The following is a 57,671-nucleotide window of genomic DNA, read 5'->3' as shown; positions in this document are numbered from 1 at the left end:
CATAGACGTCCCAGAGGAAATCGCGCGGCTTGAAAAGACACTACAAAAGCTGGCTAAGGAACTGGGCGGTCTACGCGGACGCCTGAACAACCCCAAATTCGTGGCCTCCGCCCCTGATGAGGTTGTCGCTGAGGCCAAAGAAAACCTCGCGCTACGTGAAGGCGAGGAAGCGCAGATCAAAGCCGCCATCGCGCGCTTGAAAGAGATTGGGTAATAGTATTGGGCTGCCTGTAGCGGGCAGCCCCTTAACTCTCTTAGCTAACAAAATAACTAAGTTGAAATGTCAGTTGCGCGATACTTTTCTGCACTCGCTACGCTCATGCGAAGGCCCAGAACTATTTTTTCGCCTGCGCGCACAGGGGCAAATGAAAATCTCGACCTTCGGTATCAGCTACATTCCTGCAGAGTGGTTGACATGATTTTTTCGTAATCCGATTGGAAAGAGGCGCTTTGCGGGTTCAATTGGAAAACTTGGGCACTGGCACGTGCAAGCCCCATGCATTCATACTCATCGAACGCATCAAAAAATCTAGCGCGAATTCTATCTTCAGGCCTTGACGGACTATGCGCGTGATATGCCGCAACGACAAGGTCTCTCTCAGCCTGTGTCATGGTTAGGCATGTTGATAAATTGTACTTAGCTTTGGCCCCATCGAAATACGATGACACGTCTACATTCGGGTCCGAAATTCCAATCAGCGATGCGACATGTGCTTCGCGTGCCATGATCCAAAGAAAGTACTTATTAATTGCGTTGGTTGTGCCCTGATCTAAAGATGGATCGATGCCTATCGGGTTGGTGTCCTCCCAAAGGTCAGTCTCTAACGCGGTAAGAGCTGCCCATTCAACCGGACAATTGGCTGCCGCAATATCGGGACGGCTAATTGTTTCCAAGTCCTCTCCGTTCGAAGCAGTACTTGTTAGAATGAATGCCGATAGTAATGCCAAACAAGCGGATGTGTTTTTCATTTTTTAATATCCATGGTTACGACTTACCTATGGTGCTGCGTTCAAATTGAACGCCTTGTCGCATGCGTCAAACTGACGATAATGCGTCCTAGATGCGCCAGTTGTTGCTCTAGCAACTAGTGACGAGATGGGCTCAAAGTGGTCTCACCCCACTGAGCTAACATACGTCCTACGGCACCACCCGCTCAACCGCCCGCATCATGCCCAGCGCTTTGTCATAGACCAGCGTCAGCACACGGCGTCCGCCAGCCTTGGTGGCAGCCTGTGGAACGGCGCGTACTGCGACGGCTGCGCCAGTGCTTGCGAGGAACCCGCGGCGTGATAACTTCATTCGAAACCCTCCTGTTGCGAATGATTCTCACATAATCACGATTGCATTGGATTCAAGGCCGGGCTTATCTAGCCGCCATGACAAAACCCGTGCTTACCCCCCTCGCCCAATCGCTGCCCGCTTCGGTGCCGTTCGTCGGCCCCGAAGCCGCAGAGCGGGCCAGCGGCAAACCCTTCATCGCCCGCCTTGGCGCAAATGAGAACACATTCGGCCCCTCGCCCCGCGCGATTTCCGCCATGCAAGAGGCGGCATCCGAGGTCTGGATGTACGGCGATCCCGAAAGCTTTGAATTGCGCAACGCATTGGCCGCACACCACGGCGTCGCACCAGAAAACATCATGGTCGGCGAAGGGATCGATACGCTCTTGGGCGTACTCGTCCGGCTTTATGTGGGGCAAGGAGACGCTGTAGTGACCTCAGACGGGGCCTACCCAACGTTCAACTACCACGTCGCAGGCTTTGGCGGGGAACTGCACAAGGTGCCCTATGTTGATGACCATGAAGACCCGGCATCCCTGATAGCAAAGGCCCGCGAGGTTAAAGCCAAGCTGATCTACATCGCCAACCCCGACAACCCGATGGGGACTTGGCATGCAGCAGATGTAATCAACCAGATGATTGCCGATATCCCGGATGGGTCGCTATTGGTACTGGACGAGGCCTATATCGAAATGGCCCCCGAAGGGACCGCGCCTGAAATGCAGGTCGACAACCCGAACCTGATCCGCATGCGGACGTTTTCGAAGGCGTATGGGATGGCCGGAGCCCGTGTCGGTTACGCGATTGGCGCGGCTGAGGTGATCGATGCGTTCAACAAAGTCCGCAATCACTTTGGCATGTGCAGAATATCGCAAGCAGGTGCGCTTGCCGCGCTAAAGGACAGCGACTGGCTCGCGCATGTGCAGTCCGAAATCATCACCGCGCGTGAAACCATCAAACAGATCGCCGCTGACAATGGGCTGACGACCATACCTTCAGCCACCAACTTTGTCGCAATTGACTGCGGGCAAGACGGAGCTTTTGCACGGCGTGTTTTGGCAGCGCTGCTCGAAGACGGCATATTCGTACGAATGCCCTTCGTCGCACCCCAAGACCGCTGCATCCGGGTCAGCTGTGGGACGCCTGAGCAAGTGGAGGCGTTTGCTAATGCATTGCCGAGGGCCTTGGCAAAGGCGCCGAGTTAAACGTCTGATCTTTAGAAGCCCTGATTCAGTATCGGATCGGGACACTCGCAAACGAACTAGAGGCTGGTTTAGCTAGAGACGCATCTTAGCTTTGCCCCTGACGCTTGAGTGCCTCTGCGAGCGCCGATCCAAGCGCGCCTGAATTAATATCGCTGGACTTTGGGCCAGCGCTTGATCGGGTGCTGTGGTTTGGCTTGGACTTTGTTGTTTTGCGTGAATGTGATGCAGGTTCAGCACTGTTGTCCTTGCGCATCGTCAGGCCGATGCGTTTGCGTGGGACATCAACTTCGGTCACGCGGACGCGTACGACGTCGCCGGCTTTGACGACTTCATGGGGATCTTTGACAAATTTGTCCGCAAGCTGACTGACGTGCACCAAGCCGTCTTGGTGTACGCCGATGTCAACGAACGCACCAAAGGCTGCGACATTTGTCACGGTCCCTTCAAGTGACATGCCCGGTTTGAGGTCGGTGATGCTGTCGACGCCTTCGGCAAAGGTTGCGGTCTTGAAAGCCGGGCGTGGGTCGCGGCCGGGCTTTTCCAACTCTGCCAAGATATCGCGAACTGTGGGCAGACCGAAATTCTCGCTGACGAACTGCGCTGCGTCTAGTCCCGCCAATGCGGCGCTGTCGCCCATGATTGCCCGCACATCTCGCCCGCAGGCCTGCACGATTTGGCGGGCAACGCCATAAGCCTCGGGGTGAACAGACGACGCATCTAGCGGCTCTGCGCCTTCGGTAATCCGCAAAAAACCTGCGCTTTGCTCAAATGCTTTTGGCCCCAAGCCCGCCACTTTGAGTAGGTCTTTGCGAGAGGAGAAAGCCCCATTCGCGTCACGATGCGCGACGATATTCTGTGCTAAGGCAGGCCCAAGCCCCGCAATATGTGAAAGCAGCGGCGCCGATGCCATGTTCAAATCAACGCCCACGGCGTTTACGGCGTCTTCGACAACTGCCGCCAGCGACTGTGCAAGTTGGCGCTGATCGACGTCATGCTGGTACTGCCCGACGCCAATCGCCTGCGGTTCAATCTTGACGAGTTCGGCCAGCGGGTCCTGTAGCCGCCTTGCGATCGAAACAGCACCCCGGATGGAAACATCAACGTCAGGGAATTCCTGTGATGCAAGTTCGGACGCCGAATAAACTGATGCGCCCGCTTCAGATACGATAACCGGTGTAGGACGAGCGACGCCAGTTGGCAGAGTCTTAAGAACGTCTGCGACCAATTTTTCGGACTCGCGGCTGGCGGTTCCGTTGCCGATAGCGATCAGGGCCACGCCGTGTTTGCGTATCAGATGCAGTAGCGTCTCTTCCGAGCCACGCAAATCTTGGCGCGGCTGAAACGGATAGATGGTCGCAGTGTCCAACAGTTTGCCAGTCTCATCCACGACGGCGATTTTACATCCGGTTCGAATTCCCGGATCGAGGCCAAGCGTCGCGCGCGCACCCGCAGGAGCAGCCAGAAGCAAGTCTTTGAGGTTTCTTGCGAACACCTCAATCGCTGTCGCGTGGGCGCGGCGGCGTAGGTCGGTCAACAGGTCCATGAACATCGAAAGGCTTAGCTTTACCCGCCACGTCCACGCCGCGGCATCTTGCAGCCAGATATCCCCCGGTTCCCGTCCCGGAATGCCGATCTCTGCCGCAATGATCCCGATGACGCGGTCCAGCCCAGTCTCTTCGTCAGGGGCGATATTGATCGCTACGACTTCTTCTTTGGCGGCACGCAAGATAGCCAGCGCACGGTGCGACGGGATTGAAGCCCATTTTTCGGTATGCGCAAAATAATCCGAAAACTTTGCACCGGATTCTTCTTTGCCTTTGTTCACACGCGCCGTTACGACGGCTTCTTCTTGCATGAACTGCCGCAACCGACCCAAGAGCGCAGCATTCTCGCCAAGCTCTTCTCCTAGAATATCGCGTGCGCCGTTCAAGGCATCTTTGGGTGTTGTGACTGCCTCTGACAGATAGCCCTGTGCAAGTTCGACCGGATCAGCAGCACGGTCCGAAATAATAGCTCGCAACAATGGGTCCAAGCCGTTTTCGCGGGCGATCATCGCCTTTGTCCGGCGCTTGGGTTTGTACGGCAGATACAGATCTTCCAACACTGCTTTAGTGTCAGCCTCAGTGATCGATCGAGCAAGCGCGTCCGCCATCTTACCTTGGCTCGTGATTTCCGAAAGAATGCTTGCCCGGCGTTTTTCAAGATCGCGCAGATAACCCAAACGTTCAGCCAGCTTACGTAGCTGAGCATCATCCAAACCACCTGTCACTTCTTTACGGTAGCGGGCAACGAAAGGAACAGTATCACCGCCATCAAGCAACGCGACCGTCGCGACCACCTGTTCAGGACGCGCATCAATATCAATTGCGATGTTACGGGCGATGCGGTCTGCGACGGTGTTCATGGCGGCCTCTCAAATATGTTTAGAGAGCTCTGATAACGATGATCACGCACCTCGCCAAGGTCTAGTCATCAAGAGAATTTGAGGCGTACTGAAACGCGGCTAAGCGCTAGGTGATCAAGAAACCCCATCGAGCAGTCTAGTCACCTTTTTCCTCTTTTCCATACTGGAAGGATAACACTACCGGAAGCAGTGCTAGAAGAATTGCGCGCTCTAATAGAGTTCCATTTACCGGCCATAGATAGACGAACAGCGGTAAATACAAGCAGTTCCCAGCTGCATATTTCTTCCAATTCTGCGTTCGAAAAGCAAACGTTGCGGTAGCTTTCAAGCTACGGATGTCACGATTGAAGCGCGGATGTACTTGCCTCTATACAACTGACCGCTATCTCTGTGACTTGGTATAAGCAACTGACACGATTCATTTCAACAAATTCTATATCACATCCGCCCAAATCGGCAAATGGTCCGACGCGTGGTGTGCAGGTCCTTCTTGCACGACACCCGCGTCGCGCAGTTCTATCTCAGATGACATTGCAATTCGGTCGAGTGTGGCGATGGGTCGTGCTAAGTGTTAGCTGTGGCCGGGGGCGTGGACCTTGCAGTGCTCAGGCCCTTGTGAAGCGCTCACCTTAGCTAGGAATGAATGCGCCCGAAAAGTGCATAATTCCGCAGGAAGTTAGCGCGATCAAAAGTAGCGTTTTCATAGCCTTTGTACGATAGAATGACTTGGGCCAACGCATCATAAGAGTTCGCGCTGCCGACCTCCGCTTGGCGAAAGGCGGGACTTAGCTCTGCCATCTTACGGTAAACCCATCCGGAAGGTGGCGTGCGGTGGTCTAACAAGGCCATTGCCATTCGCGCGCACTTCTGACGGTTCATGTGTCTTCGGATCAACAACACTAGATCCACTCGCTTGATAGATGTATACCGTCTGGCCAACATGATTGCCGTTGACGACGCCCAAAGTTGTGATCGGGTCTAAGGAATTTAGGACACGATAGGCAACCGGTTCACCTATTTGCTAAGTGAAGCAGTCTCGAAATAGGGGGCGAATGGCCAAACCAATGACTGCGTAAAGCTGATAGCTGATAGCTGATAGCTGATAATACAAAGATCAAGGTGCCACAAAAGCGGGGGATAAGGAAAGCCAGCAGAATCCTGCTCCATGGTGCACACTGAACGTTGTGAAGCTTCTCTGGTACCGCGTCCGGCCAAAACGAGCGCGGAGGTCGACCTCTTCAAAAAGCAACGGCGTGTGGTCTTGGATTGAAACTTCCTCAAGCATCTCCAAGTTGCTGAAAGAAGGCTGCAACTTAACCTTTTCAAGCCGATGCAACCAGTAAGAAATCAACCTATAGAAGCTCTAAAGCAGGGTATGAGCTGTTTCTCATTGGGTCCACATAATTCACGAGCGGCCCACCGATCCCCTATTTAATTTCATCGAAGACCAGCAGCACGAAATGAACAGGAGGAGAGGAGCGACAAGCCGCCGTTCCTCCTATGTTTTATTATGCGCTGGAAATCACTTCAGATGCTGCCTCAAGCGCGCCTCGTCCGTGTGGGATGTTGAGTGCTTTCAGCCCCGCCTCGATCGTTCCGAGTGCCCCCATTATCATATGCCCACTGACGTGGCCCATGTGGCCGATCCGGAAATAGGCGTCCTCTGGTTCGCGACCCAACCCGATCCCGAGCGTGAGCCCGCATTTGCTTTCGGTCCATTCACGCAAGTCCTGGCCAACTGACGAACCTATCGCGATAGAGGTTACGGCATGCGACCGATGTTCCGGGTTTGGCACGTTCAATGACATCGGCCCGTCAGAGCCCCAGACATCGATTGCCGCCCAAACAGTCTGTGCCAGCTTTGCGTGACGTGCGAATACAGCGTCGAGCCCTTCGGCTTTGATCAGGTCCAGCGCGGCGCGTAGGCCGTACAGGTGATGCGTTGGCGCGGTTCCTGCGAAATACTGATAGTAGACGGCAGGGTCCACCCGTGGTCGCCAATCCCAGTAGCGGGAGACGCGTGCGGACTGCGCCGCATCAGCTTTGTCGTTGAAGAACACAAAGCTGATCCCTGCTGGTGTCATCAACCCCTTTTGACAAGCGGCGACCATGACGTCGACGCCCCACGCGTCCATCTCAAACCGGTCACAGCCCAAAGAGGCGATACAATCAGCCATCAGAAGCGCAGGGTGCCCAGTCCGGTCTAAGACGCCGCGCAGCCCTGAGATGTCGCTTTTGATACTGGTTGACGTGTCGACATGTACCGCAAGCACCGCTTTGATCTGGTCTTCAGTATCCGCAGACAGCCGTTCTTCGGCCCGCGCCAGATCGATCGGGGACTGTACGCCGCAATCAATGACTTCGACCGTTGCACCAAGACCGGTAGCGATTTCGCCCCAGCCAAGGCCAAACCGACCTGTTGCAAGCACAAGAACCGTATCACCGGGGCCGATGACGTTTGATAGCGCCGCCTCCCATGCCGCGTGGCCGTTGCCGATATAGATCGCGACGTTATGGTCTGTCATCGCCACGGATTTCAGATCAGGGATCAGGCTACGCGTCAGGTCGTGTAATTCGCCTTCGTAGATATTCGGCGAAGCACGATGCATCGCCTGCAGAACCACATCTGGAATGACAGACGGGCCGGGAATCGCCAAATATGGGCGACCATTAGACAAGGACATGGGAATGCTTTCGATAGTGGTTACTAGTGGACAGTACGCCTGAGATATCCAAGGTCAAGCGTAGTGAACTTGCCCCGCCCCCTTGTTAAGATTAGACCGTTGGAAACCTGAACTGAAAGATCCGCGATGCCCGCGCCTATTCCCCCGACAGACAAGAGCAAATCCCAATCAGCGTTTTCGTTGTTTTGGTGGCTATGGAAAGACTACTTGCGTCCGCATAAATTGCTGCTGGTTGTTGCCCTGATCCTGATGGCGATCGAGGGTTCGATGCTCGCGCTTTTGTCGCGGATGGTTCAACCGATGTTCGATGATGTTTTCGCTGCCGGTAACGAAAGCGCGCTGTATTTCGTCGCATTTGGTATTCTTGCGATATTTATCATCCGGGCTATCACGTCGTCGGGGCAGCGCCTGTTGATGACGCTAGTTGTGCAGTTGACCTCTGCCAGCATGCGTAAGCACCTGCTGCGACATATGATGACGCTGGATAGCGGTTTCTACCAAATCCACCCTCCTGGTCAGCTCATTGAACGGGTACAGGGCGATGTTACCTCGATCAATTCGGTCTGGAGCAGCATCATCACCGCTTTGGGCCGCGATCTGATTTCGCTGATTGGCCTGTTTGGCGTCGCGCTATGGATTGACTGGCGCTGGACGTTAATTGCGATCATCGGCATCCCGCTGCTGGTTATGCCTTCCCTTCTCGTGCAGGCTTACATTCGCCGGCGCGCCCGTAATTCGCGTGAGATCGCAGGCCGGGTATCAACCCGCCTAGACGAAGTATTCCACGGCATTAACCCGATTAAACTAAACGCCTTAGAAGACTATCAGGCGAACCGCTATGACAGCCTGATCCAAAAGGGCGTAAAGGCAAATATGCGTACCGCCGCTGGTCAGGCTGCTGTACCTGCCTTGATCGACATCATGACCGGCTTGGGCTTCATGGGCGTCATGCTTTATGGCGGCGCCGAGATTATCTCGGGCGACAAAACCAACGGTGAATTCATGGCCTTCTTTACAGCCATGTCACTGGCCTTTGATCCATTGCGGCGCCTTGGCCAGATGAGCGGCCAGTGGCAGATGGCTGCGGCCAGCGTTGAGCGGCTGCAAGAAGTTCTGAACCTCAAGCCAACGATCCTGTCGCCTTCCGAGCCAAAACAGATCGTCACCGGATCACCAGAGATTGTCTTTGATCAGGTCGAAATGAACTACGGTGAACTGCCTGTCCTACGAGGAACCGGCTTTGTTGCCAAAGCGGGTAAAACCACCGCGTTGGTCGGCGCGTCTGGCGCGGGCAAGAGCACGATTTTCAACGTCTTGACCCGCCTTGTCGAACCATCGTCAGGCAGTGTGACCATCAACGGAACCGAAGCAAAGGATTTTGATCTTACCGATTTGCGTGGCCTATTTTCGGTCGTGAACCAAGATGCCGCGCTATTCGATGAGACGCTCCGCGACAACATCCTGCTTGGGCGTGAAGACGTAAGCGAAGACCATCTGAAATCAGTTCTAGATGCGGCCCATGTCAGTGACTTTCTACCAATGCTGCCTAATGGGCTGGATAGCCCGGCTGGCCCACGCGGTTCAAACCTATCGGGCGGCCAGCGGCAGCGCGTTGCGATTGCCCGCGCCCTTTTGCGTGATACGCCCATCCTACTGCTAGACGAGGCAACCAGCGCGCTGGACACGAAATCTGAAGCCATCGTTCAAGACGCTCTTGAACAGCTCTCGACCGGCCGCACGACCCTCGTAATTGCGCATAGGCTTTCGACGGTGCGCAATGCGGACTCCATTGTGGTCATGGATCAGGGCCGGGTCGTTGACCAAGGCACCCATGACGAACTTCTTGAACGCGGCGGCATCTATGCCGATCTGTACAATCTGCAGTTCTCGCAATCTGAAAGCAGCGACAATGACTGACCGCACTATCCTATCCATCAGCGGCGAAGACCGCGTATCATTCCTGCAAGGGCTGATCACAAATGATGTCGACAAAGCCGCAAACGGCATAATCTACGCGGCCCTTCTGACGCCTCAAGGCAAATACATCGCCGACTTCTTTGTAGTCGGCCAGCCAGACCGGTTGCTAATCGACGTTGCATCATCTCACGCGCCAACGCTCGCACAGCGTCTCATGATGTACCGCCTGCGCGCCGCCGTCGTGATTGAAGAATGCGACTTGATCGTTTCACGCGGTACTGGCCCAGCCCCGGACGGAGCCCTAAACGATCCGCGCCACCCACAAATGGGATGGCGACATTACGGGAACACAGACGTTAGCGACGATACCGACTGGGACGCCTTGCGCGTGGAACACGTGATTCCAGAAACTGGCATCGAATTGACACCTGACACCTATATTCTCGAAGCGCGGTTCGAGGCGCTAAATGGCGTCGATTTCAAGAAAGGCTGCTACGTTGGCCAAGAAATCATCGCGAGAATGAAGCACAAAACAACCCTGCGCAAAGGGCTTGCCAAAGTCACGATCGATGGCACCGCACCAGTCGGAACCCCAATCCAAAACGCTGATGGCAAAGACGCAGGCACGCTATTTACACAAGCAAACGGCGAAGCAATCGCGTTTCTACGATTTGATCGCGCTCAAGGAAATATGACTGCTAACGGCGCTGCCATTCGGCTATAAGTCTCTGCCATAAGGTTAAATTCTTAAGCACAGGAATTATTGCGCGTAAACGCACCAAAACTACGACTAGGGTCAAAAAAGTGGCTACCTTATGAGTGGTATTGGCAACACTGTAGCTCCGATTTACTCGTGAAAGTAGACGCACGCAAAACTCCGCATTATCCGTTAGCGGGTGGATCGAGTGATAAAGATCCCCTCAAATTTATATAAAACCGCTTTAGGAACAGAATAAGTGCCAACATATAGCCCGTCAAAAAACCTCCCAGTTTTAGCTCTCATTTTGACCGCTGCATGTGGCTCCGATTCTGGTGGTCGTTCCAACACTACCGTAGGCGATGTCGCTAACCAATTCGCTTCGCTCGGTAATGAACTAGCAGGTAGCAACTATGTTGAAACTTCGGACATTCCGACAACCGGCGCTGCTAACTATCAAGGCGCGGCACTCTTTACCAACAGCGATGGCGATGATGGTTTAGTTGGCCAAGTAGATATGACTGTCGGCTTTTTAGGGGGCGGACGTGTTGATGGCAGTATCGATGACTTTGTCTACATAAATGACATTGTCGACGCGGCAAATAACAACCCTGACAGCTTGGGACATAACGTAAATGGCGTACTGACTTTCACAAACGGTGAGATTGATCGCACCGCCGCTACAGGCGACGTGCAGCTATGGGCAGATCTATCAGGCGACTTAAACGCGTCGGTTGATATGTTTGGTGCAGGCACGCATGTCGCAGTTGATGCTGTATTTGGCGCGACATTTCTCGAAGGCGGCTTAGAGGGGGAAGTTTTCGGTACGATAACCCCATCCGGAGGAACGCCCGAGGTCATTGGTGGCGTCGTTCTAGCGACTGAACAATAGCGTTTTCGCGATATCAACTGTTCCTAGAATACTCTCATTCCGCAGAAGCAAAGATAGCATTTTGTTAGACTATTGGCTCACAAAGCCAATACACGAAAACAGCTCTAAACATCCACGTGAATCAACGAGTTAGAAAAGCATAAGAGGGTCGCGTATACGCGACCCTTTAACACAAGCTAGGCACTATTTTACGCGCGCTCGACATACTCGAAAATCTCTGTGTTCACGACGATATCTTCATCCTGCCCAACGAACGGCGGGATCATGACGCGTACGCCGTTGTCGAGAGTTGCGGGCTTAAAGCTGTTCGCCGCGGTTTGGCCTTTCACGACTGGCTCGGTCTCCGCGACTTTGCAGACGACCTTCTGCGGGAGCGTCACGTTCAGCGCTTCTTCACCGTAGTATTCGATCTTAACGGTCATGCCGTCTTGGAGGAACGGGCGGCGGTCGCCAAGGATGTCGGCTGGTAGTGCGATCTGATCGTAGGTTTGGCTATCCATGAACGTTAGCATTTCGTCAGCTTCGAACAAGAACTGCTGGTCTTTTTGTTCTAGGGTCACGCGCTCGACCTTATCCGCAGAGCGGAAACGTTCGTTCAGTTTACGACCGTCGCGTAGGTTCTTCAGTTCGACCTGTGCGAACGCACCACCTTTACCAGGCTTAACGTGGTCAATTTTCACAGCGGCCCAAAGACCACCTTCGTGTTCCAGCACGTTGCCGGGACGGATTTCGTTACCGTTGATTTTGGGCATGGGTCACTTCGTTTCGATTTAAAGGAAAAGGTTGATTGATGCTGGTTCAAGCCTATATATCCACAGTGATGAGCTGGCAAGATCATGGAATGCAGCGTTGCGGCGCCATAAGCCATGCATAAATTGCATGGCTGCCATTCCAAAAGAGAACCCCCGAATCGGGTTCAAACATGCATATTGCCCGTCACTCGGGGACTACAAGAGCAAAAAGAAGGAAGCATGATGAGAGATTTCGTCGACGGTACTGCGTTTAACAATGAACAAGGCAACCGTGCTCGTAAGTTATTTGCTGCTGTCGTACTCGCTGCACTTGATGACGCCATCGCTGATGACAAGAAATACGGCAATGGCCCCGAACAAATCGCCCGCTGGGCACGTTCACGCGACGGACGCGAAGTCCTGTCTTGCGCGGGTATCGACCCGAACGAACGTGTTGTAGGCGGCCTGATGGAATTCGTTGGCAAAGGTGTTCGTACATCTGTTGCCCTGTCTCGTGAAGAAAGCGAACGTCGTAACGCGGCCGAACAGGAAGCACGTGCTGCGTAAACATACGCAGAAAAACGTAATAGTTTTATGAAAGCGCGGCCCTTTGGGGCTGCGTTTTTATTTGTGCTTTCGCCTGCCTTTATGGGCACCTATTGTCGCCGCGAAAGCGAGGTGCAATGACCAAAGCGATTATGATCCAAGGGGCTGGCTCCAACGTGGGGAAATCCATGTTGGTTGCTGGAATTGCGCGCGCTTGCCTGAAACGGGGGCTGTCGGTCGCGCCTTTCAAACCACAAAATATGTCGAACAACGCGGCTGTCACCGCTGACGGCGGCGAAATCGGCCGCGCACAGGCCCTACAGGCCCGCGCATGTGGGCTAGAGCCGCTTGCGGACATGAACCCAGTGCTATTGAAGCCAGAGACTGACACGGGCGCGCAGGTCATTGTGCAGGGGCAGCGGTTTGCCACGCTCAAGGCGCGCGACTACGGAAAACAGAAGGCGCAGTTGATGCCTGCAGTCTTAGACAGTTTTCGTAGGATTGGTGCCGGGCGCGATCTAGTCATTATTGAGGGTGCAGGCAGCCCGGCCGAAGTAAACCTGCGTGCGGGTGACATTGCGAATATGGGCTTTGCCGAGGCCGCGAACGTTCCCGTCGTTCTGGTCGGCGATATTGATCGTGGCGGTGTTATTGCGCAACTCGTCGGGACCCACGCTGTCCTTCCTGACGGGGATAACAATCTGATCAAAGGTTTTGCGATCAATAAGTTCCGCGGTGACACCAGCCTGTTCACGGAAGGGCTGGACATCATTGCGCAGCGCACGGGATGGGCCAGCCTTGGTGTCGTTCCTTGGTTTGCGGATGCGTGGCGCCTGCCTGCCGAAGACGTAATGGACATTGCAAGCCGTAAAGGCGGCGAAATCAAAATCGCTGTCCCCCGCCTGAACCGGATTGCGAACTTTGATGACTTGGATCCGCTTTCTGCGACGCCGGGTGTCAGCGTCGAAATTATTAGCGCAGGTCACCCGCTGCCCGGTGATGCTGACCTGATCATCATCCCTGGCTCCAAATCGACGATTGCCGATCTTGCAGACTTTCGTGCCCAAGGATGGGATATCGACCTTGCAGCCCATGTACGTCGCGGAGGTCACGTGCTGGGCATCTGTGGCGGTTACCAGATGCTAGGCCACGAAGTCATTGACGAGGACGGCATCGAAGGCCCACCCTGCCGTGTTAACGGGCTTGGATTGTTAGACGTCAAAACCGTGATGAAGCCGCACAAGCGGCTGGCACGGTCAAACGCAACCTACCTGCCAACTGGCGATGATGTCAGGGGCTATGAAATCCATATTGGTGAAACGACAGGCCCGGATTGCGACCGCGCATGGCTTTCACTAGACGGTCGGGGCGAAGGTGCGGCCACCGCCAACGGACAGATCATGGGTTGCTATTTACACGGGCTATTTGAGGCCGACGCATTCCGCGAGGTGTTCTTATCCCGCCTCGGAAAACCCGTCACAGGACATCAATATGCTGACGGGGTCGACACAACACTAGATGCGCTGGCTGCCCATCTAGAAACACATCTCGATATTGATCAGTTAATCGCGCTGGCAGAGCCGGTTTAGTCGAGGCCCTTGCTTACCATCACGCGGTTAATTTCACGGCGGACCAATTTACGCACGTTTCGTGTGATGCGTTCGCCCAATTCACCACTTAGCTCTTGGTGAACGATTTCAACGACTAGCGCACGTAATGCGTCTTCGTCGATACCAACTGCGGGCGCTTCTTCGTCAGCAGTTTCTTGCTCATCTGCAAGCGCCTCGCGGATGATGGGCGGATAATCCTGCAGATCAGACGAATCGAGGACCCGTGACTGAAAGGCGCTTGCCGCCCAAGCCGTATCATCAAAGCTTTCGCCTTCGTCTGCTTCCCAGTCTTCGGATTGCGATGTTACTGCAGCTTCTAACTCTGCAATTGTCGCCTCAAGCCCAGCGCGGTCAGACCGTTTCGCAGGCTCAAGAACCAAGACCTTGCTTACTTCATCTGAATGACGAAATGCCGGTTCTTCTGTTATTTCTTGCTCTGCGGGCTCGGTGACGGACTGCTCGATATCAACCCGCAATGCCGGTGTTAGGATCAAACGTTCGGGTGCAGGGGCAACCTCTTGGCCTGTTCGTACAGACACAAGGTTACGTACCGATGTCAGCAAAGCGTCGTCAACATTACCTGTTCGTGCAGTGTTGGACATGCTGTTTCCCTCGCTTGCTATCCACCCTCAAAAAGGTAGCTGAAAACGAGGGTATAAACAACAGGTTGCTTATTCTTCGCCGATTGCGCGAAGGACGCGGTCAAGCGAACGCCCCTGCTCTGACAAGAGCGGAGGAGAGTCTTTGACCATGTTGTAATAAGCCGACGGATCATATTGTTGGACCGGCAGTTTCAGGTGCTCAGCAGTCAACAGACCCATCGCAGCCAAAACAGCGTAAGACGCGATGACTTCGTCAGCTTGACCAGAAATCCGGTTCGCTTCGGCGTCTAGCAACTCTTGCTCTGCGTTCAAAACGTCAAGCGTTGTGCGTGAACCCAGTGTTGCCTCTTCGCGGACACCATCGAATGCGACGCGTGCAGCGCTGATCTGGCGATCTGATGCTTGGCGTGCGGCACGAGCAATCTGCAAGGACGCGTATGCGTTACCCACCTGCTGTTCTACAGAAGACATCGTCAGGTGCAGGCCTGCGCGTGACGCATCACGGTTCGCGATCAGCTGGCGCATGACACTCGCGATCTGACCGCCCGCGTAAATTGGGCCACCAACACTGATGCCGATTTGCGCAGCCTCGACAGAATCTTGGTTCGTCGAAACCGAACCGTCCAGCGTGACAGATGGGATAACGGCGGTTTCACCGCGACGGATATTCAGTTCGGCCGCAGCAACGGAGTGCTGAACCTCAAGTACATTGGGGTGGTTACGCACAGCAAAGTCTTTTGCCTCGCCCACGCTTTGTGAAACCGGTGCGGGCGATACAGAAGCAAGCCCTGACGGCCCGCGACCAACTGCTGCCCGGTATTCTTCGATCGACTGAACCAAGCCACCCTGTGCTGCCGCAAGAAGGCTGCGTGCAGAAGCAAGGCGAGCCTCGGCCAAGGCGACGTCCGTACGGGTCACTTCGCCGACTTCAAAACGGTCTTGGGCAGCGCGGAACTCTTGGGTGATTACGCGTACGTTGCTTTCGCGCAGCTGAACGAATTCCTGATTGCGGCGTACATTCATATAAGCCTGAACAGCACGCAGCAGAATGTCTTGCTCAACGCTGCGCAGTGATTGGCGTGTGCTAAGGACAAGTTCTTTTTGCGCGTCGATTGCCAAACGGTTTGAACCACCGTCATACAATGTCAGGCTACCGCTAATCGCGGCCAGCGCAGTGTTGTTTGCTTCTCGTTGAGACGGCGGCAACGCGTTGTTGATCGAGCTTGAAGCCGAAAGCGACCAGTTAATCACTGGCAACGTGGCGGCAACCGCCTGCGCTACGTTTTCATCTGCCGCGCGCAGCAAAGCGCGGTTTTGTTCAAGCAAACCAGAGTTGGTATATGCCGCGGTAAGCGCATCTGATAATGTCTCGGCCTGTGCTGCTGGCCCCGTAATAATCGAGACTACCACCGCGATTGCAGCGAACCCTTTGCGTTTGATCATTTTTATCTCACTCACTTTTTTGGTTTGCACTGCGCTTGTAATATCAACGCATTAGAGTGCGAATTCTGCCGTTTTCTCGAAACCTGCCAAAACCGGCGCACTTGCGTTAAATGCGAACCGCCAGTTAATTAAACCGTCCAACTTGTGACCAATACGTACAACGCCAAGGTTACCCTCAGCAAAGACACATGCAATACGACCGCCTTCGCGCAACTGCGCAAGCAAGGCATCTGGAACGGACTGCACGCCGCCTTCAATCATGATGATATCATAAGGACCCGACTTTTCGGACCCTTCTGCTAAAGGACCAGCCATGACTGCGGCATTATCGACACCCTGCCCCGAAAGAAGCGCCTGTGCTTCTTCTGCGCGTGCCTCGTCATCTTCGACTGCGACAACGAATTCGCAAAGGTTCGCTAAAATCGCAGTAGAGTAACCAAGACCACAACCAATATCCAAAGCAACATGGTTCGGCTGCACATCCAACGCATCAAGCATTTTGCCCAAAGTGCGCGGTTCTAGTAGAACCCGACCACCGCCAACATCAAGGTTTTCACCGATATATGCAGCTTCACGAAGCTGGTCAGGCACGAATTGTTCACGCGGAACAGAAAGCATCGCGTCAATGATTGGGAACTTGGTTACATCAGAAGGGCGCACCTGAGTGTCGACCATCATTGTGCGGCGGGATGCGTAGTCTGTCACGATCTAAACTCTTTCGTTCAGTATGTTTTCTGTTTCATGCCACAGAAGGGCTAGCGCGGCAACGCTGATCTAGTCCCGCATCACCGGCAAAGCAAGCAGCCGAAAGCAAACATGTAGCATGTTCAGCCCCCAACAGGAACAATATGGTTATCCCACGCCAAACGCGCCGTCTTCGAAAGCGCCAATTGACCGTCTGTGATCTGCCCCAATTCGCCGTAACCTGTCGTGATAATAAAACCAGCTTCACGCGCTGCGACCCCGCCCGCGTCTGCGGCGGCTATGCGATAGGTTAGCTCTTTGGTTTCAACATCATAGATCTGCACAACGCCGCCAACGGGTGACGTGGCCGCGACACTATTTCCGTCAGGCGCAAAGGCGATACTCCCAACATAACCACGCATTTCGCGCATTTCAGAAGACCCTGCAGTCAGCAGCTCAATCTGCCCGCCAAGCTGATGAACCCCAGCAAGCACAGCAATTTCTGTGTCCCCCTGCCACTGCATCCCGAATGCAACTAACCCCGAAGCAGCGACATCAAGATGCCTGATCGAGTTCTTATGCAGACTAGGATCAAGCGCGACCGTTTCGATCAACCGCCCATTGGTAACGTAAGACAGGTTCGGTTCCATCGTCGCGATATTCAGCTTGGTTCGGCCGCTGTCAGGATGGGTATCGATACCGCCATTCGCGATCACAATTGTGTCAGTGCCCGGCAGTAGTTTGATATCATGCGGCCCAACCCCGCCGCTCGCGAATTCATCTGCCCGCACGTAGCCCGCAGCCACATCCCAAACACCAACACAGCCCTGCCCGGCCTCATAGTCATTTTCAGTTGTAAACAACCATTGTCCATCAGATGAAAACGCGCCGTGCCCATAGAAATGGCGCCCTTCGGGTGCTGCCATTGTGGCTTTGGGTTTTCCACTCAGGCAATCAATTACAATCGCAAATGTGCCGGGGCGGCGGGCAAAGGCCACTGCCTCTGGCCGGGCTGGGTGTGCTGCTGCAGCATGGCCGCGCGCAGGAAGCGGAATTTGGAACAAGACGTCTTGGGCGGCACCGATCCCGCAAAGCACATAGCTTCCGTCAGGCAGTGCTGCCGCCGATAGGTACTTTGGCGATCCTGCATCCGCCCACGTCGGCGTTGGTACCAATCCGGTCGCAAGCAACCCTGCCAGAAACTGACGCCTGCTGGTCATCTCAATCACCATCCAACGCGTTGAACCCGGCGATGACGCCAAGCTTGGGTCCCAGTTCATCGCGCACCACGGTTCGGATCGCGTTTACGTTTTGCTGCAAGACTTCGACCTCAAATCGCCCCATCGGGTCCGCAACACTCGCGAATACGGGGTCATTCAACCCTTCAACCCGCCGCAAGGCCTGATCAAATGCAGCGGTCATATGGTCTGTTAGTGCCGCATCGCCACTCGATAACCGCAGAGCAAGGTCGCGCAATGCAGTAAGCGACACTTTGACGTGACGGGCCGAACGCCCCGAACGCCAAGCCTCTGCTCGTTGGGGGCGTGGGCGGTCAAAGGTGCCTAACGGTCGCCCCAAACGCGTATCCGCAACAAATTCGAGCCCAGTCGAAACCGCTTTGAACAGTTCCTGCGCCGTCTCTTCTTCGGTGTGATACGTGCCTGCGTCCGATGGATTTAATAGCTGATCTGCATAGCTTTCATGCCATTCAGCACTAATCGCCGCCGTTGTCGTCGCAATATCTGCGGTCACCGTCTGGATCAGCGTACAACGATATGCGTCCGAACCGGCCTGCGTGATCGCATCGTCGTACAACAAGAATTCAAGCGCATAAAATCCACGCGCCGCGATTGAAACATCAGCATAATCGTCCGGGTTCAACGCAATATCATCTTCGGACGCGATCAATGCCGATAGCGTCTTTGGCGTGACCGATCGGCTGTCTGGCCAGAACGCAAGAGCAAACGCCCGGTCATCCCGCTCACTGGGACCGAAACGCATATGGCTCACGCCAAGCCACGCATCGAATGCCTCTCCATAGGCCACCCGCAATGCAGGTGATGTCGCATTGCAGTCATCGCGCGCGACGGTAGCCAAAGCCTGCGATTGTTCAGCCAACAGATCATATCCCGGCAAAACATGGTTATTCACCGCATCTGCGGTCAGTTCTGAAATAGATTGGGCCGCCAAAGGTGCCGCGCCCCAGACCATTGCACAGGCAAGAAATACACGTCTCATAGGCTCTCCAAGAATGTAATTAGATCATCGCGATCTGCTTTGGGCATTTCGACAACTGCATCACGCATAGACTGTGCTTCGCCCCCATGCCAGAGAATTGCCTCAAGCAGGCTTCGCGCCCGGCCGTCGTGCAAGAAATATGTGTGGCCGCTGACTTGCTCTGTCAAACCAACACCCCAAAGCGGCGGGGTTCGCCATTCGGTTCCCGTCGCACGTGCTTCTGGCCGGTGATCAGCCAACCCTTCGCCCATGTCATGCAACAAGAGGTCCGAATAGGGCCAGATCAGTTGAAAGCTTTGTTCGGGTCGGTCTTCTAGCCGATGCGTTACGAAGCTGGGCTGGTGACATGAGATGCAACCGGTTTGATAAAACAGCTCTTTGCCGTGCAGAACCCGCGGGTCATCAACATCCCGGCGGGCAGGCACACCCAAATTGCGACTATAGAAGGTCACAAGATCAAGCCCCTGGTCATCAACTTCGGTCACGCGCGCATCACCGTCACCATGCGGACCAGCCAGGCAGTCGACTTGAGCAACGGTGCATTCCCCTGCCCCATTTGGGAACAAAGGTGATGAGATACCGATGTCACCAGAAAACGCTGCAGCCGACTGGTGGCGCACGGTAGGCGCACCCGCCTTAAGACCAAAGCGGCCAAGCATGGGCAGATCAAATTCAACGGACCAAACAATGTTCGCACGACCAGAAATCCCGTCATCGTCTTCGTCGTCAGGGTCGGTATTAGCCAAAATATCTGGGGCGGGGATCGCCTCTAGCAAACCAAGGCCGATCATTTGGGGTGCGACACGTGGGCTTAACATCGCGTCGGGGTGCAGTGGGCCATAACCGAGGTCAGCCGCGCGATAGGTTGGACGGCGCAGGCTGACGGTTTCTCCACCTGCCAGCGTTACGGTTTCTTCGGCATAGGTCACTTCTAACCGGTATTCCGCCGGATGCCCTTGCACGGCGAAATCCTGTAGCTGCTCACCGTAAGTCGGGTCAGGAAGCGTTGCGATGTAGTCTTCGATGTCTGCGATATTGTCGTCGTATCCACCCGGAATAGAAACACGCAAGAACAATGAAACCGCGCTATCAGATGCATTTTCAGGCGTATGCCCACGGCCGTCCTTTAGGTGGCAGCGCTGACAGGACCGCGCGTTATACAGCGGCCCCAAACCGTCAGAGGCAAGCGTCGATGATGGCGATGACACCCACAATTTGCGAAAGAAACCGTTACCAACCTTAAAAGTCAGTTCATCCTCAAAACTGATATTCGCCGACGACTGCGAAAACGCATCTGCATCAAGGCGCGCGCGGACAGTGGCAGCGCCTGCAGATTTTTCTTCGAACCGGGCGGCGGCGCTGAAATCCGTTGTCGGTTCCGTGACAGCTTGGATTCGGGCAATTTCAGCTTCGGTACGGGGAATGATGTTCAGATGTGGCTCATCCAACACCCCTGAAACGGCCGCAACGGGCGCACAAATCAGCGCGAAGCCAAGATTAATAACAGAACGGCGCACAAGATATCTTTCTAAGCTCGGATATTTCTGATAGTTATAGTCGGAATTCAAAAAGCGCGAGTCACTTTTCATGGCAAAACCGATCCTGAGCTGCGACATGGTGGCACGACCTTTGACCAATGAACCAGCGCGTCAGCCCCAAAGCCCACCAGATATGGCGGCACAATGGCGTGACGTGTTGAACGCACTTCGCGTGATCGCATTGGAATGTCGGGTAGCTGCGCAGATGGACCTGTTCAAAGCCTGCGCCATGTTGTCCACCCAGCCTGAAACCGCGCGCGATGCTCATGCCCGCGCTTTGATCAAATGCTTGCGCCAAGTAACGAGTCGCAAAACCACCTTCTTCCGGCCCGGAACCGAAGAGATTTCATTTGATGAAGCTTGGCTTGTGCAGGCTCTCAGCGCGATTAAGCGCGGCGACGGCGATAGTTTTTCATTCCTCATTCGGTCTCGCGTACCGCGCGAACACCAACGTCATATAGGTTTTCTAATCAAGGGAATTTCCGAGCAATTCTCTCAAGTTTAGAATTATTCTAAAAAGTTCTTGGCATTTACAAAAACTGCTATAAATAAGGCGATAAGCAAGCCAGCTTTTCGCCAGCCAGCATTAATTTTTGTATCGCAGGAAGAACTGACATGACACAGACTGCCATCACTCTTAGCACAGACGCAAAAGCAGCAATCGCAGAAGCACTGAACCAGACAGTCGCCGAAACTGCGGTCACGACGATGCTTGCGCAAAACTTTCACTGGAACGTCACCGGCATGGCATTCGGCCCGCTGCACGACCTTTTCCAGAAAATGTACGAAGACCATTTTGTCGCCCAAGACGACCTAGCAGAGCGCATCAAAGCAATTGACGCGCACGCCGAAGGTACACTTGCTGGCATGATCAAACGGTCCAAAGTTTCCGAATTCGAAGGCAAAGCCACCGACAAGGAAATGATCAAAATGATGCTCGACGCGCAGGAAACGCTGGCTGCTACATTGGCAGGCTGTGGTGAACTGGCTGCATCACACGGCGACACATTGACCGAAGACCTGTGCATCGCACGCGGTCAAACACACGAAAAGTTCGCATGGTTCCTGCGTTCGCACCTCGCTTAAGTTTTTTGTTTAGTTAACGAGTTCAAAAGGCGCTTCGGCGCCTTTTTTCTTGCACTTTTTCGCATAGGCAATGCGCCAACCTGCGTATTTCCCCATGACCTCTTGCTGCGCCATCAGCATGGTCACGAAACCTTCGCGCTGGCTGTCTTTCTTTAACTTCTTAAAGATAGACTTTTGCGCCTTGGTCATCGAACAACCAATACAGTGTCCTTCGCGCTTGAATTTGCACACGTCAATGCAGGGACTTGGGGTCTTTGGCATGTTGGCTCCGACGGAAAAGGGCGGCACCCCTTTGGAATGCCGCCCCAGTTTAATGTGATTAGTAACCGGTTTCTATTCGAAAACCGCCTCTGGATCGTCAAGGCTGTCAGAGCCTTCGAATGCAATCTGATCAACACCAAGCGCCGCGACTACGCGTTCAAACGAACGTGTCTGGTCGATCAAGCCGTTCACACCACCCATAACCAGTGCTTCACCTGCTTCGTTTCCACGCTCAAGCATTTGATCATAAGCAAAACCAGCTTCGGCAGCTGACTTGATACGGCCAAGTGCAAGCATTGTTGTGGACAGTTTGGTTTGCACTTCGGTGTCCAGACCTGCGTCTGTTTCTGCAACCAGATCAGACAGTGACGGACCAGTGACCAAAGTACCGTCTACGCGGATGTATTCACCGCGGTAAACGTTTTGCACACCCAAACCGTCGTAATAATGGCTGTTGTGGGTATTGTCAGAAAAGCAATCGTGCTCTTCCTCTGGATCATTCAACATCAGGCCAAGGCGCATACGCTCACCAGCTTGCTCACCGTATGAAAGTGAACCCATGCCAGTCAGGATAGCAGAAATACCAGTTGCTTCGGTTTCGGTCAGCTCTACGCGCGCGGCACCACCATCAACCCACTGTGCAGCCATCCATTCCAGATCGGACACCAACAGATCAGTCGCTGCTTTCAGGTATTCACCGCGACGATCACAGTTGCCGCCCGTGCAGTCATCACCAGCGGCATAGTCAGTCCAAGGACGGCTACCCGCACCAGTGCCGTGACCGTTCAGGTCTTGCCCCCACAGCAGGAATTCAATCGCGTGGTAACCCGTTGCAACGTTAGATTCGACACCATCAGCCTCGTGCAGCGTCTCTGCCAGCAACTCAGGTGTGATCGCAGCCGCGTCAACTTCCGCGCCGGACAGCGTGAAGGATGGGTTCGCTACAACGTTCAGCGCAGCAAATGCGTTTTCGTCAGTCGCACCACCGTAGGACGTGTCAACATAGTCGATCAGACCTTCATCAAGCGGCCAAGCATTCACTTTGCCTTCCCAGTCATCAACGATCGCGTTGCCGAAACGGAAGACTTCGGTCTGCTGGTAAGGAACGCGCGACGCGAGCCAAGCGGATTTTGCAGCTTGCAGTGCCTCGGCAGATGGGTCCGCAATCAACGCGTCTACAGTCGCTTGCAATGTCTTGGCAGTGATCAACGCATCGTCATAGTTGGCCGCAGCGATATCTGCATACGTGTTCAAGACGTCAGCCTTTTCAACAGCCAGTGCAGGCGTTGCGAGGCTAAGGCCAAGCGCAGTTGAAATCAGGTAGATACGTTTCATGTAGTCGTTCCTTTGGTAAAACATACAGTGATGAGGATATGGTTCGCGGCGGCCTGTGACCGGAACGCGGGTCTTACTTGGTCAAAATCAATTTGCCTGCCCGCGTGATCCGCAGCGTATAAGTCTGGTCGCCAAGCGTTATCAGCGCACGGTCACCGTCCTGTGTAAGGTCCGATGCAGAATACGTTGGCAACTGCTGAGGCTCTGCTGGTTTTGAACGCGGAAGCGGAAGTACTGACATTACGCGTGCCCTCCTTGGCGCTCGAACCGATCCAACACCCACTCAAGGCTCAGCCCTTCAGCTGACGCTGCCTGGTACAATACGTCCGCAAACTCAGCGCGCGCCGGACGATTTGCCCTACGGTCTGTGTTGGTCTCGTTAACCTTTTGTGTTCCCTGTCGCATCGCAAGGTCCTTCCACTGGGCTGCCTAACGGCCTCCCCAGCTGGTTTGGGGATAAGATACCCTTACCTGAGGAATTTAGTCAATTAAGTCAACCTGACTTTTTCACTCGGATATTGTATTTCGTGAAAAGTAATGGTCTTAGGCTGGCAGCTCAAAAAAATGGAACGACCGGCAACTATTGAACGCTAGGCCGCTTTGGTGTCTGCATTATTTCGAAAACTGACTGAGCAAATCATAAAAGCTGACACACATTTGTGCTCAGCGAATGGCAGGCATGAGCCCAAAGTGGCCAATGCTGCAGAATGCTCCAATGGCTCCTTTGCGGAAGACCGGTTTTCTGAAATGCTAAGCTAAAGTTGCGCGGTCGCGGCAACCAATTAGATACCAGGCCGTTCAACAGTGCGTTTTGAATATTTTTTTGAACTTCTTTAATACATTAGTAGCTCTGCGTCACTGAGGACCCTTTATGACTCTAAGAAAACTAAACTTCTTCATCATTGTATGCGCGATTGGGTTATCGGCTTACGTATTTTTGACCGGAGCGAGAGACAGAATGTTCATCGCCTGCTTGAATGGCAACAACGACGCCGAGGATGTATCGGCTTGCTCCACGCTGATTGAGAAACCCGATGGCGTAGATACCGCGCTTCTCGCGCGATTACATCTAAGCCGCGCACAGAAATATGTGCGACTGGACCAACATGCGGCTGCGTTGCCGGATCTAGACCGCGCAATCGCATTGGACGAAGACAATTCGACCAATTACACACAACGCGCCATTGTCTATTCGAGACTTGGTAAATCCGAGATTGCCTTGCTGGACTTTGCGACGTCTTTGCGGTTGTCCCCAAACTCTGTTTGGACATTGCAATGGCGCGCAAACACATATCGCGACACGCAAAAATATCGGGAAGCCCTCGCGGACTACGAAGCAGTGCTCGTCATTTCACCGGAGCACCTTCCAGCTTTGGCAGGTCGGAGTCTCAGCTTGGCGTGGCTGGGTCGTATGGAAGAGGCCTTGCACGCCACTTCTGATCTTCTGGATTCCTTCCCTGACAACCCTTGGGCGTTGCATACGCGGGCCACTCTGCATGCAAATACCAACAAGTTCGAGCTCGCGATTGAAGATCTTGAGCGTTACATTCAGATCGAACCGGGGAATTCTGATGCCCATGAAAAACTAGGGCACTATCTAGGGAAGATTGGCGAGACCGACGAGGCCGTTAAGGCTTTTGATCGGGCCATAGAATTGAATTCGGACAGTATTAGCCCCCTAATGACACGCATTGGTATGTGGTTGGACATGGAGAATTATGAGCAGATGTTGGTTGATGCGGAAAGGGCTTATGAGCTTGCTCCCCGCGATGATACCGTCCTCACGATCCTGTTCACGTCATACTCAAAGATCGGACAGGATGCCCTTGCAGATCAATACCTCGATTTATGGGCGAGACAGTCGCCCGAATTTTTGGACGATCAGAAAAGACTAGAATATTTGTTAGGCGAGGATCATCCACTGGCATCGTCGGACACGAATGTTATGCTTTTTAAGGGTTTCATCTACGGCAGTCCTCCGCTTGAAAGAACAGACTTGGCCATGGTGGCTATTGAAAGTTATTTTGAGGGAGGCGGTCCGGATTCTATTTTGTTCTTCCAGAGATTTCTGGATAGAATCGGGCTCTATCGTGGTGATTTCACAGGCGTATATGATGATGCTACATCGAAAGCGCTTGCGTTGTGTGTGGAAGTTTCTGTGATGTGTTTGGGAGAATGGTCAAAGCAATCCGCGCTTTGATGTGTCTTCACGAACATCAAAGCTGCAATTGGTCCAATAGCAGCAAAGATACAGTTTGTCCCGCAAATGAGACGCCTGCAAGATTTGCCATGAAGATATGGCTAGGGGCGGAAATAGTCTACGATAGGATCACAATTACTTGGTACATTAACATGCCAAATTTCTGGCAAGTGCCTCATCCCGTCTAATAAGTTTGACGCTCAACAGCGGCAGCGGTGCTAGCATAATTACGGTAAAATTTGTTAAGCGTGTTCTGAATTCCGACAATCAATCGAACGGCTTACGGCCAAGCAGCGAAAGACTGCGGAGAGCTATCGTCTTTGACTCTATTGGCTTGACGAAAGGCACCGGGGTTTTCGCCAACCTGTCGCTTGAAGAACCGTGTGAAATACGCGGGGTCAACAAAGCCGAGCCGGAATGCGATTTGCGCGACTGTCGCCCCGGTATTCGCGAGAAGCTCCATCGCTTCGCGGATGAGCGCTCGGTGAAGATAGGCTTGCGGTGACAACCCGGTTGATCGCTTTACCGCTGCACCTAACCGATCCCGGTTAACGCTTAATGCCTGCGCATAGCGGTCAATGGTCCAATGCTCGCGAACACGTTGTGACGCAAGCAACACAAACCGTTCTGCCAACCCCTGCGGTGCACGCCCCTGTGCCACGATATCTGTTCTTGCGAGCCGCCATATCTGAACGAGAATAAGCCCTAAGTAATGAGCCTGCCCAATGTCAGATCCGGGTTCGCCGCTCGCCTTTTCGTTTGCAAAGCCGTCAATCAGTTCACTCAGCCGATCAGTCGTTTCAAGCGGCGCGGATAAGTCTCGGCTGATCGTTTGCCGCATCTGATCGCCAAGCGGCGTAGCCGGTAGCGCCTGCAAGAGCGACACGTGCGGGATCGACAACAGCTTGCCTCTGGCTCCACTTTCGACAACCAGTTCGCTACCACCATCTGACAGCCAAACCAGACGCGGCCCTACGAACGCATCTTCGTCAGTCACCTGTGCGGCGCCTGCAAACAACAACAGTAGATGCGTCCGCCCTGCCGCCAAAGAATAACCCGACCGAGTTAGCGGGCTTTCGATACGCTGAACGCTGGGCTGTTCGCGGCGGGGGCTGATAGGGCGCATAGACATTTCGACACAACTGACAACAAATCATCACCCAAAATCAAGCAAAAGTACAATTATTACACCCATATGTGCATTTATTGGGGTCATGTAGCCAGTCTATGGTGATTCACAGTTCCATCGCCGCCAAGGGAGAGGTGTGATGGATGAACATAGGTCCGGGATCAAAACTGGACCACTAGGGAGGACATCATGAAACGTATTACTCGGCGCGCATCCTTGCGTGCACTGTCTATTAGCGTGGCTTCAGCAATCGCATTGTCGTCAGGTCCAGCGATCGCGCAAGACGACACAGTTACCATCGGCTATGCCGTTGCTCGCACTGGCCCCAACGCGACTGGCGCTGGTATCACGACAATCCCAAACTATGAACTTTGGGTTGATACAGTGAACAAGTCCGGCGGGCTGACTATGCCCGATGGTTCACGACGCATGATCGAAGTCGTTGAATACGATAACCGTTCCTCGAACGAAGATCTGGTTCGCACAATCGAACGCCTTGCCTCGCAGGATGAGGTCGATCTGATCCTGCCACCTTGGGGAACGGGCGCGAACCTTGCTATCGCACCCCTGATGGCGCGTTTTGGCTATCCACAGCTGGCAGTCACTGCAGTCACCGACAAAGCGCCCGAATTTGCCGCGCGTTGGGATCGGAGCTTCTGGATGCTGGGTGGTGGCCACGATTATGCTGCGGGCCTAGTTGATGTGCTGTCAGCGGCACGCGATGAAGGTACGATCAACGATAAGGTCGCCGTAGTGTCAGTTGCCGATGGTTTTGGAATCGACCTCATTTCTGGTGCACGGCCAGCATTTGAAGAGGCCGGTTTTGAACTGGTCTATGACGAAAGCTACCCGCTTGGCACATCCGATTTTGCTGCAATCATGAGCGAAGCCCAAGGATCGGGAGCGGACAGCTTTGTCGCGTTTTCCTATCCACCGGGCAGCTTTGGGATGACCAAAACCGCGCAGTCCATGGGTTATAATCCCAAAGCGTTCTACATCTCGGTTGGTGGCGCGTTCCCGATCTATCCGGGGATCGCAGACGGCAAAGCCGAAGGTGTCATGGCAATCGGTGGTGTGAATGCCGACAGCCCTGCGATTCAGGAATACTTTGCGCGACATACCGAATTCGTGGGCAACCCACCTGATAGCTGGGCATCTGCAATCACCTATGCATCGCTTGAAATGCTGGCACAGGCCATCGAACGTGTCGGGCTCGACCATGAAGCCTTGGCCACCGAAATTTCGACAGGCACCTTTAACACTGTCATCGGCGAGGTGAAGCTTGAGGATAACCAACTGCGCGATTTGTGGTGGGTAGGTCAGTGGCAAGGTGGGGCGTTCCGCGCGATCAACCCTGCAGATGCCGAAGGCGCATCCGCGCCCATCATTCCAAAGCCTGAATGGTAAATCCAAAGTTGTGCGGCGGATAACCCCGCCGCACACACCCTAAAAAAGCAGAGACATCATGATCTTAACGACACTCATCCTCGGCCTTGTGCTGGGCAGTACTTATGCCCTTCTCGCGCTTGGTCTAACACTACAATACGGGATCGCTAGGATCATGAATTTGGCCTATGGCGAGCTTACGCTCGTTGGCGCATTCGTCCTCGTTGCAGTATTTCAACAGCTCGGATTATCTCCACTCATCGCGATGATACTGATCGCGCCAGCAGGCTATGCGCTTGGGTGGTTCCTCTATCAGGGTATGATGCGCCCATTGGTTAAGCGGTCAGGTGCGCGCGGCCGACTCGAGGTCGATAGTATCCTTGCCACCTTTGGGCTGCTGTTCCTGATCCAGGGCATTTTGCTTATGTTGTTCGGCGCAAACTTCACCTCAATTTCCTACCTCGATCGGGGCGTGAACGTTCTTGGTGTGTCTGTTGCACTAAACCGGCTGATTGCATTTGGTATATGCGTTGTTGCGGGCGGCGCATTGGTTCTAGCGCTCGCAAAAACACGCTGGGGCCTGATCATGCGTGCAGTCGCGTTAACACCCGGCTCTGCGCCGCTTGTTGGTATTGATGTGAACAAGGTCGCACGACAAGGATTTGCGTTGGGAACCGCGCTTGCTGTCGTCGCGGGTGCATCCATTGCTATGTATCAAACGTTCTCGGCTACTGACGGCGTCGTGTTCACCATGAAGGCCCTCGTGATTGTCATCATGGGCGGGGTTGGAAATGTTAAAGGCGCGTTGGTCGCAGGCATCGCCTTGGGATTGCTTGAGACATTCGTCGCAACCGCAATTGATCCCGGCCTGACCCTAGCAGCCACCTTTGCAATCTTCTTGGTCGTCCTTTTATGGCGCCCGCAAGGCCTGTTCGGAGCACGCTGATATGACCAAACTCATCATTCCTCTCGTCGCTCTAGTTGCGCTGGCTTTTGCGCCCAATTTCGTCTCGGCCTATGGGCTTGGCCTGCTTATTGGCGCGGCGACTTATGTGACGCTCGCCTCTGCTTGGGCGCTGTTTTCTGGACACACGCATTATGTGTCGCTTGCTACGGTCGCGTTTTACGGGACGGGTGCATATTGCATGGCCGTCCTGAACGAGGCGCTACCCTATTGGGCTGTTCTGCTGTGCGCTGGCGGCATTGGCGCCACGATGGCAGCCTTAGTTGGTCTGTCAACGCTGCGCCTTCAGGGCGTCTATTTCGTAATCTTCAGCTTTGGCTTGGCGGAACTCGTTCGGCAGCTGATCACATGGTACGAAGTGAACGTCACAGGCACGTTGGGGCGCTATATCTTCCTAGATATCACAGCACGCGATATCTATTGGCAGATGCTAGCACTAGGTGCCGCAACCATCGCGCTAACGGCATGGATACATCGGTCACGGCTTGGCATGGCGCTACGCGTTATCGGTGACGACGAAGCCGTCGCAGCACATTCGGGCATTAATCTTGCACGCGTCAAACTGATCGCATTCGTGTTGTCAGCGGTCATCCTAACGCTGGCAGGTGCAATAACTTCGCCACGCTATGTCTATGTAGAACCCGCAATTGTATTCAATCCAACGGTCAGCTTTCTGACAGTGATCATGGCGTTGCTCGGTGGGGCAAATCGGTTGTGGGGACCGGCGCTTGGGGCTGTCCCGCTGTTTCTGGTGTTCGAGTGGCTATCTGCCAACTTCCCCGACAGCTACCCGATCTTCATGGGGCTGTTGTTCATCGGCGTCGTTTTCCTACTTCCAGACGGCATACTTGCAGGCATTGAAAAACTACGCGCGCGTCGAAAGGTCCAGTCATGAGCTTTCTTGCAATAGAACATGCCGTAAAGCAGTTTGGCGGATTGCGCGCTGTTGACGATGTATCATTCAGTTTGAAGCGTGGCGAAATCGTCGGGTTGCTTGGGCCAAATGGGTCTGGAAAGACAACGCTGATCAACCTGATCTCGGGCGCATTGCCTGCCAGCGCGGGGACAATCACCCTGAATGGGCAACAGCTTACGGGGTTACGCCGCGATAAGATTGCGCGTTGCGGCGTTGCGCGGACGTTTCAACTGGTACGCATTTTGCCATCACTCACACTGATCGAAAACGTCATGATCCCCGCCGTCTTTGGGCATAAGGCACATTGGGGGGCCGCAGCTGAACGTGTCGCAAAAGATGCGCTCGCGATGGTTAGCCTATCAGAACGCGCCACAATGTCAGCCGGAGATCTAACATATATCGACCAAAAGCGATTGGAACTTGCCCGCGCACTGGCGGCGGAACCCGATTTGCTTTTGCTCGATGAATGGTTGGCAGGCCTTAACCCGACTGAACTCGAAGAAGGTATCAAGCTGATCGGCCAACTGCGCGACAGCGGGCTAACCATATTAATGGTCGAACATATTATCGATGCGGTTCGTGCACTTTGTCCGCGTGTCGTCGTCATGAATTCAGGAAAGCTGATCGCGGACGAACAAACTGACAAAGCGTTGACAGATCCAGCCGTTGTCACCGCTTATCTAGGAGAAGACGTCGATGCTTGAAGTTGAGAACCTGACAGTCGCCTACGGCAAACACATCGCGTTAGACAACGCATCTATCAGCGTTCAAGCGGGCCAGATGGTAGCAATACTGGGCGCGAATGGTGCTGGAAAATCATCACTACTCGGGGCGATTGGTGGACGCGTGCGCCCGCAATCAGGCGCTATTCGCTATAATGGCCAGTCCTTGCTCGATATGCCCGCACATAAACTTGCGGAACACGGTATTGCTCTTGTTCCCGAAGGTCGTGGGATATTTCCGGGACTAAGTGTCGAAGAAAACCTGCGCCTTGGCGCAATCCCAAAGCGTGCACGCGAAGGCGCGCCCGAAACCTTAGCAGAGGTCTTCAACCTGTTCCCAAAACTGGCAGAACGGCGCAGCCAGATCGCAGGCACAATGTCTGGCGGCGAACAACAGATGGTCGCAATTGGGCGGGCGCTTATGTCCAACCCCGAAATTCTACTACTGGACGAACCGTCATTGGGGCTCGCTCCTATCGTCGTCAAAGAAGTATTCTCGGCCCTCACCCGTATCCGGGCAAAGGGTCTAACCATCGTAATCGTAGAACAGAATGCGCGGGCGACACTCGCACTCGCTGATTACGTCTATTTGGTCGAGGTCGGTCGGATCACCGGATCAGGCCCCGCCGAAGAAATCAAATCCAACCCCTCCGTGGAACGTGCCTTTTTAGGCGGCGCCATGGCCGAAGCAAATTGACAGGAGCAAAACATGGAAAAAATCGATCTTTATATCGACGGTGAATATGTGCCCGCAGAAGGCAACCGCGTGTTTACCCATCGCAATCCCATAAGCGGCGACATCGTGACCGAAGCTGCCGCCGCTTCGCTCTCGGATGTGGATCGGGCGGTTGACGCCGCAGCGCGGGCCTTTGCAGAGTGGTCCGCCACAGGCCCCGGCGAACGGCGGCGCAAATTGCTAGCCGCCTCTGAAAATCTAAAAGCACGCGGTGACGATATCGTCCAAGCGATGAAGGATGAAATTGGCGCGACTGAAGCATGGGCGCGATTCAATATCATGCTCGCGGCCGACATGCTGGTTGAGGCAGCATCGCTTACAACTCAAATTAAGGGCGAAATCATCCCCACGAACCGTCCCGGCTCAACCGCAATGGCGATCCGTCAACCCGCAGGCGTCGTTTTGGCGATTGCGCCATGGAATGCGCCAGTCATTCTTGGGGTGCGGTCAATTGCGACACCTTTAGCCTGCGGTAATACGGTCGTGATGAAAACATCCGAACTATGCCCACGCGTGCATGCCCTAATCATCGAGGCCGTCTCTGAAGCTGGCTTTCCTAAAGGTGTGGTCAACGCTGTGTCAAATGCCCCTGATGAAGCGCCCCAAGTGGTCGAGGCACTGGTTATTCACCCCGCCGTTCGTAGGGTCAACTTTACCGGATCGACCCGCGTCGGCCGCGTGATTAGCGAATTGGCAGGGCGCAGCCTCAAACCAGCACTGCTTGAACTGGGTGGTAAGGCCCCGATGATCGTGCTCGAAGACGCCGATATTGACGCCGCAGTCGCTGCTGCCGGATTTGCGGCCTATATGAACCAAGGGCAAATCTGCATGTCCACGGAACGGATTATCACCGTCGGTGACGCTGGTGATAAATTCGTCGAAGCATTCAAGGCAAAAGTTGAATCATTAACAGCTGGTGATCCGCGCGACGGGACCGCGCCATTAGGGTCACTAGTGAACGCCGGGGCCGCCGACCGCGTCCGGGAACTCATCACTGACGCCGCCGACAAGGGCGCGACATTGATAGCGGGCGGCGGCCAAGGAACGATTTTGAACGCTGCGGCATTGGATTACGTCACGCCAGACATGCGCCTCTATCATGAAGAAAGCTTTGGCCCTGTCGTCGCAATTATTAGAGCAGGCTCAGAAGACGAGGCTGTCAGGATCGCGAATGAAAGCGAATTTGGTCTATCCGCAGCGGTTTTCGGCCGCGACACGATGGCGGCACTCGCGATCGCCAAACGTATCGAAAGCGGTATCTGCCACATCAACGGCCCAACAGTTCACGACGAAGCCCAAATGCCATTCGGCGGTGTGAAAGCGTCAGGCTATGGGCGCTTCGGCGGTTCATGGGGTATCGACGAATTTACCGAACTACGTTGGATCACAATGCAAGACGGACCGGTCCATTATCCGATCTAAAGGTATACTCGTCGATTGAGGTGCATTTATTTTGCATCAATTGGGTAGAATCGTCTCACTGTTTACAGAACAGGCCCGCTGATTAGTCATTTTCGGCTAATCAGCGGGCCTTTTCGTTTAAAGCCCCCGCAGTAATCCGCCCAATATTTAAGTGTTTGCACAGATTGTCGTCGCGTTAGGTGAAATGTTACTTGCCATTTTGACCTACTGGTCAAAGGATTAAGGATCGACGCGAAAAGCGTACGGGACAACAAACACTCCGTTTGGCAAACGGGCATAAAACAGGGAAAACTCATGACGTTTAGATCAACATTGATGGCCACTACGGCCGCTGTTCTTACAATTGCAGGTGGAACTGCCTTTGCTGACGGCCACGCAACACACCCCGTCACTGGCGAAGTTCTCGCAGCTGATCAGACATTCACCTATCGCGACTTAGATGAAAGCCCATCGATCGATCCGGGTATGGTTGAAGACGCCGCTGGCGGCGATATCGTCCGTGACTTGTTCGAAGGTCTGCTGAACCAAGACGCTGATGGCAACATCGTGCCCGGCGTCGCGTCCAGCTACGAAGTTTCCGACGATCTGATGACATACACATTCACCTTGCGTGACGCGAAGTGGTCGAATGGCGACCCTGTTCTCGCGAGCGACTTTGTTTACGCGTGGCGGCGTGCGGCATCACCTGAATTGGCATCCCCCTATTCATGGTATCTGGAACTGATGGCCGTTGAAAACGTGTCTGAAGTTATCGCAGGCGACATGCCAACCGATGCATTGGGTATCAGTGCCCCAGACGACAAAACAGTTGTCGTGAAAATCACCCAGCCCCTGCCCTATTTCCCGCAGATGCTAACCCACTACACAACATTCCCTGTTCCCGAGAAGGTTGTCGAAGAGCTGGGTTCTGACTGGACGAAACCCGGCAACATGGTTTCAAACGGTGCTTACGTTCTGACCGAGCACGTTCCGCAAGAAAAATTAGTGCGTGAACGTAACCCAATGTATTGGGACAACGAGAACACCATCATCGAAAAAGTAGTTTCGCTGGTCATCAATGACGAAGACACTGCGCTGACACGCTACCTTGCCGGTGAGCTAGACCGTACGGATATTCCTGCGGGTCAATTCCCAGCTCTTGAGGCCGAGTACCCAGAAGATGTGATGTCGGTTCCTAACGCATGTTCATATTACTACACCATCAACATGACGGACACGACGAACCCTGCACTGTTGGACGTCAACGTGCGTCAGGCCCTGTCTTTGGCAGTCGATCGTGACATCATCGTTCACAACGTCCTCGCCGGTGGTCAAAAGCCAGCTTATACGTTCACGCACTGGGCGACTGCTGGCTTTGAGACACCTGAAACGCCGATGGTTTCAATGACCCAAGCTGAGCGCAACGCCAAAGCCGTAGAACTGATGGAAGCCGCTGGATACGGCAGCGACAACCCACTGTCGCTAGATCTGATCTACAACAGCTCTTCCGCACATGAATCTGTTGCAGTGGCGATCAGTCAGATGTGGAAACAAACGCTGGGTGTCGAAACAACGCTTGGTAACGAAGAATGGCAAGTATTCTTGGAAACCCGCGGGAACCAAGACTACCAAGTTGCACGGGCTGGTTGGTGTGCGGACTATAACGAGGCCTCTACTTTCCTTGACCTCATGCAGTCTGAATCTGGCTATAACGACGCGAAATATGCGAACGCAGAATATGATGCGCTGATGGCAGAGGCAAAGACCTCTGACAATCCACAGGCGGCCTATACTGCGGCGGAACAGCTGATCGCACGGGATGTTCCTATCATCCCAATCTACCATTATTCGGCTGACAAAATGCTACGTCACAACGTTAAAGGCTGGCCGTATAATAACTTCCAGCAGAACTGGTACGCGCGCGACCTTTACATCGTCGCAGACTAAACTTAGTCGACTGCCCAGTTGATCGCGCCCCTTTGTGATATAAGGGGCGCGACACTCACTGCTTTTCGCTTGGAAAATTCAACATGTTCAGCTTTGTCGTTCGTCGCCTCATGGTGGCGGTGCCAACCCTATTGATCCTTGTGATCCTGTCTTTTGTGCTGATGTACGCAGCGCCCGGCGGTCCGTTCAACTCTGAGCGTCCGTTGCCGCCCGAAGTGCTCGCCAACATTGAGGCTAAATACGGATTGGATCAACCGTTCTGGAAACGGATCACCGATTATATCTGGGGTGTTGTCGCACATTTCGATTTTGGGCCATCGTTCAAATTCAAAGACCGTTCCGTCAATGACATCATCGCCCAAGGGTTTCCGGTGACACTGACCTATGGTTTCTGGTCATTTGTGCTGGCGACGGTTGTCGGTGTGACGCTTGGCACGGCTGCGGCGATCAAACAAAATAGCTGGCTGGATTATCTGGCCGTTGGCTTCAGCGTAGGCGCACAGGTTCTACCGAACTTTGTGATGGCGCCGATCCTGCTGTTGGTCTTTACGCTATGGCTTGGCTGGCTGCCCGGCGGTGGTTGGAACGGTGGCGAATGGCCCTATTTGATCATGCCCGTGATTGCCCTTTCCACGTCATATATGGCGTCGATCGCCCGAATTATGCGGTCTTCGATGCTTGAGGTGCTGAACACCAATTTCATCAGAACCGCACAAGCCAAGGGTATTCCGATGCGTCGCGTCATCCTACGCCACGCAATGAAGCCCGCGATCTTGCCGCTGCTGTCCTATTTGGGGCCAGCATTTGTTGGCATGATCACCGGTTCCGTCGTGATCGATGCGTTCTTCTCAACAGGTGGCATCGGCACGTTCTTTGTGAACTCGGCCTTTAGCCGCGACTATTCGGTCATGATGGGAATCACCATTCTGGTGGGCACGCTGACCATTCTCTTTAACCTTGTGGTTGATATCCTCTACGCGTGGATTGACCCCAAGATCCGCTACTGAGGGGGTCACCAAATGTTTCCCAATCGCACAACTGTAGAAGATATCGAAAACGCCGCTGCTTTGGCCGAGGTACAGGGCCGTTCGCTCTGGGCATCGGCCCGTGCACGGTTCATGCGCAACAAGGCGGCTGTGGTATCACTTATCGTTTTGATCCTCGTCGCGGCCTTTGCGCTGTTTGGTGGGTTCTTTGCCCAATGGGAACGCGACTTTGTCGATTTCTCATTAATGGGACGCAACGCGCATTTGGGTGTCCCGTCGTTTGAGACTGGCCATTATTTTGGCACGGACAATAGCGGTCGCGACCTATTTGCGCGAACAGTTCAGGGCACTGGCATTTCCCTGATGGTTGGCATCGTGGGCGCGATGGTCGCCGTTCTTGTTGGTACGCTTTATGGGGCGACGGCCGGTTACTTTGGCGGTCGCGTTGACGGCATCATGATGCGTATCGTTGACGTGCTAATGTCGATCCCATTCATGTTCGTTCTAATCTTGATGCTTGTCATCTTTGGACGTTCAATCCTGATGCTATTCATCGGTATTGGGCTTATCTCATGGCTCGATATGGCGCGGATCGCGCGTGGTCAGACACTGACCATCAAAAATAAAGAATTCGTAGAAGTTGCCGTGGCAACTGGCGTTCATCCGCTGCGGATCATCTTGCGGCATATCATTCCGAACCTGCTGGGCATCGTGGTCGTCTACGCGACGCTACTTGTTCCGAATATGATCATCTTTGAAAGCTTCATCAGCTTTCTTGGCCTTGGCGTACAAGAACCAAACACCAGCCTTGGCGCGCTGATCAGCGAAGGTGCCGGGAACATGCAATATGGCACTCTGTGGCAGCTTCTTTTTCCACTGTTTTTCTTCGTCCTAACGATCTTTGCCTTCTTCTTTGTCGGTGACGGTCTGCGCGATGCTCTCGACCCAAAGGACCGCTGATATGAGCCTTTTGAACATCCAAGACCTAAAGGTTTCATTCACCACCCCAGAGGGCGAAGTGAACGCGGTCAACGGCCTAAACCTCAGCCTAAATGAGGGTGAGACGCTCGCGGTGGTCGGTGAATCCGGGTCTGGCAAAAGCCAAACCGCATTTGCAACGATGGGCCTATTGGCCAAAAACGGGCGGGCAACGGGCACGATCAACTTTGACGGGCAAAACCTGCTGGGCATGTCCACCAAGGCGCTGAACAAAGTGCGCAGTCAGCAAATCGGAATGATCTTCCAAGACCCGATGACCTCGCTGAACCCATACCTACGGATCAGCGAACAAATGGCCGAAGTCCTTACCCTGCACAAAGGCATGTCCAAGCGGGACGCGATCACTGAATCCGTCAAGATGCTAGATGCGGTGCGTATTCCTGACGCTCGCAACCGAATCACCAACTATCCGCATGAATTCTCGGGTGGGATGCGGCAACGGATCATGATCGCTATGTCGCTTTTGTGTCGGCCACGTCTGTTGATCGCTGACGAACCAACGACAGCGCTGGACGTGACTGTTCAGGCGCAAATCATGCAGTTGCTGGGCGATATTCGTCGTGAATTTGGAACGGCCATTATCCTAATCACACATGACCTTGGGGTCGTTGCTGGCTTCTGTGACCGCACGCTCGTGCTGTATGGCGGCCAAGTCATGGAAGAAGGGCAAACTGAAACTGTCTTTGCCAACCCGACCCACCCATACACCTTGGGACTGCTCCAAGCCGTACCGCGACTTGACCGCGAAGAAGTAGAACTTGCGACAATCGCGGGCGAACCGCCAGATATGTCACGCCTTCCCGCAGGCTGCCCATTTTCACCACGTTGCGCCGTCGCAATGGACAGATGCGCCACCCAGCGCCCTGCCCTCGAGACACTAGAGGCGGGCCACCGCCGCGCATGCCACAAACCAATTGCGGAGGTCGCGTAATGTCGACAATCCTTTCGGTAAAAGACCTATCCGTCACCTTCGACATCCGCCGCCCGGGTGCATGGCCCTGGACACCCGCTGACAAATTGCATGCGGTGAATGAGGTCAGCTTTGATCTAGCTGCTGGCGAATGCTTGGGCATCGTTGGGGAATCCGGGTCAGGCAAATCGACCCTCGCGCGCGCGATTGTCGGAACCGTTCCATCTTCGGGTGGTCAGATCATGTTCGAAGGCGGCGACCTTGCCAACATGTCCTCCGCCGAACGCCGTGTTCACCGCCGCGACGTGCAGATGATCTTTCAAGATCCGCTAGCCGCGCTGAACCCCCGCATGACCGTGGGCGAAATCATTGCAGAACCTCTGATAACCCACGAACCAAACACGCCACGTGCCGAGGTCAAAAAACGCGTCGCCGAACTAATGGAGCGTGTGGGACTGCTACCCAACCTCATCAACCGCTACCCGCACGAGTTTTCTGGTGGGCAATGCCAACGGATCGGGATCGCGCGTGCGCTCATCCTCAAACCCAAGCTATTGATCTGCGACGAACCCGTGTCGGCGCTGGACGTTTCGGTTCAGGCACAAGTGGTTAACTTGCTCATGGGGCTTCAGCGCGACTTTGGTCTTTCACTGATCTTTATTGCGCACGACCTTAGCGTTGTGAAACACATCAGCGACCGGATCATGGTGCTGTACCTTGGGCGCACAATGGAACACGCCGACGCCCATGCGCTGACCACACAACCAGAACATCCATACACTCAAGCGCTGATATCATCAGTGCCGATCCCGGACCCGGTACTAGAAAAAGCACGCAGTCGCCCAATCTTGGAAGGCGAACTCCCCTCGCCCCTTGCTCCACCATCCGGCTGCGTATTCCGCACGCGCTGCGTAAAAGCGGTAACCAGCTGCGCCCAAGACCGACCTGCGATGATTGACATTGGCCATGAACACTATGTGGCATGCCCGTATCACACGCCGAAACAAGTGCTGGAAACGGCCTAGAGTGCCCAGCGCGAACTGTGCCGGTAACACTATGAAATAATAGACTTGCGACCGACTTGCGTTGGCAATGCGTCGGTCCAGTCGGCGGAGCACATGAACGCTCCGCCGCAGTTTTTATCTATTTGCCGAACGCTTCAAGCCGTCTTTTTAGGTTCGCTTTCTCTTCGCGCAGCACTTCTACCTTATTTTGCTCATTGCTAAGCTTAAAACGGCATTGTTCAAGGTTACTGCGCCAGAACTCGATCTCGGTTTCGGGCGATTGATTTGCAGAACTGCCATAGCGCCATACAAGCCAACCAAGCAGCAGGCCCAGCAAAAATGTAACGAGCATAAAACCGAAGATTTGGATCAATAGTGAAGACATCGGAAGCTCCTTATTCGTCTACTGTGTCTGACGCGGGATCGGCGGCAGAGTCTGGCGTAGTTTCTTCTGTTGGTTCGGTTACTGCTTCGTCAGCGATGTTATGCAGCTTCCATTCAAATGTGATCCGGCGGTTTGCGGCGCGCCCTTCACTTGTGTCGTTGGTGGCAATTGGGTTCGCTTCACCAAAGCCCACGGCCTGCATGGTTTCGGCATCAACACCCAAGCCAACCATGTAGTCCAAGACGGCCTGCGCCCGTGCTTCACTTAGTCGTTGGTTATCGGCCTCGCCGCCTTGGCTGTCAGTGTGCCCACCGATCTCAATCATCAACCCTTCGTTTTTACAGCCAATTGCAAGATCACGCAGTCGTTCAAGTGTTTCCACAGAACTGTTGTTGATCGTTGTCGTGCCGGTAGAGAAGCTGATTTGCGATGCTTCAAGAAGCCCTCTTGCCCATCCCATACACACTTCGGCCAATTCGTCAGCTGGCATCGCCGTGTCGCCAATGCCAAGGCGAAGCATTTCGATTGTGCTCGTTTGCTTTTCCAAAAGACCTGTCAGTTCGGCGATCTGAGTATCACGCGCTTCAATCTCGGCGGCGCTATCACTGCTTTCAGTGGCGGCAGTGGCTTCGGCAATTTGTGTTTCAAGCGCAGAAATTGCGGCCTCACGTTCAGCCAAAGTCGCGGTTAGGGTTTCAATTTCGGCGGTTGCTTCATCCTGCTGTTCAGCGTCGGCTGCCTCGCTTGCCTGAGCGGCCTCGAGGCTGGCGATGGTCGCGTCCCGCTCTTCAACCGCTGCGGTCAGTTCTGCGATCTGGGCGGTCACTTCCTCATTCGGTTCTTCGCCTTCCGCCAACTGCGCTTCTAGCTCTGTAATAACGGCATCGCGCTCTGTCGCAGCAGTGGTCAACGCTTCGATTTCCGCTACCAGATCAGCCGTTTGGCCTTCTAACGCCGCAGTGGCTTCTTCGCTGGCCTCTGGCGTCGATACGGCTTCCTCGAGGCTCGCACGCAGTTCTTCAATCTGCGCATCGCGCTCAATAAGATCTGCTTGCAGCGCACTCACTTGGGCGTCGACCGGTGCCGGATCACGCTCAGCAACTTCAGCAACCGAACCGCTTTCAAGCTCTGCAATACGGGCTGCAGCACTAAGCGCACCTTGTTGCAAGGCCGCCATCTGCCCAGACACATTTTCCAACTCAGCTTGGCTGGTAGCGATCGTTTCATTCAGGGTTGCAATGGTTGCATCCGCATCCGCCAAAAGCGCGCTGCGCTCAGCGAGTTGCGCTTCAAGTTCGGTCAAATCAGATGAACCTTCAGAACCATCTGCTAGGGCCGCAAGTTCAGCGGTCGCAGTCTCGGCTTCCGCGGTTGCTTGCTCCAGCTTTGCAACGAGATCATCGCGTTCCTCACCAAGGGTTTGAAGCGACTGGGTCAGCGTGCCGATCTCTGCTTCAAGCGCTGTTTTAGATTCTTGCAAGCCTGCAATCTCTGAGGCCATGTCTGACTGAATTGCCAATTGCTCTGCACTTGGCGCCGCTTGCTCTGCAGTGATCGCCTCCACTTGTGACGTCGTCAGTACAGACGCCCCATAAAACGTAAGCCCAGTTAGACCCACAACAGCTGCAATGAGAGGTGCTCTCATGAAAATTCATCCTCAATAGTCCGTCGCCGAAACCCAAAGTTTCAGCCTTCTTTCGCCCTGCTTAGGAACCAAATGGGTCGATTTTTGGGCGGGAATGTCTCTTTTGTCCGAGCAAACCGTGAAGGTTTGAAAACGGTAGCACTGGCGCGTTAATCACGAACACTAACCAACTTCCATATTTGGAAGCGCGAAACACATCCCATAGCGGGACGAATACCTTCAATATGTGAAATTCCGTGGAGGCGAGCAACGGAATCGAACAGGTGTACACGGGTTTACAATCCGAAAAGATAGTAATCGAAAACAAATAGTTAGTGGTGAAAAACGCCGCCTGAAAAAGTAAAAAGAAAGCGAAAGTTTCAAAGCCAAATTCGCCGATTCAAAACGAAAAAGCCCCATCACAGCAGCAACTGCAAACCGGGGCCAAATAGAAAAATCCTGTCAGCTTTCACAGTACGTTAGCATGAGCCCGCGCCACACCGCAAACTCGGTCGCACTGCAAAACTATGCTGTCGCGGACAAAAGCCATTGATGAAACAGCGTCGTTTGTTGTCGCTTTTTAAGGTCGGGATGCGCGACCACATAAAAATTGTTTTGGGTTTTAATGGTTTGCTTGAAGGGCTCGATCACAGAACCACACCGAATGAACTTTTCGGAGAATTTTTTATTAACAATAGCAACGCCACGTCCGCTTGCAATGCTTTCAAGTGCCAAAAGCGATGAGTCAACCGGCATCCACGGCGATGGCACAGGGCTTTCTAATGCTAGAGCCTGAAACATGCGCGGCCAATCGTTTTCGGATCCTATGATCGGAACGATATCTGCGTCCTTCAAGGCAACTGGGTCGTTTTGAAAGTGCGCCGCGTCTGTGGGATTACACACAAGCGTCGCCTGCCCTTCACCTAGAGGCCAGATGTCTTTTTCCGGCCAATCACCGTTACCATACCGAATATCGACATCAATCGTCGCATCAGTCATGCGGTCCGACCAAACGGTTGTGGACAAAACTATGCCTATCTCTGGGTATCGCGACCGGAATTCATGGAGGCGCGGTGCAAGAACAAGGACAGCAAAGGAGATCGACGCGCGCACATGAAGGGTCGTTTTAGACTTTGGCTTAAAAAGCCCATCAGTTGCGGTTTGAAGGTTTAGGAACGATGCGCGTACAGGTTGTGCATACGCTTGACCGATGTCTGTCAGTTCGACTCCTTTTGGAAGCCGCTTGAACAACTTCATCTCAAGCGTTTCTTCCAGCAATTTGATCTGCTGACTGACTGCCGCAGGTGTCAGGTTCAACTCATCCGCCGCAGCGGCAAAAGAACTATGGCGGGCCGCCGCTTCGAAACTGCGCAACCAAGTCACATGTGGAAGGCGTCTCATGACCCGTCTCCTGTTTGTTTAACCCAATGGATGCCTCAATATTTTTTACCCATCAATAGTGTATGGGCAATAATATTTACCCCTAAGCCACAAAAGCAGTTGTTTGATTTTTGGTCGAAACGCATCGCAAATTACGGTCCTAATAAGTGCGGACACGGCTCATGGACTTCTCGGAATTCGATTACGTAATCGTGGGTGCAGGGTCCGCGGGTTGCGTTTTGGCAAATCGCCTGTCGGCGTGCGGAAAGTTCTCGGTGCTTTTGCTGGAAAGTGGTGGAAGCGATGCGAGATTTTGGATTAAGGTCCCTCTGGGCTACGCGATAAACGTATCAAATGCTGCAGTAAATTGGGGGTACCTGACATCTCCGGATCCTGGTCTAAATGAGCGATCGTTCCCCTGGCCGCGCGGCAGAGTCATTGGCGGATCAAGCTCGATAAATGCAATGGCTTATGTACGTGGGTTGGCCCGAGACTTTGATGATTGGGTTGCAGCCGGAGCGTCAGGCTGGAACTGGGATACCGTGCGCGCGGCCTATGAGCGTATGGAAACCATAAGTGAAATTACGCCTCAGGGCAGAAAGATGCGTGGCGACGGTCCAGTTTGGGTAACGGACCTATCTGACCAAATGTCACCGTTTTCTGCCAATTTCCTAAATGCTGCAAAAGACGGAGGATATCCGGTCGTTCCAGACATCAATGCCCCGGATGTTGACGGAATTGGTTACTATAGGAGCACCGTGCGAAATGGGCTGCGCTGGTCATCAGCGGATGCTTTTTTACGGCCTGCACAGCGACGATCAAATCTTTACGTCTTACGCAATGCAGAGGTTGAGCGCCTGATGTCAGAAGACGCAGCTGTCACAGGGCTTGTCTTCCACCATCGCGACAAACGCCACGAGGTGAAGGCACGTAAGGAAGTTATCTTATGTGCGGGGGCAATTAATTCCCCTAAAATTATGCAGCTGTCCGGTTTTGGCCCCGCCGATATACTACGGCAAAATGGTATCGCAGTGGTACGTGATTTACCCGAAGTTGGGCGCGGACTTCAGGATCATCTGGCAGTGTCCTACCAATTTCACACGAACGACCGCACGTTGAACAACGCCCTAGGTCGAACATATGGAAAATTCGGTGCAGGATTGCGATACCTGTTGACACGCAAGGGACCATTAGCAGTCCCCGTGAACCAAGTTGGTGGGTTCGTGCGCTCAAGCCCCCATCATGATGCCCCGGATGTGCAACTATACTTTAACCCCATCTCTTACCGGGTATCTGAATCTGGTGCGACAGTTGTTGATAAGGCATCAGGATATCAAATCTCAGCGCAACCTTGCCGCCCTACAAGTACTGGCAACGTGGAGATAATTTCATCCAACCCACAAGATGCCCCGCGCATTATGCCAAATTCGCTACACAGCCAAAGTGACCGCGATACAGCTCTTGCCGCAAGCCGCGTTCTTCAGAAGTTCGCTAGAACCGCCAGTCTGCGCGCAGTGACGACCGAGGCAAAAGCGCCAAACTTGATGGCTATGGATGACGCAGCACTGCTAGATGATTTCCATAACCGCGCCTCAACGGTCTATCATCCAACCTGCACCTGCCGAATGGGAAAAACGGATCAGGATTCAGTTCTAGATGCGCGTTTACGGGTGCATGGCGTTTCTGGGCTCCGTATAGCGGATGCTTCGTCCTTTCCGAACATTACCTCAGGCAATACGAATGCACCGACAATGATGCTGGCCATGCGGGCGGCAGATCTTATTCTGGAGGACGCTTGATGAAGCTTGATACCCTAGAGACCTTTGTTGTTGGCAACCCACCACCCCGTCATGGAGGGCGCTACTTCATTTTTGTGCGGCTGACCACAGCCTGCGGAATTACAGGCGTGGGCGAAATTTACAACGCCACCTTCGGCCCGAATATCTGCTGCGCCATGGCGCACGATATGTTTGGCCGCCACTTTGACGGTGCTGATCCCCATCACATTGAAACGTTTTTCCGCAAATCTTACGGGGCAGGTTTTACGCAACGCCCGGATGTTAGCGTGATGGGCGTATTTAGCGGGCTCGAGATGGCCTGTTGGGACATCATTGGTAAGGCTGCTGACAAGCCAATATACGAATTATTGGGTGGGCGCGTAAACGACCGGCTTCGTAGTTATTCCTACATCTACCCACCCGCGGGTGACGTATATCCGGACCCTAACACGCCGAATGCTTATAATGACGCAGGTATCGCGGCAGAGGTTGCTGCAGGAATGATCGCCCAAGGCTTCACAGCCGTAAAGTTTGACCCCGCCGGTCCATTTTCTATCTATGACGGTCGCCAACCACGCCTTGAAGATATCACGCTTAGCGTGGATTTCTGCCGCGAAATCCGCGCAGCCGTCGGCGAGCGAGCAGATCTATTATTTGGCACCCATGGCCAGTTCACGGTATCTGGAGCAAAACGCCTCGCGCGCGCTTTGGAACCCTTTGACCCTCTCTGGTTTGAAGAACCTATTCCTCCTGAAAACCCGATCGATATGGCCCAAATTGCGGCCTTCACCTCGATCCCTGTTGCCACAGGAGAACGGCTGTGCACCAAGCACGAGTTCGCACGGATACTTGAGGTTAGTGCAGCCTCTATTTTGCAGATTAATCTGGGCCGCGTCGGGGGGATACTTGAAGCCAAAAAAATCGCGTCTATAGCCGAGACGCGATCAGCACAGATTGCGCCACATCTTTACTGTGGCCCCATCGTCGCTTCAGCCAACATCCAGATCGCCACCTGTAGCCCAAATTTTTTGATACTGGAAAGCATTGGTACATTTGACGGCCCTTACATGTCTGCGGTCAAAGGCGAAATCATGTGGGACAACGGCTATATCATTCCGCCGACCACCGCCGGTTTGGGACTGGAACTTGACGACGCTGCAATCGCAAAAATGCCATATGAAGGCGCAGAGCTTCACCTAGAAATGGCACAAACCCCGATCACCCCATAGGAGATGCAAACCATGCTGACACTTAACAAATTCTATATTGATGGCGCATGGGTGAATCCTGCATCTAGCGCCACCATGCCGATCATGAACCCCGCGACAAATTCCCAAATCGGGACTGTATCTATGGGCAATGCGAAAGATGTTGATCGCGCTGTTGCAGCGGCGAAACGCGCGTTTGAAACCTTTTCGCTAACCAGCAAAAACGAACGCCTCGCACTTTTGCAAAAGCTGCGGATCGAAACGGTGGCACGACTAGAGGATTTGGCCACGGCCATGACATCAGAAATGGGCGCGCCTGCAACAATGTCGCTAGAGGTACAGGCCCATTCTGGCTTAGGTCACCTCGACGACTTCATTACCGCGCTAAAGCAGATGGAAGATGAAGAGACGTTGCCAAACGGCGATATCCTTAGCCGCGAGCCAATTGGTGTATGCGGTTTGATCACGCCTTGGAACTGGCCGATAAACCAGATCGCTTTGAAGGTCATTCCGGCCTTAGCGACAGGTTCGACCTGTATTTTAAAACCATCCGAACACACACCAATATCAGCCCAAATCTACGCGGAAATCGTAGATGCAGCGGGCTACCCCGCGGGTGTGTTCAACTTGGTACAAGGCGATGGTATCGCAGTGGGATCGGCCATGTCGCGACACCCAGATATTGATATGATGTCATTCACAGGTTCCACCCGCGCTGGTACCGCTGTGTCCAAGGACGCAGCGGATAGTATCAAACGTGTGACCTTGGAATTGGGCGGAAAATCTCCAAACCTTGTTTTCGCCGACGCGGATTTGAATAAACGTGTCAAAGAAAGCGTTGAAGGATGCTTTTACAACACTGGCCAATCGTGCAACGCGCCGACCCGGCTTTTGGTCGAGCGCAGCTGCTATGACAACGTGCTAACCTTAGCGAAAACTGCCGCAGAAGCGCAAAAAGTAGGCGACCCAACATCGATCGGAGATCACATTGGACCGGTTTTCGATAAAATCCAGTACGACCGTGTTCAGGCGATGATCCAGGTGGGTATTGATGAGGGCGCACGTTTGCTTGTGGGTGGGCTTGGGAAACCAGATGGTTTAGAGAACGGGTGGTATGTAAAGCCGACGATTTTCTGTGACGTAGACCATAATATGCGAATTTCACGCGAAGAAATCTTTGGCCCGGTGTTGGTGATCACCCCTTTTGACACCGAAGAGGAAGCCATCGCGATGGCTAACGACACCGAATATGGGCTTGCCGCATATGTGCAATCAGGTGATGCCACCCGCGTAGCACGCGTGGTACGTCGTCTACGCGCAGGCACGATCCAGATAAACGGACGCGGCCCTGATTATGGCTCTCCTTTCGGCGGCTACAAACGATCTGGAAATGGTCGCGAAGGCGGTACATTCGGTCTGGAAGAGTATCTAGAAATCAAGGTCCGCCCACCGTTCTTGACGTAATGGTATCATTCGTTGCAAGAGCACGGCGCAAAGAAGTTTGTGCCGCGCTCTAGTTTCGAAATTATAGTATCCGATCACTATTCACCGATACGCAAAGTTCTGAAAAACCGGATATTATCCGAAAATGCAAGTCACAATTCCTGCGGAATATTATGCGCCCCACACGCCAAGGCTAATTTAGAATGCGGGCATTGGTGTAATATTTCTAGCCCTAAAGCGGCAAAATAGCGCCTAGTTTCAATTCTGTATGCAGAATATGCATGATGCTGACAATGACCGCAGATGCAGATGCAGGATAATAAAATGCTACATAAATCAACATTGCTCACCATTTCATTAGTTGCGAGCGCATCAGCCGTTCAGGCGCAGGAAGCCTGTACAACCTATACAATTCAAGCAGGCGATTCACTCAGCACGATTGCAAAATCAGCGTATGGGACCATCGCGTTCCAGACGATTTGGGATGCAAACAGAACCGCCATTGGCGGCAACCCAAACATCATCGGCGTCGGTACGACGCTGCGATTGCCTTGCGCTGATGGATCTTTGCCCGGGCAAAACACAGCAGCGGCGCCAGCTGTCATCGAAACAGAACCTGAAGCCCCCGCAGATGATGAACCGATCACAATTTCTCTTGTCACCGGCAGCGGCTATGCACCGTTCACAGACGAAAGCATGGAAGGTGGCGGGATTTACACGCAGCTGGTGCGTGCTGCGATGGACACCGTTGAACCCAAAGCGACAACTTCGATCATTTTCGTTAACGATTGGGGATCACATTTGGAAACACTATTGCCAAGTAACGCATTTGACGGCGCGTTCCCATGGCTACGCCCAAACTGCGAAGCTCCAGAAACGTTGACAGAAGATTCCATCGCGCGATGTGAAAACTTCCTGCACTCTGACCCATTCTACGAAATTATCGATGGGTTGGTTGTTGATGCAACATCTCCGCTCGCAACGACACAAGACTATGCAGATTTTCACGGAACTACGATCTGCCTACCACAAGACTACACAGATGCCCTACTTGCTGCCGATGGTCTTGTTGAACCAACTATAACGTTGTCACGTCCGGCTGAACCAGAAGACTGTATCCAGCAACTGAATGCTGGCGAAGTGCAAGCGGTTTCGATGGAACAACGTCAAGCCAGCGATATCATCACGCGCCTTGGTCTCGATGAAAAATTTATCTTCAACCCAAACCTGAACAATGTCAGCACGCTGGCGGTTTATGTTGGCAAGGACAATCCTGATGCCGAACAAATCATTGCACTACTGAACGAAGGCTTGAACGAAATCCGTGAAAACGGTGTCTGGTTCAACACAGTGCGTACAGGTTTCAACGCCTACTACGCTCAGTAAAAGTTCATGAGCGTCTACTCCCAGTGAAAATAACAGTTAAAAATTAAGATCGGATATATTTCATGTCATTTTGTAACTGGGTGAGAGTAGATGCGACAACTAAGATCTCTTTCGCTATGTTTCGTCGAGTGCGCATTGCAGCGCCTGCGCTATGTGTTTTAGTAGCCAGCAACGCGTTGGCGCAGTCGACCAATCAAGTATCGCTTAGGTTCAACGACGAAGGTGAAAGTATTACTGGTGAACTCTTAGAATACACAAATGGTAACTTTCGAATTCAATCCAGTATTGGGTCTGTGACCATTCCAGGTGACGATGTATCGTGCATCGGGGACGCTTGCCCTGAGGGTACCAAAGCAGAAACAACCGGCCCGCATCTAAAGCTAACCTCTCCAGATGGGTCTATTACAGTTTCCGGCAACCTTATTGAAATTAAGGATGAATCCTACATTTTAGCGACCAGCTTTGGAGAGCTCGCTGTCGAATTTGGCAGTGTGATCTGCGAAGGTGACGGATGCATCGAAGAGGTCAATACACCTGTAGATACTACGGTGATATTACGGAATGGGGCTACTGAAATCCAGGGGGAACTCTTGGGCTTAGACGACGATTCATATTTGATTCAAAGCGATATACACGGCGAAGTGCGGATCAAGCGAAACGCCTTTTCCTGCGAAGGGGATGCCTGCCCGTAAAGAAAGGCGCGGCTTGACGAAACGTATTGAGATTATCTTGGACGGGCATGAAATTCTAGTTTCCCGCTTGCCCGTCCTGTCTTTCCGCATTTTAGTGATAGATACTAACGTTAAGATGACTGTTCGCGTGAAGCGATCCGATATGTGCTACGCATTGCTGCGCGATCTGTATAGCACCCCCGCAAATGACGGCTGCCGCTTTCGGCAACATACCCTTCACGGCCATGCACGACACGATGATTATCAAATACCACGCAATTGCCCGACTCAGAGCGGAATTTTATTACAAACCGTTCTTCTTGCATCATGCGAATGAATTTGATGAAAGCTGGATAGTATACGTCCAGTAATTCCTGCGGTAGGTCCATGTTATCTTGCAAATGCTGTGAAATCGTAACCCCGGTTACATTTCCATCCTGATCAGTTTCAATCACCCGCTGGTGCGAACGATAATCCAACGTGTCGTGACGATAGAAGAATGGAATTTTGTGCATGGCCAGCAGATCAAAGGCTGCTGGATCTTCTTCTTTAAGAGCAAGCGCAACGGCCACGCCATCCAAAAACAGCGAGGCTCCACCATCTACAGTGTTTTCAATGCAATGTAGGAACTGCACCCCCGGTGCGGCCTCTTCACCGGGCAGGTCTGTGTGCATTTCCAAGGGCCCAGCAGTGAATGCCAGATTTGTTGGATTGATCTCTACGCGTACGTTAAAGAATAGCCCTTCGCCGGATGGTGTGACCGGGCCTATTGCATTGACCAAGTTGGGAAGGCTGTCTTCTGTTGCCGCCATGTCTGTCACAATGGCAATCCCATCTTCAATCAACGCACGCGTTAAGATGGCACGGCCTTTCGCGGTTTCAATGACCGACTGCTGCGACACCCGTGTAATATGGGGCATATGATCACTATACCACACTTTGCGTGGCAATGCAGCGGCATCCGCGGCACGCCCTTCAGAAGCGACTTGCTCCAGAAGGCTTAAAGCAATCTCGCTAGGCGCGTCTTCTAATTCCCACTCCACGACCAATTTATCGCCACGGATGAACAATTCTTTCGCCTTAGGTGCAGATAGTAATTGCGATACATCAAAAATTCGCTCGCGCGTTTGCGGGTCAATGCTAGAGCTGCAGGCATCACGTAGCCAATAGTAATTGAAGTATTTGGGGCCGTTTGACAAATGAACGATAACGCCATTGTCTTGAAGTTCAAACTGAGTGTTCTTCATGGTCGATTTCTCGTGAATGGAAGGAGGGGTTAACTTGCGTAATCGCTGTTTTCACGATCAAGAATCATGCGAATTTCCGACAGATGTGCCTCAGCTTGACCTGGGTAATCGTCCAGTTCTTGGGCGGTTTTTTCGGCAATTTCGTCGGACAATACACGTAATTTTTGGCCGGTTTGCAACGCGCGTACATAAGTCTCTGCAGCGCGTTCAAAGTAATACAATCTATTAAACGTATCAGCGACAGAACGGCCTACAACCAAAACACCATGATTACCCATGATCATGACTTTCTTCGTCGGGTCAGACAGCATTTGAGCACAGCGGATACCTTCGGATTCAAAAGCCAAGCCGCCAAAGCTATCATCGACCAAATAACGGTTAAAAAACGTCGCCGTGTTTTGATCAATTGGCGGCAAAGAACTATCTGCCATACAGGCAAGAACCGTCGACCAAATCGAATGGGTATGCATCACACAGCGCGCGTGGGGACACAAACGATGGATTGAGCCGTGCAAGCCCCACGCCGTTGGGTCGGGGGCATTGGGTGTGTTCAACGCATCAGTATCATTTGCATCCAAAAGCAACAAATCTGACGCTTTGATACGTGAAAAATGCACTTGGTTCGGGTTGATCAGAAATTGGGTCCCTGTGTCATTCACTGCAAGGCTAAAATGATTGGCGACGGCCTCGTGCATATTCAAACGGGCCGCCCATTGGAATGCTGCCGCAAGATCGGCTCTCTCGTCCCAATAGTTTATGTTTGCTTCTTTCATCATGCTAACCGGCCATCACAGGCTTGGTCAGACCAGATGGGACGACCTCGTAACCTTGTTCTTCAGGTTCGTCGTCGGTCAATTCAGATGGAAACCCAGGCGCCGTAATATCCAAACCCGTCATGTCTTCGAGACGACGGATAATGTTGGGGGATAACTCGCGTTCACCATATTTCGCGATGCCGTCATTAAAGATGTCCACCATCAACGGGCTGATTTCCAGTGGAACGCCTGCGTCTTCGGCAAGCTTTTGAAACAGGCCGATATCCTTTTTTACCAAGTCCATTGTAAATGAAATATCACGCGATCCATTCAGGATGACTTGGCTCTCAGTTTCATGCACGAACGAGGTTCCAGAGCTAATTTTCATCGCTTCGTATGTCGTGTTCAAATCTATGCCTACGGCTTTCATGGTCACCAAAGCTTCGCAGCAGGTCAGGAGATTCGCAGTCGCCAAATAGTTTGTCATAACTTTTAACGTCGAGGCAGAGCCGATTTCACCTGTGTGCAACACGCGTCGCCCCAACGTCGTCAATGTCGGCAACATCCGTTCAAACGTTGCGCGATCGCAGCCTGCAAAAATGGAAATGTTACCCGTGTCCGCTCGGTGGCAACCGCCTGAAACAGGACATTCAATCGCAGACCCGCCCCTTTCAGCAACGAGAGCGGCAAGGCGTTTAACCTCTGACACCTCTGTTGTAGACATTTCCATCCAAGTTTTAGTGCCGTCCACTTCGGGCAGCATCTCTTCCACGACAGCGGCACAGGCAGCGGGAGAAGGTAAGCAGGTAATCACCGCGTCACAAGCACACATCAAAGCAGCGGGGCTTTCAGCAGACTTTGCGCCTTTATCAACAAACTCAGCAACCAAATCAGCGTTCAAGTCAATAACGGTCAGATCAAACCCGTTGCGCAGCAAACTTCCGGCCAGTTTGCCACCCACGTTCCCAAGCCCCACAAATCCCATCTTCATTTAATCGTACTCCGTCCTGTGTCACACACATAGACTTTAGCCCCAACGAAAGATCAAAATGAAGCAATGAATTTCTACCCATTGGGGCAGTTTGAAGCGCGTCTGAAGTGACCGGATACAACTTAAATGGGCACGATCTGAACGAGATTGCAGACATTCTTTGCAGTGCATGCAGCCGGTAACTGAAATTCGGTGCCAATCCCGCTGCAATCAAGCGGGAGCTATTGGCTATCGCCCATGCGCCATGACAAAACGTGAGCTACCTAAGCACGTATACCGCCAACGCAACGGGCTGTATTTTCAGCGACGCGGATGGAAGTCTCAAAAATTCTCAGCCGAGTTTGGAACACCCGAATTTTGGAGCGAATACGCCGCCATACTGTCCGGAAAAGTTCCCACTTCAAAAGTAACGACGCGTTCATTCATTTCTCTCATTCGAAGCTACCATCGATCAAGCAGATACACCCAACTCAAGCCACGCACAGCGCTGGATTACGACAAGTATCTGCGTTTTTTCGAAGAGGTCATGGGCGATGCAAACCCGACCAACATGAAACGCAAAGACGTAATCCGGCTGCGCGATTCAAACGCCGACAAGCCCTACTTCGCTAACTACTCGCTGCGGGTGCTGCGTGTCCTGTTAGAACACTGCGTAGATTTAGGATGGTGTGAAACTAATCCGGCGCGCGGTGTATCAGAGATCAAAACCATCAAGAAAGCGCGGGCACCTTGGCCACAAGAGCTTCTAGATCAGTACCGTACCGCCTGCCCTCTTGGAACGCGTGAACGCCTCGCCATGGAACTGTGCGTCGGCACAGGTCAACGGATTGGCGATGTGATCGAAATGCGATGGTCAGACATTCAAGACGGTGGGTTCACTGTGCGCCAAAACAAAACTGGCAAACAACTCTGGATTCCCATCCTACCAGAACTGCAAGCCGCACTCGACGCCGCAAGCCGCCACTCAGTCTTTATCCTGACCAACGAGCGAGGAACAAACCGTTGGTCATATCGCGGCGTCGCGCAAGCGGTGAAGAACGTCAGGCAACAGATCAACGCACTCGACTTCGATATTCATAGCTGGCGATACAACGCAGCATGCGAACTCGTTGAAGCAGGGTGCGGTGACGACCTTGTCGCAGCCGTTACAGGTCAGAGCGCAGCCATGGTTCAACATTACACCAAGCAGGTTCGTCAACGCGTCAGAGCGATTCAGGCGCAACAAATGCGAACAGAACAAAAACAGAATGTTTAGACATTTGTTTAGACTTCAATGCTCCGAAAATTTGAAATCCGGCTAAGTCATTGAATCTAAATGGAGGCGAGTACCGGAATCGAACCGGTGTACACGGATTTGCAATCCAGAAGGAGAAACAGCGAAAACAACGGGTTAAGGGTGCAAAACACCCCCTGACAAAAAGTGAACAAAAAGCGAAAGTTTCAACGCTTATTGCGCGCCAGAATGCTCACAAAAACGCTTCTAACCTTGAGGCACTGCAATGAGCTGGGCGGTCGCAAATGAATGCGCCGAGCGCCGCTTTGGCAGTGCCGCACGCAAGCACATCATCATGTTTCTGGCCGACAAGGCGAGCGATGATGGCTCTGGTATCTGGTGCTCCAAGGGGACTATCCAGCGCCACACAGAGCTCAGCGAGAGCACGGTGAAGCGCACAATCATCGACTTCCTGCGCGAAGGCATTTTGATTGAGACAGGGCGGCGGCACTGCAAGAATGGCTACACCGTCATTTACCGCATTGTTCTGGAGCGGGTGGCCGCGCTCGAACCCACGGCCGAGCCCGATATTGAGACGGGGGTCACTGTGAACCCCGTCCAGCCTGAACCCGGTACGGGGTCCACCGTGAACGGGGGACGGGGTTCACGGTGGACCCCAAACCATCCTAAAACCATCCATAAACCTCCTACGCACAAGCGCGAGGCCGCGGAGGAGGTTGAAGATATTGAAGCAGAGAGGATCTTGGCGGCCTATCCCGAAGACAGGATCCGAGATCGGCGGACCAGTCTGCGCCTAATCACAGCGGCTGTGAAAGCCGAGGTGGAGCCCGATGATCTGAAACAGGCGGTCAAAGCCTATGCCAAGGAAAGCGAGGGCTACACGCGCAGCAAGGTCTGTTTCTCGGACAATTGGTTCAAGATGCGCCGATGGGAGAAGAGGCTTGCACAGGTACAGGCCGACCGCAAGAAGGTGCGAGAGGCCGAAGCCAAAGGACGCGCCAGCCTCGCCGAGTGGATCCACGAGCGCCATCCCCTGTGCCGCCATATCACCAATCGGCAGATTGAGGACCTTATTGCGTTGAAGCTGGTTACGCCCGAACAGGTGTGTGCTGCGGGTCTGCAGGTGTGAGAGTTGTTGTGCAATTTGAGATATGTCTTTCGTCATCTCAGAACCCGCACTGTTTCGTGAGTTATCGCGTATAGTAAGTTTGCTCTTTATGGCTTCTAGATCATATTTTCTTTTTATGATCTGTGGATCATACAAGGCGGAAAGCGAGCTGACATGTAGCAACTCGTATGGGCGGCCAGACTAAGCTGTAGTTGCGAGAACGCAGGAGCCTCGCTCTATTCGATGCATTGGATTTTCCATGTTGGTGGGCGCTAGAGCGGACGTAAACGCAGATTGCCGCGAAGGTCTCAAAAGAGCCCAGAGCGGACCTCTTGATTTTGTGCTGCGTGCGCTTGCAGCGCGGAAATTGCTGCAAAAGCGTAAATCTGTACGCCGCTGCGCGGCGGGAAAAGCGGTCATTCATGCGAGCCGAAGCGAAAACGAAACGCTCAAATATCAAGTTGCGGACGTTCCAGACATTTGCTGCGAACGCGAGATCTGACGTCGCTCATGCATTTCCAGTTACTAACGAAATGAATATCTTGATGGGTTAGTTGTGTAGGTCGAACGATAAATTAGGCGAGATACGTCGGCAGCAACCACACAGCGAATCTCCAATTGAGCTTGAAGAAATGCTAAACGGGCTCCCGTCCATTTCCCTCAAAGACCTATACAATTTCTTATGTTTCTAGCTTTAGATAATTCTTTTGATTAAAAGGTAGAGCAATTTTGATAAAGCTGACCCGTCATGAAAAACGCGTTAATTTTCCGATTGTTCAAATACCTAACGACCTGCGCAGTTTGCTTATTTGCGGGTACATCTTATGCGGATGACCTTTGCTATATCTTGTCAGAAGAAAGCCAAGTCGACACCGAGGCTTGTAAAGCAGGCTGCAGGCCTGATCCGCAAGCACATGCGTATTTGTATAAACCTCTACCCTGCAATGCTGAGTGTAGCGTCGTCATTCAGGGCGACGAGTATATTTCAGGAGATTGCTTCAGCCAGGCTAGTCCCAACAACCAACTTGTTTTGACCAGTGCCGATGGATATTGGATGTTTCATTTGGACCACCGACAGGATGGCCGAACTGAGGGTTATTGGAACGTTCAGATGGACGACAATGGTGAACCGATCCGAACAAGATACGCTTCGGCATCGATGGGTCTGTTGTCACAGATCGGCGAATGCTGGCGCAACGCTGAACATAAGATTTGCGTTTATACCGATTAGGTTGTTTTTGTTCCTTCCATGTCTGACATCATTTCAAGTCAGATAGCCAGGAGGTCAGTGTTATGATGTTTGAACGTCCAACGATTATGCTTACGGTAGGCGTGTTATCTTGCCTTACACCGTTTGGCTCGGGTTCGGCTGGTGAACTTTCAGTAGCTGAGTGCGCAGCACTTCAGAACACCCTAACCACACTGGCCGCACGAGACGAACGCAACGCGGAAACAATGCAGGCCCTTGCGACATTGACTTACACCATCCTCAGCGAACTGAACCCGACTGAAGATGGTGACGTAATAGGTGTCGCCAATGAAATGAAAGAGCTCATTACACGCCAATCCAATCTCGAAGTGGATAACATCTTACCCGGCATTGCAGTCTTTAAAGACGCCTGCTCCGTCGAATAATTCCTATAACGGCGTACAGAGAGACTCGCGGTTGCAAAGGTGAGAGCCTGAGGAAATTGGTTAGACCATTTGAAATGGATCTGCCTATTCAATTATTCGGTTACTGTTAGCGGTCGGTTTGCGATAGCCACTTCGTCCTGTCCTAGAAAATATCTCAACTCATACTGGCCGGGCACTTCTGGTACGATGATCGTCAATGGATTGCCTTCGTAGGTGTAACTCCAGCTTTCTGATTGGTATCCCTCTTCATCCAATGCACTAATCGCGACGAAGTCATACTCGTAGCCTGGACCGTCCCAGGTTACAGTTAGTGTTCCGCCTGATTTGGCCGTTTCCGCCGCTTCGAGGCTCGCTGTGACTGGTGTCAGATTAATTGTACTGGTGAATAGAACAGTGTCGTCCTGCCCCGCATAATATCGGATTTCATACTCACCAGGCACAATCGGCAACAACAATGGTGCCGGGTTTCCTTCATAAAGGTAAACGAAGTTGATGTACCCCTCTCCACCAATCTGACCGACAGCAAGGTAGTCCCCTTCGTTTTTTGGTCCGATCCATGGCAACATCAGCGTTTCACCAGCAGGCGCTGTAGCGGGCACATCAACGTGAATATCTGCCGCATTCACTTCAATAGATCGCGCGAAAACAACTGCGTCGTTCTGTCCTTCATGATATCGGATTTCATAGACACCTGGCTCAACGGGGATCACCAATGGCGCGGGATTGCCTTCGTATAGATAGGTAAAGTTAATGTAATCTTCGCTCCCCGCCGGACCAACGGCGAGATAATCCCCTTCGTTATCAGGGCCTGACCAAGTCAACAATAGCGTTTCACCAGCAAAGGCAGTTGCAGGAGCATCAATAGTTGCGTCAGCAGGCGTCACAGTGATGCGATGCGTTGCTGCGATCTCATCGTTTGGAGCGTAGATATAGCGAATTTCATACACACCAGGGTCAGCCGGCATACGGAGTTGAGCAGGTTCACCTTCTGCAACATACACAAAGTTCACAAAACTCTCGGTATCCGGAAGCGCGATGGTCAGGCTATCGCCAGCAGCTGCAGGGCCACTCCAACGTACGTTGATTGTTGCACCTGCGACAGCGGTCATGGGCGCATCAAGTGTTGCGTCGGGCGTAAGAAGCGCTTCGGTTTCAGTTTCGGGTTCAGCAGCAACTGTCGCAATAGCGTCTTTAAGTTCCGTCGCATCCGCAGCCCTGAGAAAGCGACCGCCAGTTTCAAGCGCGATGCACTGCATTTGACCAAGCGCGACAGGATCATCCACGTCGAAACCAATCACGTGTGCCGTAAAACTTACGCCCGCTTGATCGAGACGGCGTGCGGCTGCACAGGGATCTGGATTGCAGGTCTCAACCCCATCGGACACCAAAATGACGGTTGCGGTTTGGTTGGTGTAATCAAGAGCCTCCGCGGCGGCGATGATGGCATCTGTCATTGGCGTTTTGCCAAGCGGTCGAATATTATTCACCGCAGTACGCACCTCGGCTGTAGTGCCAGCTGCAGGGGCAACGATCGTCTGGATATCGCTACAGCTACCTTCCTGCCGGTGCCCATAAAGCGTGAGGCCTAACTGCTGATCCTGCGGAAAATCATCCAAAATCGTATGCACAGCCTGCTGCGCAATGGTGATCTTGGCTACGCCATCAATCTGCCCCCACATAGACCCAGAGCCGTCCAGCACCAATACGGTACCTGCACTGTCTTGCGCGACAGCAGCCGTCGATATCGTTGCAGCCAAAACCAAACCAAAGAAGCGCATGCAAATGTCCTTACGAGCCAATCTTCCGTTGCGTAATGAGCCGGAGGAACATTTGTAAATAGGTCGCAAAACCATCCGCCATTTTAGGCAGAAATGAACCGATTACGTATGAGAAGTCGGCCGCACTTGCCACCCTACTCATATCAACGAAGCTGGTTGCTATCACTCAAACTAAAGTCAGCTAAAATTGTGACTCTACCATCCAGTGGATCTTATGCTCAGGTTAACACCAACGGCTGCCTTCGCCCTATTGACTTGGGAATCCCAATCCGCGCCAAATTAATGACTGGCCGACCAACACGATCGCCCTCGTCTTAACTTCCCGTTGCCGAAGCGGGGCCCGTGAGGCCGGGCCACCACTGCAAGCGCCAGATCACCCTTGTACGCATCCGCCGCTCATGCACGAGGCCCCAGCCACCTACTCTGGGAAATGTAATCGGCAGATGATTCGTTGATCAGAGTAGAATTTTCCAAAGCACAGACTCAATAAAGGGGCGCGAGCACGCGCCGCCGCAGGTAAACACGAAAGTAATACGTGTCACGTTTTGGAATGATTGGCATATTACCTCAGCCTGAACGAAGCTGAATCGCCAGCA

Annotated in this window: 53 protein-coding genes (1 of these 53 running past the window's edge); 30 read left to right on the top strand and 23 right to left on the bottom strand. The window is 53.2% G+C overall.

Annotated elements, in window-relative coordinates:
* On the top strand, positions 1-214 hold the 3' end of the coding sequence (locus tag ACHUEV_RS17710; RefSeq protein ID WP_394182254.1) for a valine--tRNA ligase. The gene continues 2,915 nt to the left of window position 1, outside the view; the window shows 214 of its 3,129 coding nt (coding positions 2,916-3,129); the start codon falls outside the window, past its left edge; its stop codon occupies positions 212-214.
* A gap of 173 nt (positions 215-387) precedes the next feature.
* Here ACHUEV_RS17710 and ACHUEV_RS17705 read toward each other — a convergent pair whose 3' ends face one another.
* Together ACHUEV_RS17705 and ACHUEV_RS17700 are read right to left on the bottom strand one after the other, a co-directional pair.
* The gene (locus ACHUEV_RS17705; RefSeq protein ID WP_394182252.1) at positions 388-969 is read right to left on the bottom strand and encodes a hypothetical protein; all 582 of its coding nucleotides are present in this window, start codon (positions 967-969) and stop codon (positions 388-390) included.
* A 169-nt stretch (positions 970-1,138) separates the two neighbouring features.
* Positions 1,139-1,300: a Tat pathway signal protein gene (locus ACHUEV_RS17700; protein ID WP_106356189.1), complete on the bottom strand. Its 162-nt coding sequence runs from the start codon at positions 1,298-1,300 to the stop codon at positions 1,139-1,141.
* 77 nt (positions 1,301-1,377) lie between these two features.
* Between ACHUEV_RS17700 and ACHUEV_RS17695 the strand changes: the two genes are divergently transcribed.
* Positions 1,378-2,484, top strand: a complete 1,107-nt coding sequence (locus tag ACHUEV_RS17695; RefSeq protein ID WP_394182250.1) for a pyridoxal phosphate-dependent aminotransferase — start codon at positions 1,378-1,380, stop codon at positions 2,482-2,484.
* A gap of 85 nt (positions 2,485-2,569) precedes the next feature.
* Here the strand turns inward: ACHUEV_RS17695 and ACHUEV_RS17690 are convergent, their stop codons facing one another.
* The 3 genes from ACHUEV_RS17690 to ACHUEV_RS17680 all read right to left on the bottom strand — a co-directional run bounded on the left by ACHUEV_RS17690 (position 2,570) and on the right by ACHUEV_RS17680 (position 7,572).
* The gene (locus tag ACHUEV_RS17690; protein ID WP_394182248.1) at positions 2,570-4,888 is read right to left on the bottom strand and encodes a Tex family protein; all 2,319 of its coding nucleotides are present in this window, start codon (positions 4,886-4,888) and stop codon (positions 2,570-2,572) included.
* A gap of 633 nt (positions 4,889-5,521) precedes the next feature.
* Positions 5,522-5,767, bottom strand: coding sequence for a hypothetical protein (locus ACHUEV_RS17685; protein WP_394182246.1), 246 nt, complete (start codon positions 5,765-5,767; stop codon positions 5,522-5,524).
* A 629-nt stretch (positions 5,768-6,396) separates the two neighbouring features.
* Positions 6,397-7,572 (bottom strand): pyridoxal-phosphate-dependent aminotransferase family protein, encoded by a 1,176-nt coding sequence (locus ACHUEV_RS17680; RefSeq protein ID WP_394182245.1) that lies wholly within the window; start codon positions 7,570-7,572, stop codon positions 6,397-6,399.
* Between the two features lie 126 nt (positions 7,573-7,698).
* Between ACHUEV_RS17680 and ACHUEV_RS17675 the strand changes: the two genes are divergently transcribed.
* The 3 genes from ACHUEV_RS17675 to ACHUEV_RS17665 all read left to right on the top strand — a co-directional run bounded on the left by ACHUEV_RS17675 (position 7,699) and on the right by ACHUEV_RS17665 (position 11,078).
* Positions 7,699-9,489 carry an ABC transporter ATP-binding protein gene (locus tag ACHUEV_RS17675; protein ID WP_394182243.1) on the top strand — a complete coding sequence of 597 codons (1,791 nt, stop codon included), beginning with the start codon at positions 7,699-7,701 and terminating at the stop codon, positions 9,487-9,489.
* Complete coding sequence (ygfZ, locus tag ACHUEV_RS17670) at positions 9,482-10,213, top strand: CAF17-like 4Fe-4S cluster assembly/insertion protein YgfZ (RefSeq protein WP_394182241.1); 732 nt, start codon at positions 9,482-9,484, stop codon at positions 10,211-10,213. Before ACHUEV_RS17675 ends, ygfZ begins: the two co-directional genes overlap by 8 nt.
* A gap of 232 nt (positions 10,214-10,445) precedes the next feature.
* The gene (locus ACHUEV_RS17665; protein WP_394182239.1) at positions 10,446-11,078 is read left to right on the top strand and encodes a hypothetical protein; all 633 of its coding nucleotides are present in this window, start codon (positions 10,446-10,448) and stop codon (positions 11,076-11,078) included.
* Positions 11,079-11,266: 188 nt separating this feature from the next.
* Here the strand turns inward: ACHUEV_RS17665 and efp are convergent, their stop codons facing one another.
* Positions 11,267-11,830, bottom strand: coding sequence for an elongation factor P (gene efp, locus ACHUEV_RS17660; RefSeq protein ID WP_394182237.1), 564 nt, complete (start codon positions 11,828-11,830; stop codon positions 11,267-11,269).
* A 222-nt stretch (positions 11,831-12,052) separates the two neighbouring features.
* Here efp and ACHUEV_RS17655 point away from each other — a divergent pair, with 222 nt between their 5' ends.
* Together ACHUEV_RS17655 and ACHUEV_RS17650 are read left to right on the top strand one after the other, a co-directional pair.
* On the top strand, positions 12,053-12,376 hold the full coding sequence (locus tag ACHUEV_RS17655) for a DUF6280 family protein (RefSeq protein WP_008230719.1): 324 nt from the start codon (positions 12,053-12,055) through the stop codon (positions 12,374-12,376).
* Between the two features lie 116 nt (positions 12,377-12,492).
* Positions 12,493-13,944, top strand: a complete 1,452-nt coding sequence (locus ACHUEV_RS17650) for a cobyric acid synthase (RefSeq protein WP_394182235.1) — start codon at positions 12,493-12,495, stop codon at positions 13,942-13,944.
* Here the strand turns inward: ACHUEV_RS17650 and ACHUEV_RS17645 are convergent.
* The 6 genes from ACHUEV_RS17645 to ACHUEV_RS17620 all read right to left on the bottom strand — a co-directional run bounded on the left by ACHUEV_RS17645 (position 13,941) and on the right by ACHUEV_RS17620 (position 20,416).
* Positions 13,941-14,567 (bottom strand): hypothetical protein, encoded by a 627-nt coding sequence (locus tag ACHUEV_RS17645; protein WP_394182233.1) that lies wholly within the window; start codon positions 14,565-14,567, stop codon positions 13,941-13,943. The two genes, ACHUEV_RS17650 and ACHUEV_RS17645, sit on opposite strands and share 4 nt — an antisense overlap.
* A gap of 69 nt (positions 14,568-14,636) precedes the next feature.
* The gene (locus ACHUEV_RS17640; protein ID WP_394182231.1) at positions 14,637-16,010 is read right to left on the bottom strand and encodes a TolC family outer membrane protein; all 1,374 of its coding nucleotides are present in this window, start codon (positions 16,008-16,010) and stop codon (positions 14,637-14,639) included.
* Between the two features lie 51 nt (positions 16,011-16,061).
* The gene (locus ACHUEV_RS17635) at positions 16,062-16,688 is read right to left on the bottom strand and encodes a protein-L-isoaspartate O-methyltransferase family protein (protein WP_394182277.1); all 627 of its coding nucleotides are present in this window, start codon (positions 16,686-16,688) and stop codon (positions 16,062-16,064) included.
* Between the two features lie 149 nt (positions 16,689-16,837).
* Positions 16,838-17,914, bottom strand: a complete 1,077-nt coding sequence (locus tag ACHUEV_RS17630; protein ID WP_394182229.1) for a DUF1513 domain-containing protein — start codon at positions 17,912-17,914, stop codon at positions 16,838-16,840.
* Between the two features lies 1 nt (position 17,915).
* On the bottom strand, positions 17,916-18,932 hold the full coding sequence (locus ACHUEV_RS17625) for an imelysin family protein (protein WP_394182227.1): 1,017 nt from the start codon (positions 18,930-18,932) through the stop codon (positions 17,916-17,918).
* Positions 18,929-20,416, bottom strand: coding sequence for a di-heme oxidoreductase family protein (locus tag ACHUEV_RS17620; protein ID WP_394182275.1), 1,488 nt, complete (start codon positions 20,414-20,416; stop codon positions 18,929-18,931). The genes ACHUEV_RS17625 and ACHUEV_RS17620 overlap by 4 nt, the downstream gene beginning before the upstream one ends.
* A gap of 103 nt (positions 20,417-20,519) precedes the next feature.
* On the opposite strand from ACHUEV_RS17620, the gene ACHUEV_RS17615 reads away from it, so the two are divergent.
* A complete protein-coding gene (locus tag ACHUEV_RS17615; protein ID WP_394182225.1) occupies positions 20,520-20,975 on the top strand; it encodes a hypothetical protein in 456 nt (151 codons plus the stop codon).
* Positions 20,976-21,085: 110 nt separating this feature from the next.
* Positions 21,086-21,556 carry a Dps family protein gene (locus tag ACHUEV_RS17610; protein ID WP_106358807.1) on the top strand — a complete coding sequence of 157 codons (471 nt, stop codon included), beginning with the start codon at positions 21,086-21,088 and terminating at the stop codon, positions 21,554-21,556.
* Positions 21,557-21,565: 9 nt separating this feature from the next.
* On the opposite strand, the gene ACHUEV_RS17605 is transcribed toward ACHUEV_RS17610, so the two are convergent.
* The 3 genes from ACHUEV_RS17605 to hemP form a co-directional block, all read right to left on the bottom strand.
* Positions 21,566-21,817, bottom strand: coding sequence for a DUF1289 domain-containing protein (locus tag ACHUEV_RS17605; RefSeq protein WP_106358808.1), 252 nt, complete (start codon positions 21,815-21,817; stop codon positions 21,566-21,568).
* Between the two features lie 72 nt (positions 21,818-21,889).
* The gene (locus ACHUEV_RS17600; protein WP_394182222.1) at positions 21,890-23,152 is read right to left on the bottom strand and encodes an imelysin family protein; all 1,263 of its coding nucleotides are present in this window, start codon (positions 23,150-23,152) and stop codon (positions 21,890-21,892) included.
* 73 nt (positions 23,153-23,225) lie between these two features.
* Positions 23,226-23,393: a hemin uptake protein HemP gene (gene hemP, locus ACHUEV_RS17595; protein ID WP_394182220.1), complete on the bottom strand. Its 168-nt coding sequence runs from the start codon at positions 23,391-23,393 to the stop codon at positions 23,226-23,228.
* Positions 23,394-24,023: 630 nt separating this feature from the next.
* Between hemP and ACHUEV_RS17590 the strand changes: the two genes are divergently transcribed.
* Positions 24,024-25,352 (top strand): tetratricopeptide repeat protein, encoded by a 1,329-nt coding sequence (locus ACHUEV_RS17590; protein WP_394182218.1) that lies wholly within the window; start codon positions 24,024-24,026, stop codon positions 25,350-25,352.
* Between the two features lie 280 nt (positions 25,353-25,632).
* On the opposite strand, the gene ACHUEV_RS17585 is transcribed toward ACHUEV_RS17590, so the two are convergent.
* Positions 25,633-26,478 carry a helix-turn-helix domain-containing protein gene (locus ACHUEV_RS17585; protein ID WP_394182216.1) on the bottom strand — a complete coding sequence of 282 codons (846 nt, stop codon included), beginning with the start codon at positions 26,476-26,478 and terminating at the stop codon, positions 25,633-25,635.
* Positions 26,479-26,670: 192 nt separating this feature from the next.
* On the opposite strand from ACHUEV_RS17585, the gene ACHUEV_RS17580 reads away from it, so the two are divergent.
* From ACHUEV_RS17580 to ACHUEV_RS17530, 11 genes are all read left to right on the top strand, one after another.
* Positions 26,671-27,888, top strand: coding sequence for an amino acid ABC transporter substrate-binding protein (locus ACHUEV_RS17580; protein ID WP_394182214.1), 1,218 nt, complete (start codon positions 26,671-26,673; stop codon positions 27,886-27,888).
* Between the two features lie 58 nt (positions 27,889-27,946).
* Positions 27,947-28,813, top strand: a complete 867-nt coding sequence (locus tag ACHUEV_RS17575) for a branched-chain amino acid ABC transporter permease (RefSeq protein ID WP_106358813.1) — start codon at positions 27,947-27,949, stop codon at positions 28,811-28,813.
* A gap of 1 nt (position 28,814) precedes the next feature.
* Positions 28,815-29,726 (top strand): branched-chain amino acid ABC transporter permease, encoded by a 912-nt coding sequence (locus tag ACHUEV_RS17570; protein WP_394182212.1) that lies wholly within the window; start codon positions 28,815-28,817, stop codon positions 29,724-29,726.
* Positions 29,723-30,451: an ABC transporter ATP-binding protein gene (locus ACHUEV_RS17565; RefSeq protein WP_394182210.1), complete on the top strand. Its 729-nt coding sequence runs from the start codon at positions 29,723-29,725 to the stop codon at positions 30,449-30,451. The genes ACHUEV_RS17570 and ACHUEV_RS17565 overlap by 4 nt, the downstream gene beginning before the upstream one ends.
* A complete protein-coding gene (locus ACHUEV_RS17560) occupies positions 30,444-31,166 on the top strand; it encodes an ABC transporter ATP-binding protein (RefSeq protein ID WP_394182208.1) in 723 nt (240 codons plus the stop codon). The genes ACHUEV_RS17565 and ACHUEV_RS17560 overlap by 8 nt, the downstream gene beginning before the upstream one ends.
* Positions 31,167-31,178: 12 nt before the next feature.
* Positions 31,179-32,627, top strand: a complete 1,449-nt coding sequence (locus tag ACHUEV_RS17555; RefSeq protein ID WP_394182206.1) for an aldehyde dehydrogenase — start codon at positions 31,179-31,181, stop codon at positions 32,625-32,627.
* Between the two features lie 294 nt (positions 32,628-32,921).
* Positions 32,922-34,553 (top strand): peptide ABC transporter substrate-binding protein, encoded by a 1,632-nt coding sequence (locus ACHUEV_RS17550; RefSeq protein WP_394182204.1) that lies wholly within the window; start codon positions 32,922-32,924, stop codon positions 34,551-34,553.
* An 83-nt stretch (positions 34,554-34,636) separates the two neighbouring features.
* A complete protein-coding gene (gene oppB / locus ACHUEV_RS17545; protein WP_394182202.1) occupies positions 34,637-35,560 on the top strand; it encodes an oligopeptide ABC transporter permease OppB in 924 nt (307 codons plus the stop codon).
* Between the two features lie 12 nt (positions 35,561-35,572).
* On the top strand, positions 35,573-36,499 hold the full coding sequence (locus ACHUEV_RS17540) for an ABC transporter permease subunit (RefSeq protein ID WP_394182200.1): 927 nt from the start codon (positions 35,573-35,575) through the stop codon (positions 36,497-36,499).
* 1 nt (position 36,500) lies between these two features.
* Positions 36,501-37,469, top strand: a complete 969-nt coding sequence (locus ACHUEV_RS17535; protein WP_394182198.1) for an oligopeptide/dipeptide ABC transporter ATP-binding protein — start codon at positions 36,501-36,503, stop codon at positions 37,467-37,469.
* Entirely contained in the window at positions 37,469-38,473 is a 1,005-nt protein-coding gene (locus ACHUEV_RS17530) for an oligopeptide/dipeptide ABC transporter ATP-binding protein (RefSeq protein WP_394182196.1), read from the top strand. Before ACHUEV_RS17535 ends, ACHUEV_RS17530 begins: the two co-directional genes overlap by 1 nt.
* Before the next feature lie 118 nt (positions 38,474-38,591).
* Here ACHUEV_RS17530 and ACHUEV_RS17525 read toward each other — a convergent pair whose 3' ends face one another.
* From ACHUEV_RS17525 to ACHUEV_RS17515, 3 genes are all read right to left on the bottom strand, one after another.
* Positions 38,592-38,837, bottom strand: a complete 246-nt coding sequence (locus ACHUEV_RS17525) for a hypothetical protein (protein WP_394182194.1) — start codon at positions 38,835-38,837, stop codon at positions 38,592-38,594.
* Between the two features lie 10 nt (positions 38,838-38,847).
* The gene (locus ACHUEV_RS17520) at positions 38,848-40,482 is read right to left on the bottom strand and encodes an OmpA family protein (RefSeq protein WP_394182192.1); all 1,635 of its coding nucleotides are present in this window, start codon (positions 40,480-40,482) and stop codon (positions 38,848-38,850) included.
* A gap of 504 nt (positions 40,483-40,986) precedes the next feature.
* The gene (locus ACHUEV_RS17515; protein ID WP_394182190.1) at positions 40,987-41,862 is read right to left on the bottom strand and encodes a LysR family transcriptional regulator; all 876 of its coding nucleotides are present in this window, start codon (positions 41,860-41,862) and stop codon (positions 40,987-40,989) included.
* 161 nt (positions 41,863-42,023) lie between these two features.
* Here ACHUEV_RS17515 and ACHUEV_RS17510 point away from each other — a divergent pair, with 161 nt between their 5' ends.
* The 5 genes from ACHUEV_RS17510 to ACHUEV_RS17490 all read left to right on the top strand — a co-directional run bounded on the left by ACHUEV_RS17510 (position 42,024) and on the right by ACHUEV_RS17490 (position 48,348).
* A complete protein-coding gene (locus ACHUEV_RS17510; RefSeq protein WP_394182188.1) occupies positions 42,024-43,640 on the top strand; it encodes a GMC family oxidoreductase in 1,617 nt (538 codons plus the stop codon).
* The gene (locus tag ACHUEV_RS17505; protein WP_394182186.1) at positions 43,640-44,848 is read left to right on the top strand and encodes a mandelate racemase/muconate lactonizing enzyme family protein; all 1,209 of its coding nucleotides are present in this window, start codon (positions 43,640-43,642) and stop codon (positions 44,846-44,848) included. Before ACHUEV_RS17510 ends, ACHUEV_RS17505 begins: the two co-directional genes overlap by 1 nt.
* A gap of 12 nt (positions 44,849-44,860) precedes the next feature.
* Positions 44,861-46,291: an aldehyde dehydrogenase family protein gene (locus ACHUEV_RS17500; RefSeq protein ID WP_394182184.1), complete on the top strand. Its 1,431-nt coding sequence runs from the start codon at positions 44,861-44,863 to the stop codon at positions 46,289-46,291.
* Positions 46,292-46,594: 303 nt separating this feature from the next.
* Complete coding sequence (locus tag ACHUEV_RS17495) at positions 46,595-47,656, top strand: LysM peptidoglycan-binding domain-containing protein (RefSeq protein ID WP_394182182.1); 1,062 nt, start codon at positions 46,595-46,597, stop codon at positions 47,654-47,656.
* 62 nt (positions 47,657-47,718) lie between these two features.
* Positions 47,719-48,348 (top strand): hypothetical protein, encoded by a 630-nt coding sequence (locus tag ACHUEV_RS17490; protein WP_394182180.1) that lies wholly within the window; start codon positions 47,719-47,721, stop codon positions 48,346-48,348.
* A gap of 110 nt (positions 48,349-48,458) precedes the next feature.
* Here the strand turns inward: ACHUEV_RS17490 and ACHUEV_RS17485 are convergent, their stop codons facing one another.
* The 3 genes from ACHUEV_RS17485 to ACHUEV_RS17475 are packed head-to-tail and all read right to left on the bottom strand — an operon-like array spanning position 48,459 to position 51,320.
* Positions 48,459-49,574, bottom strand: a complete 1,116-nt coding sequence (locus ACHUEV_RS17485) for a TauD/TfdA family dioxygenase (RefSeq protein ID WP_394182178.1) — start codon at positions 49,572-49,574, stop codon at positions 48,459-48,461.
* Positions 49,575-49,603: 29 nt separating this feature from the next.
* Positions 49,604-50,350 carry a class II aldolase and adducin N-terminal domain-containing protein gene (locus ACHUEV_RS17480; protein WP_394182176.1) on the bottom strand — a complete coding sequence of 249 codons (747 nt, stop codon included), beginning with the start codon at positions 50,348-50,350 and terminating at the stop codon, positions 49,604-49,606.
* A 1-nt stretch (position 50,351) separates the two neighbouring features.
* Entirely contained in the window at positions 50,352-51,320 is a 969-nt protein-coding gene (locus ACHUEV_RS17475) for an NAD(P)-dependent oxidoreductase (protein WP_394182174.1), read from the bottom strand.
* A gap of 244 nt (positions 51,321-51,564) precedes the next feature.
* Here ACHUEV_RS17475 and ACHUEV_RS17470 point away from each other — a divergent pair, with 244 nt between their 5' ends.
* The 4 genes from ACHUEV_RS17470 (at position 51,565) to ACHUEV_RS17455 (ending at position 55,297) form a co-directional block, all read left to right on the top strand.
* A complete protein-coding gene (locus ACHUEV_RS17470; RefSeq protein WP_394182172.1) occupies positions 51,565-52,575 on the top strand; it encodes a tyrosine-type recombinase/integrase in 1,011 nt (336 codons plus the stop codon).
* Positions 52,576-52,819: 244 nt separating this feature from the next.
* Complete coding sequence (locus tag ACHUEV_RS17465) at positions 52,820-53,683, top strand: hypothetical protein (protein WP_394182170.1); 864 nt, start codon at positions 52,820-52,822, stop codon at positions 53,681-53,683.
* Between the two features lie 727 nt (positions 53,684-54,410).
* Entirely contained in the window at positions 54,411-54,893 is a 483-nt protein-coding gene (locus ACHUEV_RS17460) for a hypothetical protein (protein ID WP_394182168.1), read from the top strand.
* 62 nt (positions 54,894-54,955) lie between these two features.
* Positions 54,956-55,297, top strand: a complete 342-nt coding sequence (locus ACHUEV_RS17455) for a hypothetical protein (RefSeq protein WP_394182166.1) — start codon at positions 54,956-54,958, stop codon at positions 55,295-55,297.
* Between the two features lie 92 nt (positions 55,298-55,389).
* On the opposite strand, the gene ACHUEV_RS17450 is transcribed toward ACHUEV_RS17455, so the two are convergent.
* Positions 55,390-57,075 carry a vWA domain-containing protein gene (locus tag ACHUEV_RS17450; RefSeq protein WP_394182164.1) on the bottom strand — a complete coding sequence of 562 codons (1,686 nt, stop codon included), beginning with the start codon at positions 57,073-57,075 and terminating at the stop codon, positions 55,390-55,392.
* Between the last annotated feature and the right edge of the window lie 596 nt (positions 57,076-57,671).

The sequence above is a fragment of the Yoonia maritima genome (genome assembly GCF_043641945.1).
GTDB lineage: Bacteria > Pseudomonadota > Alphaproteobacteria > Rhodobacterales > Rhodobacteraceae > Yoonia > Yoonia maritima_B.
This window is presented reverse-complemented; position numbering and strand designations above follow the sequence as displayed.

Coding starts and splice junctions, on each gene's coding strand:
- efp (WP_394182237.1), bottom strand. CDS start 11,830: ATGCCCAAAATCAACGGTAACGAAATCCGTCCCGGCAACGTGCTGGAA.
- ACHUEV_RS17685 (WP_394182246.1), bottom strand. CDS start 5,767: ATGAACCGTCAGAAGTGCGCGCGAATGGCAATGGCCTTGTTAGACCAC.
- ACHUEV_RS17655 (WP_008230719.1), top strand. CDS start 12,053: ATGAGAGATTTCGTCGACGGTACTGCGTTTAACAATGAACAAGGCAAC.
- ACHUEV_RS17625 (WP_394182227.1), bottom strand. CDS start 18,932: ATGAGACGTGTATTTCTTGCCTGTGCAATGGTCTGGGGCGCGGCACCT.
- ACHUEV_RS17500 (WP_394182184.1), top strand. CDS start 44,861: ATGCTGACACTTAACAAATTCTATATTGATGGCGCATGGGTGAATCCT.
- ACHUEV_RS17540 (WP_394182200.1), top strand. CDS start 35,573: ATGTTTCCCAATCGCACAACTGTAGAAGATATCGAAAACGCCGCTGCT.
- ACHUEV_RS17485 (WP_394182178.1), bottom strand. CDS start 49,574: ATGAAGAACACTCAGTTTGAACTTCAAGACAATGGCGTTATCGTTCAT.
- ACHUEV_RS17585 (WP_394182216.1), bottom strand. CDS start 26,478: ATGCGCCCTATCAGCCCCCGCCGCGAACAGCCCAGCGTTCAGCGTATC.
- ACHUEV_RS17640 (WP_394182231.1), bottom strand. CDS start 16,010: ATGATCAAACGCAAAGGGTTCGCTGCAATCGCGGTGGTAGTCTCGATT.
- ACHUEV_RS17480 (WP_394182176.1), bottom strand. CDS start 50,350: ATGATGAAAGAAGCAAACATAAACTATTGGGACGAGAGAGCCGATCTT.
- ACHUEV_RS17550 (WP_394182204.1), top strand. CDS start 32,922: ATGACGTTTAGATCAACATTGATGGCCACTACGGCCGCTGTTCTTACA.
- ACHUEV_RS17490 (WP_394182180.1), top strand. CDS start 47,719: ATGTCATTTTGTAACTGGGTGAGAGTAGATGCGACAACTAAGATCTCT.
- oppB (WP_394182202.1), top strand. CDS start 34,637: ATGTTCAGCTTTGTCGTTCGTCGCCTCATGGTGGCGGTGCCAACCCTA.
- ACHUEV_RS17705 (WP_394182252.1), bottom strand. CDS start 969: ATGAAAAACACATCCGCTTGTTTGGCATTACTATCGGCATTCATTCTA.
- ygfZ (WP_394182241.1), top strand. CDS start 9,482: ATGACTGACCGCACTATCCTATCCATCAGCGGCGAAGACCGCGTATCA.
- ACHUEV_RS17645 (WP_394182233.1), bottom strand. CDS start 14,567: ATGTCCAACACTGCACGAACAGGTAATGTTGACGACGCTTTGCTGACA.
- ACHUEV_RS17600 (WP_394182222.1), bottom strand. CDS start 23,152: ATGAAACGTATCTACCTGATTTCAACTGCGCTTGGCCTTAGCCTCGCA.
- ACHUEV_RS17590 (WP_394182218.1), top strand. CDS start 24,024: ATGACTCTAAGAAAACTAAACTTCTTCATCATTGTATGCGCGATTGGG.
- ACHUEV_RS17455 (WP_394182166.1), top strand. CDS start 54,956: ATGATGTTTGAACGTCCAACGATTATGCTTACGGTAGGCGTGTTATCT.
- ACHUEV_RS17465 (WP_394182170.1), top strand. CDS start 52,820: ATGAGCTGGGCGGTCGCAAATGAATGCGCCGAGCGCCGCTTTGGCAGT.
- ACHUEV_RS17650 (WP_394182235.1), top strand. CDS start 12,493: ATGACCAAAGCGATTATGATCCAAGGGGCTGGCTCCAACGTGGGGAAA.
- ACHUEV_RS17495 (WP_394182182.1), top strand. CDS start 46,595: ATGCTACATAAATCAACATTGCTCACCATTTCATTAGTTGCGAGCGCA.
- ACHUEV_RS17565 (WP_394182210.1), top strand. CDS start 29,723: ATGAGCTTTCTTGCAATAGAACATGCCGTAAAGCAGTTTGGCGGATTG.
- ACHUEV_RS17530 (WP_394182196.1), top strand. CDS start 37,469: ATGTCGACAATCCTTTCGGTAAAAGACCTATCCGTCACCTTCGACATC.
- ACHUEV_RS17460 (WP_394182168.1), top strand. CDS start 54,411: ATGAAAAACGCGTTAATTTTCCGATTGTTCAAATACCTAACGACCTGC.
- ACHUEV_RS17575 (WP_106358813.1), top strand. CDS start 27,947: ATGATCTTAACGACACTCATCCTCGGCCTTGTGCTGGGCAGTACTTAT.
- ACHUEV_RS17635 (WP_394182277.1), bottom strand. CDS start 16,688: ATGATGGTCGACACTCAGGTGCGCCCTTCTGATGTAACCAAGTTCCCA.
- ACHUEV_RS17680 (WP_394182245.1), bottom strand. CDS start 7,572: ATGTCCTTGTCTAATGGTCGCCCATATTTGGCGATTCCCGGCCCGTCT.
- ACHUEV_RS17610 (WP_106358807.1), top strand. CDS start 21,086: ATGACACAGACTGCCATCACTCTTAGCACAGACGCAAAAGCAGCAATC.
- hemP (WP_394182220.1), bottom strand. CDS start 23,393: ATGTCAGTACTTCCGCTTCCGCGTTCAAAACCAGCAGAGCCTCAGCAG.
- ACHUEV_RS17505 (WP_394182186.1), top strand. CDS start 43,640: ATGAAGCTTGATACCCTAGAGACCTTTGTTGTTGGCAACCCACCACCC.
- ACHUEV_RS17535 (WP_394182198.1), top strand. CDS start 36,501: ATGAGCCTTTTGAACATCCAAGACCTAAAGGTTTCATTCACCACCCCA.
- ACHUEV_RS17630 (WP_394182229.1), bottom strand. CDS start 17,914: ATGACCAGCAGGCGTCAGTTTCTGGCAGGGTTGCTTGCGACCGGATTG.
- ACHUEV_RS17580 (WP_394182214.1), top strand. CDS start 26,671: ATGAAACGTATTACTCGGCGCGCATCCTTGCGTGCACTGTCTATTAGC.
- ACHUEV_RS17555 (WP_394182206.1), top strand. CDS start 31,179: ATGGAAAAAATCGATCTTTATATCGACGGTGAATATGTGCCCGCAGAA.
- ACHUEV_RS17700 (WP_106356189.1), bottom strand. CDS start 1,300: ATGAAGTTATCACGCCGCGGGTTCCTCGCAAGCACTGGCGCAGCCGTC.
- ACHUEV_RS17520 (WP_394182192.1), bottom strand. CDS start 40,482: ATGAGAGCACCTCTCATTGCAGCTGTTGTGGGTCTAACTGGGCTTACG.
- ACHUEV_RS17675 (WP_394182243.1), top strand. CDS start 7,699: ATGCCCGCGCCTATTCCCCCGACAGACAAGAGCAAATCCCAATCAGCG.
- ACHUEV_RS17695 (WP_394182250.1), top strand. CDS start 1,378: ATGACAAAACCCGTGCTTACCCCCCTCGCCCAATCGCTGCCCGCTTCG.
- ACHUEV_RS17515 (WP_394182190.1), bottom strand. CDS start 41,862: ATGAGACGCCTTCCACATGTGACTTGGTTGCGCAGTTTCGAAGCGGCG.
- ACHUEV_RS17510 (WP_394182188.1), top strand. CDS start 42,024: ATGGACTTCTCGGAATTCGATTACGTAATCGTGGGTGCAGGGTCCGCG.
- ACHUEV_RS17605 (WP_106358808.1), bottom strand. CDS start 21,817: ATGCCAAAGACCCCAAGTCCCTGCATTGACGTGTGCAAATTCAAGCGC.
- ACHUEV_RS17560 (WP_394182208.1), top strand. CDS start 30,444: ATGCTTGAAGTTGAGAACCTGACAGTCGCCTACGGCAAACACATCGCG.
- ACHUEV_RS17525 (WP_394182194.1), bottom strand. CDS start 38,837: ATGTCTTCACTATTGATCCAAATCTTCGGTTTTATGCTCGTTACATTT.
- ACHUEV_RS17615 (WP_394182225.1), top strand. CDS start 20,520: ATGGCAAAACCGATCCTGAGCTGCGACATGGTGGCACGACCTTTGACC.
- ACHUEV_RS17690 (WP_394182248.1), bottom strand. CDS start 4,888: ATGAACACCGTCGCAGACCGCATCGCCCGTAACATCGCAATTGATATT.
- ACHUEV_RS17450 (WP_394182164.1), bottom strand. CDS start 57,075: ATGCGCTTCTTTGGTTTGGTTTTGGCTGCAACGATATCGACGGCTGCT.
- ACHUEV_RS17570 (WP_394182212.1), top strand. CDS start 28,815: ATGACCAAACTCATCATTCCTCTCGTCGCTCTAGTTGCGCTGGCTTTT.
- ACHUEV_RS17475 (WP_394182174.1), bottom strand. CDS start 51,320: ATGAAGATGGGATTTGTGGGGCTTGGGAACGTGGGTGGCAAACTGGCC.
- ACHUEV_RS17470 (WP_394182172.1), top strand. CDS start 51,565: ATGACAAAACGTGAGCTACCTAAGCACGTATACCGCCAACGCAACGGG.